The organism is Clostridium beijerinckii (assembly GCA_003129525.1).
Classification (GTDB): domain Bacteria; phylum Bacillota; class Clostridia; order Clostridiales; family Clostridiaceae; genus Clostridium; species Clostridium beijerinckii_D.
In genome coordinates, this window is the sequence record CP029329.1 from 390,343 (window position 1) to 448,013 (window position 57,671).

48 protein-coding genes (2 of these 48 only partly in view) are annotated in these 57,671 nt (G+C 30.3%); 7 read left to right on the forward strand and 41 right to left on the reverse strand.

Features of this window, described 5'->3' with window-relative positions:
* The 5 genes from DIC82_01615 to DIC82_01635 form a co-directional block, all read right to left on the reverse strand.
* Window positions 1-203: the 5' portion of a rubrerythrin family protein gene (locus DIC82_01615; GenBank protein AWK49866.1), read on the reverse strand. Its footprint begins 340 nt before the window's first position; 203 of the gene's 543 nt are visible here — the first part of the coding sequence; it begins with the start codon at window positions 201-203; the stop codon falls past the left edge of the window.
* Between the two features lie 73 nt (window positions 204-276).
* Window positions 277-1,647 carry a stage V sporulation protein R gene (locus tag DIC82_01620; GenBank protein ID AWK49867.1) on the reverse strand — a complete coding sequence of 457 codons (1,371 nt, stop codon included), beginning with the start codon at window positions 1,645-1,647 and terminating at the stop codon, window positions 277-279.
* A gap of 75 nt (window positions 1,648-1,722) precedes the next feature.
* The gene (locus DIC82_01625) at window positions 1,723-2,892 is read right to left on the reverse strand and encodes a sporulation protein YhbH (protein AWK49868.1); all 1,170 of its coding nucleotides are present in this window, start codon (window positions 2,890-2,892) and stop codon (window positions 1,723-1,725) included.
* 8 nt (window positions 2,893-2,900) lie between these two features.
* Window positions 2,901-4,823: a serine protein kinase gene (locus tag DIC82_01630; protein ID AWK53011.1), complete on the reverse strand. Its 1,923-nt coding sequence runs from the start codon at window positions 4,821-4,823 to the stop codon at window positions 2,901-2,903.
* Window positions 4,824-5,406: 583 nt separating this feature from the next.
* Window positions 5,407-5,835: a UDP-N-acetylglucosamine pyrophosphorylase gene (locus DIC82_01635; protein ID AWK49869.1), complete on the reverse strand. Its 429-nt coding sequence runs from the start codon at window positions 5,833-5,835 to the stop codon at window positions 5,407-5,409.
* 513 nt (window positions 5,836-6,348) lie between these two features.
* Between DIC82_01635 and DIC82_01640 the strand changes: the two genes are divergently transcribed.
* Genes DIC82_01640 through DIC82_01655 form a run of 4 tightly spaced genes read left to right on the forward strand, consistent with a single transcriptional unit; the run spans window position 6,349 to window position 12,000 of the window.
* Window positions 6,349-8,079: a multidrug ABC transporter ATP-binding protein gene (locus DIC82_01640; GenBank protein AWK49870.1), complete on the forward strand. Its 1,731-nt coding sequence runs from the start codon at window positions 6,349-6,351 to the stop codon at window positions 8,077-8,079.
* Window positions 8,076-9,932 (forward strand): multidrug ABC transporter ATP-binding protein, encoded by a 1,857-nt coding sequence (locus DIC82_01645; protein ID AWK49871.1) that lies wholly within the window; start codon window positions 8,076-8,078, stop codon window positions 9,930-9,932. The genes DIC82_01640 and DIC82_01645 overlap by 4 nt, the downstream gene beginning before the upstream one ends.
* Before the next feature lie 22 nt (window positions 9,933-9,954).
* Window positions 9,955-10,647, forward strand: a complete 693-nt coding sequence (locus DIC82_01650; protein ID AWK49872.1) for a secretion protein HlyD — start codon at window positions 9,955-9,957, stop codon at window positions 10,645-10,647.
* Window positions 10,648-10,671: 24 nt separating this feature from the next.
* Complete coding sequence (locus DIC82_01655) at window positions 10,672-12,000, forward strand: efflux RND transporter periplasmic adaptor subunit (GenBank protein ID AWK49873.1); 1,329 nt, start codon at window positions 10,672-10,674, stop codon at window positions 11,998-12,000.
* Window positions 12,001-12,247: 247 nt separating this feature from the next.
* On the opposite strand, the gene larB is transcribed toward DIC82_01655, so the two are convergent.
* From larB to DIC82_01690, 7 genes are all read right to left on the reverse strand, one after another.
* Complete coding sequence (gene larB / locus DIC82_01660) at window positions 12,248-12,994, reverse strand: nickel pincer cofactor biosynthesis protein LarB (GenBank protein ID AWK49874.1); 747 nt, start codon at window positions 12,992-12,994, stop codon at window positions 12,248-12,250.
* Window positions 12,995-13,071: 77 nt separating this feature from the next.
* Window positions 13,072-13,893: an ATP-dependent sacrificial sulfur transferase LarE gene (larE, locus tag DIC82_01665; protein ID AWK49875.1), complete on the reverse strand. Its 822-nt coding sequence runs from the start codon at window positions 13,891-13,893 to the stop codon at window positions 13,072-13,074.
* On the reverse strand, window positions 13,880-15,289 hold the full coding sequence (locus tag DIC82_01670) for a nickel pincer cofactor biosynthesis protein LarC (GenBank protein ID AWK49876.1): 1,410 nt from the start codon (window positions 15,287-15,289) through the stop codon (window positions 13,880-13,882). The genes larE and DIC82_01670 overlap by 14 nt, the downstream gene beginning before the upstream one ends.
* Before the next feature lie 461 nt (window positions 15,290-15,750).
* Complete coding sequence (locus tag DIC82_01675) at window positions 15,751-16,476, reverse strand: cobalt ABC transporter (protein AWK49877.1); 726 nt, start codon at window positions 16,474-16,476, stop codon at window positions 15,751-15,753.
* A gap of 60 nt (window positions 16,477-16,536) precedes the next feature.
* Window positions 16,537-17,328: a cobalt permease gene (locus DIC82_01680; protein ID AWK49878.1), complete on the reverse strand. Its 792-nt coding sequence runs from the start codon at window positions 17,326-17,328 to the stop codon at window positions 16,537-16,539.
* Window positions 17,329-18,309: a cobalamin biosynthesis protein CbiM gene (locus DIC82_01685; protein AWK49879.1), complete on the reverse strand. Its 981-nt coding sequence runs from the start codon at window positions 18,307-18,309 to the stop codon at window positions 17,329-17,331.
* An 87-nt stretch (window positions 18,310-18,396) separates the two neighbouring features.
* Window positions 18,397-19,554 (reverse strand): aldo/keto reductase, encoded by a 1,158-nt coding sequence (locus DIC82_01690; protein ID AWK49880.1) that lies wholly within the window; start codon window positions 19,552-19,554, stop codon window positions 18,397-18,399.
* 196 nt (window positions 19,555-19,750) lie between these two features.
* Between DIC82_01690 and DIC82_01695 the strand changes: the two genes are divergently transcribed.
* A complete protein-coding gene (locus tag DIC82_01695) occupies window positions 19,751-20,119 on the forward strand; it encodes a MerR family transcriptional regulator (protein AWK49881.1) in 369 nt (122 codons plus the stop codon).
* 72 nt (window positions 20,120-20,191) lie between these two features.
* Here the strand turns inward: DIC82_01695 and DIC82_01700 are convergent, their stop codons facing one another.
* Together DIC82_01700 and DIC82_01705 are read right to left on the reverse strand one after the other, a co-directional pair.
* Complete coding sequence (locus tag DIC82_01700; GenBank protein AWK49882.1) at window positions 20,192-20,941, reverse strand: DNA-binding response regulator; 750 nt, start codon at window positions 20,939-20,941, stop codon at window positions 20,192-20,194.
* A 24-nt stretch (window positions 20,942-20,965) separates the two neighbouring features.
* Window positions 20,966-22,159: a sensor histidine kinase gene (locus tag DIC82_01705; GenBank protein AWK49883.1), complete on the reverse strand. Its 1,194-nt coding sequence runs from the start codon at window positions 22,157-22,159 to the stop codon at window positions 20,966-20,968.
* 227 nt (window positions 22,160-22,386) lie between these two features.
* On the opposite strand from DIC82_01705, the gene DIC82_01710 reads away from it, so the two are divergent.
* Window positions 22,387-24,183 carry a carbon starvation protein A gene (locus DIC82_01710; protein ID AWK49884.1) on the forward strand — a complete coding sequence of 599 codons (1,797 nt, stop codon included), beginning with the start codon at window positions 22,387-22,389 and terminating at the stop codon, window positions 24,181-24,183.
* A gap of 119 nt (window positions 24,184-24,302) precedes the next feature.
* Here the strand turns inward: DIC82_01710 and DIC82_01715 are convergent, their stop codons facing one another.
* The 4 genes from DIC82_01715 to DIC82_01730 form a co-directional block, all read right to left on the reverse strand.
* Window positions 24,303-24,986, reverse strand: coding sequence for a peptidylprolyl isomerase (locus DIC82_01715; GenBank protein ID AWK53012.1), 684 nt, complete (start codon window positions 24,984-24,986; stop codon window positions 24,303-24,305).
* A gap of 229 nt (window positions 24,987-25,215) precedes the next feature.
* Window positions 25,216-27,684: a sensor domain-containing phosphodiesterase gene (locus DIC82_01720; GenBank protein ID AWK49885.1), complete on the reverse strand. Its 2,469-nt coding sequence runs from the start codon at window positions 27,682-27,684 to the stop codon at window positions 25,216-25,218.
* A 264-nt stretch (window positions 27,685-27,948) separates the two neighbouring features.
* Window positions 27,949-28,428: a cyclic pyranopterin monophosphate synthase MoaC gene (gene moaC / locus DIC82_01725; GenBank protein ID AWK49886.1), complete on the reverse strand. Its 480-nt coding sequence runs from the start codon at window positions 28,426-28,428 to the stop codon at window positions 27,949-27,951.
* A 20-nt stretch (window positions 28,429-28,448) separates the two neighbouring features.
* Window positions 28,449-29,471, reverse strand: coding sequence for a molybdopterin-binding protein (locus DIC82_01730; GenBank protein AWK49887.1), 1,023 nt, complete (start codon window positions 29,469-29,471; stop codon window positions 28,449-28,451).
* A 698-nt stretch (window positions 29,472-30,169) separates the two neighbouring features.
* Between DIC82_01730 and DIC82_01735 the strand changes: the two genes are divergently transcribed.
* Window positions 30,170-30,844: a hypothetical protein gene (locus DIC82_01735; GenBank protein AWK49888.1), complete on the forward strand. Its 675-nt coding sequence runs from the start codon at window positions 30,170-30,172 to the stop codon at window positions 30,842-30,844.
* Window positions 30,845-31,179: 335 nt separating this feature from the next.
* Here the strand turns inward: DIC82_01735 and DIC82_01740 are convergent, their stop codons facing one another.
* From DIC82_01740 to xdh, 23 genes are all read right to left on the reverse strand, one after another.
* Window positions 31,180-32,247, reverse strand: a complete 1,068-nt coding sequence (locus DIC82_01740) for a xanthine dehydrogenase (protein ID AWK53013.1) — start codon at window positions 32,245-32,247, stop codon at window positions 31,180-31,182.
* 74 nt (window positions 32,248-32,321) lie between these two features.
* Complete coding sequence (locus DIC82_01745) at window positions 32,322-32,915, reverse strand: nucleotidyltransferase family protein (GenBank protein ID AWK53014.1); 594 nt, start codon at window positions 32,913-32,915, stop codon at window positions 32,322-32,324.
* A 257-nt stretch (window positions 32,916-33,172) separates the two neighbouring features.
* A complete protein-coding gene (locus DIC82_01750) occupies window positions 33,173-33,931 on the reverse strand; it encodes a hypothetical protein (GenBank protein AWK49889.1) in 759 nt (252 codons plus the stop codon).
* Window positions 33,932-34,012: 81 nt separating this feature from the next.
* On the reverse strand, window positions 34,013-35,164 hold the full coding sequence (locus tag DIC82_01755; protein ID AWK49890.1) for a hypothetical protein: 1,152 nt from the start codon (window positions 35,162-35,164) through the stop codon (window positions 34,013-34,015).
* Window positions 35,165-35,321: 157 nt separating this feature from the next.
* On the reverse strand, window positions 35,322-36,359 hold the full coding sequence (gene selD / locus DIC82_01760) for a selenide, water dikinase SelD (GenBank protein AWK49891.1): 1,038 nt from the start codon (window positions 36,357-36,359) through the stop codon (window positions 35,322-35,324).
* 143 nt (window positions 36,360-36,502) lie between these two features.
* Window positions 36,503-37,129, reverse strand: coding sequence for a sulfurtransferase-like selenium metabolism protein YedF (yedF, locus tag DIC82_01765; protein ID AWK49892.1), 627 nt, complete (start codon window positions 37,127-37,129; stop codon window positions 36,503-36,505).
* A gap of 14 nt (window positions 37,130-37,143) precedes the next feature.
* Window positions 37,144-37,632 (reverse strand): molybdenum cofactor biosynthesis protein, encoded by a 489-nt coding sequence (locus tag DIC82_01770; protein AWK49893.1) that lies wholly within the window; start codon window positions 37,630-37,632, stop codon window positions 37,144-37,146.
* 3 nt (window positions 37,633-37,635) lie between these two features.
* Window positions 37,636-38,082 carry an MOSC domain-containing protein gene (locus DIC82_01775; GenBank protein ID AWK49894.1) on the reverse strand — a complete coding sequence of 149 codons (447 nt, stop codon included), beginning with the start codon at window positions 38,080-38,082 and terminating at the stop codon, window positions 37,636-37,638.
* Window positions 38,083-38,105: 23 nt separating this feature from the next.
* On the reverse strand, window positions 38,106-39,122 hold the full coding sequence (gene moaA / locus DIC82_01780; protein AWK49895.1) for a GTP 3',8-cyclase MoaA: 1,017 nt from the start codon (window positions 39,120-39,122) through the stop codon (window positions 38,106-38,108).
* Complete coding sequence (locus tag DIC82_01785) at window positions 39,119-39,952, reverse strand: EF2563 family selenium-dependent molybdenum hydroxylase system protein (protein AWK49896.1); 834 nt, start codon at window positions 39,950-39,952, stop codon at window positions 39,119-39,121. Before DIC82_01785 ends, moaA begins: the two co-directional genes overlap by 4 nt.
* A 41-nt stretch (window positions 39,953-39,993) precedes the next feature.
* Window positions 39,994-40,809 carry a putative selenium-dependent hydroxylase accessory protein YqeC gene (yqeC, locus tag DIC82_01790; protein AWK49897.1) on the reverse strand — a complete coding sequence of 272 codons (816 nt, stop codon included), beginning with the start codon at window positions 40,807-40,809 and terminating at the stop codon, window positions 39,994-39,996.
* A 414-nt stretch (window positions 40,810-41,223) separates the two neighbouring features.
* A complete protein-coding gene (locus tag DIC82_01795) occupies window positions 41,224-41,601 on the reverse strand; it encodes a reactive intermediate/imine deaminase (protein ID AWK49898.1) in 378 nt (125 codons plus the stop codon).
* Between the two features lie 201 nt (window positions 41,602-41,802).
* Entirely contained in the window at window positions 41,803-42,891 is a 1,089-nt protein-coding gene (locus DIC82_01800) for a diguanylate cyclase (GenBank protein AWK49899.1), read from the reverse strand.
* 57 nt (window positions 42,892-42,948) lie between these two features.
* Window positions 42,949-44,277 carry a putative aminohydrolase SsnA gene (locus DIC82_01805; protein AWK49900.1) on the reverse strand — a complete coding sequence of 443 codons (1,329 nt, stop codon included), beginning with the start codon at window positions 44,275-44,277 and terminating at the stop codon, window positions 42,949-42,951.
* Between the two features lie 10 nt (window positions 44,278-44,287).
* Window positions 44,288-45,889 (reverse strand): D-aminoacylase, encoded by a 1,602-nt coding sequence (locus DIC82_01810; GenBank protein AWK49901.1) that lies wholly within the window; start codon window positions 45,887-45,889, stop codon window positions 44,288-44,290.
* Between the two features lie 36 nt (window positions 45,890-45,925).
* The gene (locus DIC82_01815) at window positions 45,926-47,113 is read right to left on the reverse strand and encodes a YgeY family selenium metabolism-linked hydrolase (GenBank protein ID AWK49902.1); all 1,188 of its coding nucleotides are present in this window, start codon (window positions 47,111-47,113) and stop codon (window positions 45,926-45,928) included.
* Between the two features lie 73 nt (window positions 47,114-47,186).
* Entirely contained in the window at window positions 47,187-48,389 is a 1,203-nt protein-coding gene (gene dpaL / locus DIC82_01820; GenBank protein AWK49903.1) for a diaminopropionate ammonia-lyase, read from the reverse strand.
* A gap of 471 nt (window positions 48,390-48,860) precedes the next feature.
* Window positions 48,861-49,508, reverse strand: a complete 648-nt coding sequence (locus DIC82_01825) for a hypothetical protein (GenBank protein ID AWK49904.1) — start codon at window positions 49,506-49,508, stop codon at window positions 48,861-48,863.
* Window positions 49,509-49,633: 125 nt separating this feature from the next.
* Window positions 49,634-51,010, reverse strand: a complete 1,377-nt coding sequence (gene hydA / locus DIC82_01830; GenBank protein ID AWK49905.1) for a dihydropyrimidinase — start codon at window positions 51,008-51,010, stop codon at window positions 49,634-49,636.
* Between the two features lie 316 nt (window positions 51,011-51,326).
* Window positions 51,327-52,232, reverse strand: coding sequence for a carbamate kinase (arcC, locus tag DIC82_01835; protein ID AWK49906.1), 906 nt, complete (start codon window positions 52,230-52,232; stop codon window positions 51,327-51,329).
* Between the two features lie 152 nt (window positions 52,233-52,384).
* Entirely contained in the window at window positions 52,385-53,578 is a 1,194-nt protein-coding gene (ygeW, locus tag DIC82_01840; protein AWK49907.1) for a knotted carbamoyltransferase YgeW, read from the reverse strand.
* A gap of 49 nt (window positions 53,579-53,627) precedes the next feature.
* Window positions 53,628-54,938, reverse strand: coding sequence for a YgeY family selenium metabolism-linked hydrolase (locus DIC82_01845; protein AWK49908.1), 1,311 nt, complete (start codon window positions 54,936-54,938; stop codon window positions 53,628-53,630).
* A gap of 369 nt (window positions 54,939-55,307) precedes the next feature.
* Window positions 55,308-57,671 carry the 3' portion of a selenium-dependent xanthine dehydrogenase gene (xdh, locus tag DIC82_01850; GenBank protein ID AWK49909.1) on the reverse strand. The gene runs 270 nt beyond the window's last position, so the window shows 2,364 of its 2,634 coding nt (coding positions 271-2,634); its start codon lies beyond the right edge, outside the window — the gene reads right to left on this strand; it ends in the stop codon at window positions 55,308-55,310.

A 57,671-nucleotide genomic window follows, 5' to 3' on the forward strand; every position in this document is an offset into this window, starting at 1 on the left:
CTAATCCTATCTAAAAATCTTATATACGCCTCTCTGGCATGAGCTTTTTCATTTCCTGCAGTTTCATCAAATATTTCTCCAACATACATAAATCCATCTGCTCTAGCTTTATCTCCATAAAAAGTATATTTATTTCTTGCTCTAGATTCTCCAGCAAATGTTTTAAATAAATTCCTTTCAGTTTTACTACCCTTTAAGTTCATCATAATCTCCTAAAAATATTACTCTCTTACATAAATACAATATTCATTTTTATTTTTTTTGTTACTTCAGCATTTATGATACAGTTATTTTCTTTTCTTGGTTGCAAGTTAAAATCACTTCTTGTTTATCGCTTGATTTAGTAATTAATTTAACATCATGACCCCAAAGCTCTTGAACATACTTTAAGGTTTCTTTAGCATAAGAAAGCTCTAAGACTCTCCCATCAAATACATTTTCTAGAGTTAATGTATAATTCTTTTTGTTATAATCTATAACTCTAATGTATGGTATATTCCCTATTCCTGAGGTATACGAAAGCGTATCTCTTATAGTTTTCCAGCCAGTTTCATCTGATATTTCTTCAATAAGAGTATCAAATGTCCTCATATTATATTGAAATAAATTTAATTCTTCACATAATTCTCTAGTCAAGTAACGTCTTAAGAAAGAAGAATCACGCTCAATTTCCCTAACTTCAAATATTTTTTCCTTTCCATATCGCTTTTCAATATCTTCAAATATTTTGAAGCCAATATAATATGGATTTAATCCTCCTATAGCAGGTGCTATTACATCATTATGCCTTTTTAAAAACTCAAGATGTAGCTCTTGTGGTAATTCTAATTGCTTTAAAATATTATAATGAGTATAACTTGCCCAACCTTCATTCATTATTTTAGTTTCAATTTGAGGAATAAAATACTCTGTTTCTCTTTTAACTATTCTTAAAATAGTTTTTTCCCATTCTTCTAGATGTCCATAATCTATTATAAATCCAATAAGATCATCTACAGGTTCTAATGGAATTTTCTCCAAATCTGGTAACTTTATTTCTTCATAAGAATCTACTATACCTCTATTTTCTTTTTTATTCTCATACTCTTTTAATATATTTTCTTTAATCTCATCATTTGATAATTCTTTTATCCCAATATTCCGTTTAGATTGAAATCTTATGGCATGGGCAGCATCCAATATTCTCTCAACCTCAGCATATCCTATACTTGGATCATCAATATATTCTCTTATTATTTTTGCATCTAAATTAAACATTTCCAAAGTATATTTTGCATTAGTTCCCTGTTTAAACAATCTATTATTTTTGAAAAAGTCATTATGTCCGTATACATGTGCCATTGTTAATATTTGCAGTAATAATGTATTATCTTTCATTAAATATGCTAAACAAGGATCTGAATTAATTACCATTTCATAAGGAAGCCCTGTGAGGTTTAAAGAATATAGTGTTTTATTTTTCTCATAAGATTTACCAAAACTCCAATGTGGATATCTTGATGGCATTCCAACATAAGCTTCATACCCTATCATCTCATTAAAACCTATCATTTCGAATTCTTGAGGATAAAAATCTAATCCATATTCCTTAACCTTTTTCTCTATTTTTTCATTCCACTTCTCGATATCACTAAAACTATATCCCAATTTTTTATTCCTCCTTCACAGCACCTTTAAAAAATAACAGACCAATATATTTGTCTATTTTGGTCTGTTATTTTTTCATGTGCCTAACTCCTTCCTAAGCATAATCTTAAGTGCTTCCCATAAATCCTTTTTTTCTTTTATAATTACAGGAACAAATTTTTCATCTACTATTTCTTTTTTAAACTTATGATACATTGTTGTTGTATATGTTGATGGCAAAAGTTCTGCATAACCAAACATATTACTAACTTTACATATACTTTTAACTGCCATAACTGCTCTTTCATTATCTTCTGACCAATTATCTCCATCACTTGCATATATGCTATATATATTCCATGCTGCTGGTGGATATTTTTCTTCAATTAATTTTAATGCTTCATTAATACCACTTGATATATACGTGCCTCCAGATTCAGATTTATGAAAAAACTCATATTCATCTACTCTTTTTGCAACCGTTGTATGGTATATAAACTCAAAGGCTATATTGTTATACTTTCTTTTTAAAAAAGTAGCTAATACAAAAAAATATGATCTTGCTAAATATTTCTTTGTTATGTCCATTGAACCAGAAGCATCCATAATAAATAACATAACTGCATTGCTATCTTTTTTTGGTTTCATCTTGACCCTATAGTATCTTAAATCTTCTTCTCTAAATGGAAATCTATCTAGTTCTTGATCACTTTCTAATTCTTTCAATGCTCTTTTTTTACCTTGCTTCCTTGCAATCTTGGACATAACTGTTTTCTTCTTTGCAAGTCTAGGTCTTATTCCATGAGTTTTATATCCTCTTTTTTTACTACTGGCTTCAGTAATTATTTCAGAATACTTCTTTTCATCTAAGTTAGGCAAGTTTAAGTCTTCAGATATATAATCCATTAATTCCTCAAGAGTGATTTCTGTTTCATAGACATCATCTCCCTCTTCATTTCCCGCCCCTTGATTTCCTTTAGCTAATTTTTTATTTCCTTTTCCGAGCTTTTCTCCTCTTTTTTCATCTCCAATGCCACTAGCTACACCTTTAGAATTTTTTCCATAAACAAATTGATATTCTTTGATTCCCTTAATTGGTATTTTAAATTTTTTATTTTTACTTTCCCCAACAATACTCTCTTCTGATAATATATCTCCCAAATTCTCTTTTATTGATTTTTCTACAAGTTGTCTATGTCTTCTTCTATCTTCTATGGATCTGTCGTGATCAATTGGATTATTAGTATAATCTCTAAATATTGCCATAATCTACTTTAATCTCTCCATAAATTATTAGCTGCATATTTTAAAATCACATCACAACAATGAAGACAATATCCATTCTTTTTCATTTCTTCCACCATAGAATCATATTTTTCAGCTTGTTCTTTGTCTCTAACCTTTGACCTAGTTATAATTCTAGATAAATCTTTAACTGAAGCTGTTAGTTTCTTTTCTATAGCTTCTTTTAAAGGTTCATACGATGTATAATCCAAGCCTCCACCTTTTCTAACTATATAAAACATATATGAAGTAACATCTGATCTAAAACCTTTAGCTGATGCTGCATATACCCCTATTTGTTCTTCTATGCTTCTCATAAATTCTTCATCCGGGTTAAGCTCTTCTCCAGTTGAAATATCTTTTATTTTACTCTTATTTACGTAAGCTTCTGCATTATCTATATAATTATTAAATAGACTCTCTGCTTGTTCTCTAAATGAATGTATAAATGCCTTAGTAATTTCTCTCTCAATAATTTTATTATATTCTTTTCTAATATTATCTTGAATAAATCCTAAATACCTTTTCTTGTCATCAGATGCAATATCAAGTTCCTTAACTGATCTTATTATACTTTCCATTATGCTAAGTGGATTTATACAATCATATCCTGATTCTGAAAGCGCATTATCTATAGTTTTTATAATAAATCTTGTACTTATACCCTTCATTCCTTCATATTGTCCCGCTTCTTCTCTAAGTTCTCCAATGTCAATCTTCTTAGTTGTCCCCTTTTCAACAATTTCTTCCCCATTGTAAATTTTAAGTTTAGTCATAGCATCTGCTTTAGCTGAAGGTGTAAGTCTTGAAAGTATTGCAAACATCGCTGCAATTTCAATAGTATGTGGTGCTATATGAGCCTTGAAATTGCTTCTTTTTAATATTTTTTCATATATTTTAACTTCCTCATCAAGTTCTAAACAATATGGAACTTCAACTTTTACTATTCTATCTAGTATAGCTTCATTTGTATGGTCTGACTTAAACCTATTCCATTCAGCCTCATTTGAATGAGCAACTATAACTCCATCAAAATAAAGCATAGAACCTTTACCAGGCGATGGTATAGATTTTTCTTGAGTTGCAGTAATTATTGTATGAAGATATTCAACATCATTTTTAAATACCTCAATAAATTCTACAAGTCCTCTATTTCCAACATTAAAAGCACCATTTAAAGAAAATATTCTCGGGTCATCTTCTGAATATAAATCCATTTTAGATATGTCAACAGAACCTGTTAAAATTGAAGTGTCTTGATTATTAGGATCAACTGGTGGTACTACCCCTATTCCCTTTCTTGATCTAATAGAAAATTCTGTTCTTTCAACTGGAAAATCTTCATATATTCCATTATAGTAATGAGTAAGCCTATATTTACATATAGGACATAAATCTCCTTCAATTTGTACTCCAAGCATTTCCTCAAACCTAGGTCTTAAATGTTTTGGAATAAGATGAAGCGGTTCCTCATGCATTGGACATCCCTTTAAAGCATAAACAGGCTCACAATCCTCTAATGCAGATTTTAAGCTCTCAACTATAGATGATTTACCAGCACCAACTGGGCCAACAAGATATAAAACTTGTCTTGCTTCTTCACCCTTCATAGCTGCTGATTTAAAATAACTAGCAAGCTTCATGATAACTTTATCAATTCCATAAAAATCTTCTTTGAAAAAACCATATCTTCTTATTAAATCATTCCCATAGACTTTTCGTATTCTAGGATTTTCCTCAGCTTTTAATTCTTCTACTCCCTTATTAATAATCATGTCATAAATTCTTTTATGTGCAAGAATTACTACTTCTGGATTTTCCTTGACAAGCTCTAGATAATCTAAAAAACTGCCTTCAAATCTTAGGGTGTTGCCTTTTTCTCTATCTATTTCTATAAATTCTTTAAAGTTCATACTCATCATAAACACTCCTTCCCCTTATAACTAAAATATATTCATTTAAGCAAAGACATTATGACTACTTTTTTTAAATAGTTCCTCTTTATTGTATTAATCATCTAAAGAAATAAGAAATAAAGACTATAAGATGTTTATTCATCCTATAATCTTTATTACTTGTATTTATTAAAATTATATTGTTTCACTCATAACCTTTAGTAATTTTTCTGTAAAATTTATAAATGCTTTTTTATTCAATATTACATTTTTATAATATCCCATTCGCGTATTATTTCATTTTCATTTATAATTTCCCATTTTCATATTAAATCTTTTACCTAAAAAGATATCCATAAACAACTATATGAATATCTTTTAATATTACTTTTAATCAAAGGTTTTGGGAATAAATTCAGAATCTTTAGCTTTTGGTTCACCAAAAACTGCTTTTGAACTTTCTGCTTGCGGATTATGATTTATACTTTTATGTTTATTGGTATGTTTTCTTTTCATACTATTATCCATTTACATCACCTACCTACTCCTATAACTCTTATAATAGTTTGTTCATTCATCATTATTTTATACATGTCACTATTTAGTTTTCTATAATCTTTGCTATTTCATTAACTGATGCTTTTATTGTAAATATAATATCCTCATCAATCCTTAATTTGCTTTCATTCTCATTTACTTTTATTTGATTTATAGTTAAGTTATTTGAAGATATTTCTCTATATCTGGTACTTGCTATATCTATAATAAATTTTTTATTTTTAGCACCTGTAAGTTTTACAATAATTCCATATGGCTGGTTTTCTGTTTTAATCATTATATCTATAATGTTATCACCTTTCCCACAGCAACCCACTTTTACATCACCTGGAACTTTTAATATAGTGGCTTCACCTGTAATGGTCATCCAACCGCCACTCAATGTTGATTTAACTAATATGTCTAATTTATATTTTTCTTCTATTTTCTTTAAAACTTCGCCCAATTCACACACCGTTAATTCTAATTTCATCTGCACTTCTCCTTTTACATATTTTTGATATAATATTTTATCATGATGATTTATATTTATGCTTAGATTAATAATAATCAACAAAGAATAAAAGAGGATATGTCAAATTGATTCAAGAATCATTTTGATATATCCTCTTTATTCTTACAGATGATCCTTTTCCTTATGTGGAGGTGCACCTATTTTCTTGCCTTCAATAATTCCCAAGTCTGCATTACCTTTAGGATCTATTTTTCTGCGTTCTGCATTAGATTTAGGTCTATCTTTAACTCTATTTTTATTATTATCCATTTGTATCACCTCATTATTAGGGTGTGCATTTAATATTATTTTATACTGTTTAATATTGTATATAATATGGATATCAAATTCATCTACGAAAACAGATAATTCTTCGCTAATCCACAACTTTATCAAATGTAAATTTTTATTATAATAGCATGATATTTACAATTTTATGATACAGTAGTATCATAAAATCTATATATTAGTTGAGCGAGGTGAATTTATTATATGGCAAGATTAATGAAGTATGTTGAACCCTATATTGGCATTGTTATTGTCTCAATTATACTATTGTTTGGACAAGCAATTTGTGACCTCGCATTACCAGACTATATGTCTGATATTGTAAATAAAGGAATAAGTAATGGTGATGCAATGTACATAATAAAATTAGGTTTTCAAATGCTTGGAATTTCTCTTATTAGTGCCATTTTCAGTATCGCAGTAGGATTCATTGCATCTAAAGTTGCTGCTGGAATAAGCCAGTCTCTAAGAATTGATTTATTTGAAAAAGTTGAAGCTTTTTCAAATGCTGAGTTTGATAAGTTTGCTACATCTTCTCTTATTACAAGAACAACAAATGATGTTACGCAAATTCAAACTCTTATTGTTATGCTCATACGAATAATTTTTTATGCACCTATTCTTGGTATTGGTGGTTTTATACATGCACTAGCCAATAGTAAATCAATGTCTTGGATTATAGTTCTTTCTATAATAAGTCTTTTAGGACTTATTGGAACTATATTTTCTTTAGTAATGCCTAAATTTAAGATTGTTCAAAGTTTAATTGATAAGCTTAACCTTGTAGTTCGTGAAAATCTTGATGGTATGCTTGTTATTAGAGCTTTTAATACCCAAAAATTTGAGGAAGATAGATTTGACAAGGCCAATAAAAATCTTACAGATACTAATCTTTTTATAAATAGGATTACATCTGGAATGATGCCTGCCATGATGCTTCTAATGAACTTAGTTACGGTTTTAATTGTATGGGTTGGTGCAAATCAAGTTTCTGCTTTTAAGATGGATGTTGGAGAAATGATGGCATATATGCAATATGTAATGCAAATAATAATGGCATTTCTAATGATGGCAATGATGTTTATTATGATTCCAAGAGCTTCTGTTTCCGCTAATCGTATTGCAGATGTTCTTGAGACAGAGCCTTCGATTAAAGATTCTTCTCCTCCAAGTAATAATTTGAAAACTTCTACTGGGCTTATAGAATTTAAAAATGTTTGTTTTAGTTATCCTGGAGCAGAAGAAGATGTTCTGCATAATATAAGTTTTACTGCTAAACCTTCACAGACAACAGCATTTATTGGATCAACTGGTAGTGGAAAATCATCATTGATCAATTTAATCCCAAGATTTTATGATGCTACAAGTGGTGAAGTTTTAATAGATGGCATAAATGTAAGCACCTTAAGTCTACATGAATTAAGGGATAACCTTGGATATGTTCCACAAAAGGGAATTTTATTTTCAGGAACAATTAAAAGTAATGTAGCTTATGGTGGTAAAAATCCAAGTGAAGATGATATTCTAAGAGCCTCAAAAATTGCACAAGCAATGGAGTTTATAGACTCTAAGCCAGAAAAATTTGAAACTTCAATAGCCCAAGGTGGTAATAATGTGTCTGGTGGACAAAAGCAACGTTTATCAATTGCACGCGCACTAGTAAAAAAACCTCAAATATGCATTTTTGATGATAGTTTTTCAGCATTAGATTTTAAAACTGATGCAGCACTTAGAAAATCATTAAAAGAAGAAACAGGTTCTAGCACAGTTTTGCTAGTAGCACAAAGAATAAGTACGATTATGACGGCTGATCAAATTATCGTTTTAGATAAAGGACATATTGTTGGATGCGGTACTCACGAAGAACTTATGAAAACCTGCGAAGTTTATCAAGAAATTGCTTTATCTCAGCTTAGTAAGGAGGAGTTAGAATGAGTGAAAAAAAAACAAATTCTAGCAGGCCTATGGGCATGGGGCCAAGAATGGGTCGTGGTATGGCTGGAGGAGAAAAAGCTAAGAATTTCAAAGAAACAATGCTAACTTTATTTAAATATATGTATGAGTTTAAATTACAAATTGTAATAGTTATAATTTTTGCTATATTTTCAGCTATCTTCTCTATTGTAGGACCAAAAATTCTTGGTAAGGCAACTACTAAGCTTTTTGAAGGACTAATAGCATATTATTCTGGAACTAATCTTTTAACAGACTTTAAATATATAAGAAATTGCATTTTAGTTTTAGTAGTTTTATATATTATTTCAGCAATTTTTTCATATGCACAAGCATATATAATGTCTGGTGTATCTATGAAAATCACTTATAGATTTAGAAAAGATATTTCTGAAAAGATAAATAGAATGCCTTTAAAATATTTTGATTCACGAACTCATGGAGAAGTATTATCTCGGATAACTAATGATGTTGATACTTTGAGTCAAACTTTAAATCAAAGTCTTACTCAATTAATAACTTCTGCTGTAACTGTTGTTGGTATACTTATTATGATGCTTAGCATAAGTCCTACATTAACATTGGTAGCGGTCTTAACCCTCCCACTGTCTATGGGGCTCATAATGTTCGTTGTAAAGAAATCACAAAAATACTTCAAAACTCAACAAGAGTATATTGGACATATGAATGGACATATTGAAGAAATATATTCCGGCCATAATGTTGTGCAAGTATTTAATGGTGAAAAAGAGGCTATATTTAAATTCAAAGAATTAAATGACGAATTATATGATTCAGCATGGAAGTCCCAATTTCTTTCAGGAATGATGATGCCTATTATGACCTTTGTAGGTAATATTGGTTATGTTTTAGTCTGTATTCTTGGCGGATATTTAGCAGTAAAAAAATCAATTGAAGTCGGAGATGTACAAGCATTCATTCAATATATGCGTTCCTTCAATCAGCCAATTGCACAATTAGCCAATATTTCAAATACCCTTCAATCTACAGCAGCAGCTGCAGAACGTGTATTTGAGTTTTTAGATCAGGAAGAAGAAATACTTGAAACTGAAAATCCAATAATATTAGATAAGGTAATTGGTAATGTAGAATTTAAAAATGTACATTTCGGCTATAACGAAGATAAAATAATTATTAATGATTTTTCATGTAAAATTAAGTTTGGTCAAAAAGTTGCAATTGTTGGGCCTACTGGTGGCGGAAAATCAACAATTATCAAACTCTTAATGAGATTTTATGATATTAATTCTGGAAGAATTTTGATTGATGGCTATGACATTAATGCTTTTACTAGAAATGATTTAAGAAGCATGTTTGGAATGGTTCTTCAAGATACGTGGCTTTATAATGCTAGTATTTTAGATAACATTAAATATGGAAATTTTGATGCTACTCATGAACAAGTATTGGAAGCTTCAAAAGCTGCTCATTGTGATGAATTTATACGAGCACTACCTGCTGGATATGACTTGATCTTAAATGAAGAAGCAAGCAATATCTCTCAAGGTCAAAAGCAACTTTTAACTATTGCACGTACAATTTTATCTAATCCTAAAATACTTATTCTTGATGAAGCTACAAGTTCTGTTGATACAAGAACAGAAGTGCTTATACAAAAAGCAATGTATAACCTTATGTCTAATAGAACTAGCTTTGTAATTGCACATAGATTATCTACTATAAGAGATGCTGACGTAATTTTAGTATTGAAAGATGGAGATATAATAGAGCAAGGTAATCATGAAACTTTACTTAAAGCTAATGGTTTCTATTCTAGTCTTTATAAAAGTCAATTCGAAAATAGTGAAGATTAATAAATGTTAGGAGAAGTGCGTTATGGAAAAGTCAAAAGAGATAGTCTCAAAAGATATAACTTCAACAGAGAAAATTTCAAAAAAAATATTCTCAAAAAAAATACTTTATATTGTACTTATTATAGTTGTAATCTTAGCTTGTAGTATAGGATATTATTTTTATATTAGCAGTGTCAATTATTTTACTACTGACAATGCAAAAGTTACAGCTAAAATGTATTCAATTACTCCAGTAACATCCGGAAAAATTTTAGAATGGAATGTAAGTGCTGGGGATTTAGTAAAAAAAGACGAAGTTCTTGGAAGACAAGAAATCTTGCCTTATATTACTTCACCTATAGATGGAACTGTTGTTAAAAGTGATATTATAAAAAATCAAGCTGTTGGAGCTACAAGTCAGCTTGCTGTTGTTGCTGATACTTCTAACATGTATATAGGCGTTAATGTTGAAGAAACTGACATTATGAAAATTAAAGTTGGACAAGAAGTTAAAGTTGACATAGATGCCTATCCAAGTAAAATTTTCAAAGGTACAGTAACTGAAATAGATAATACTACTCAAACTTATTTTTCAACTTCAGCTAGTAGTTTTACAACAAGTGGTACCTATACAAAAGTTACACAACTTATACCAGTTAAAGTAAGTATAGAAAATAATGAAAATCTACCAATGACACTAGGAATGAATGCAATTGTTAAAATAAAAGTAAAATAATTTTATTGAAAGGATTGAAATGTTATGAAGAGGATAATTTCGAGTACTTTATTTATGATTTGTATAAGTACTTTATTAATAGGTTGTAGTAGAAATTCAGATATAGCAAATGTCACAGTTACAAAAGTAAAAACATCTAATTCAATAAGTGATACTACTTATACTGGAAATGTTACATCAGCAGAAAAAGTATCTATAATTCCAAGTGTTTCTGGAAAAGTCCAAACTGTAGATGTTGAAGTTGGACAAACTGTAGAAAAAGATGCCCAATTGTTTACAATTGATAATACGGAATTAACATATAAGTTAAATCAAGCACAAGCAAATTATGATGCTGCCGCTGCAGCTTATGATAAAACAGCTGGTGGCTCAGCTAAGCAAACTCAAAATGATGCTGCTACAGCTTTAGAAAAAGCACAAAACGAACTAAAGGATGCTCAAAGTCAATATGAAAATAATACAGCTGTAACTGCTGCACAAACAGCTTATAATGATGCAAAAGCAAATTATGAGCGTACAAGTTCTTTGTATGAAGCTGATGCAGCTACAAAAGTAACATTAGATGATGCAAAAAGTAAATTAGATACAGCTTCAGCAGCTTTGGAAATTGCAAAGTCAAATGCTGAAACTAGATATAATAATGCAAAAGCAAGCTTTGCTGCCGCTAGTGAAAATGCTTCAATTACTAATGCAATTATAAATCCGGATAATATTGCTTCTGCAAAGGCACAAATGGATAGTGCTCAAGCTGCATTAGATATTGCTAAACACCAGCTTGATAATGCAACTATAACTGCACCCATTGCCGGAAAAATAAGTGCTAAAAATATATCAGTTGGTGAATTAACTCCTACTCAAACCCCATCGCTTATTTTAGAAAATGCAAACTCTGTAAATGTAATAATTAAAGTTACAGAAACAAATATAAATGATATATATATTGGGATGGCTGCTAAGATATCTGTACCATCAACAGGATTATCTTATGATGGTACAATATCTACAATCTCACCTTCCGCTGATCAAAAGACAGGAATGTTTGACGTTCAAGTAGATATTAATGGTTCTGATGATAATTTAAAACTAGGAATGGTTACAAATGTTACACTAGTTAATTCAAATGAAGATGACACGCTATTAGTTCCAAAAGAATCCGTATTTGAAGAAGATGGTACTTCATATGTATATGTTCTTAATAGCAATATACTAGCAAAACATACAGTAACAGTTGGAGCTTCTAAAAATCAATATGTAGAAATTAAATATGGGATATCTGCGAATGATCAAATCGTTGTTGAAGGTAGTTCTAATATTAAAGATAATGGGAAATTTAATATTGTAAAGAGTAACTAAAATATGTAACTACTTACTTTGTTTTATCCTCACATAATAAGGTGAATGTTTTTGTGAAATATTTCATAAATCAGCAGGCGCAAATCTATTCCCCTTATTTCTAATTTTAGTACTCTAATTTTTAAACAAAATTAATGCTAGAAAGTATTTAAAACTTTCTAGCATTAATTATAATCTAGCCCTCAATTTTATATTGAATCACTCTAACTTACTTGAATTTTATAATAATTTTTTAGTGAACATGTGATTATAACTTATTAATAATACTAGCATTATATGCTGCCCCAAATCCATTATCTATATTTACTACACTAACACCACTAGCACAACTATTTAACATTGATAACAAAGCTGAAATCCCACCAAAGTTTGCCCCATAACCAACACTAGTTGGAACTGCAATAACTGGCTTGTCCACTAGTCCTCCTATTACGCTAGCTAAGGCTCCTTCCATTCCTGCAATCACTATAACTACTTTAGCTCCCCGAATAAGATCTAGTCTCGAAAAGAGCCTATGTATGCCTGCAACACCAACGTCAGTTATTTTCTCAACTCTATTTCCCAATATTTTTGCAGTTTCAACAGCTTCTTCTACCACTGGTAAATCCGATGTTCCAGCTGAAACAATTGCAATATAACTATCTGTAAGAGTTTGTTCTTTTTTCTTAATGGTTATTGTTCTTCCAAGTTTATTGTATTCTGCTTCTTCACATATTTCCTTTACTGCATTGTACATTTCTTCAGTAGCCCTAGTTCCCAATATATTATTATCTTTTGTCATCATAAATTTAACAATATCCCTAACTTGTTCTACTGTTTTTCCTGCACAATATATTACTTCAGGATATCCTACTCTTAATTCTCTATGGTTATCTATCATTGCAAATCCTAAATCCTTAAAAGGCAGATCTTCTAATTTTTCAAGAGCTTCTTCTATGTTTATTTTATTATCTTTTACTGATTCTAGTAAAATTTTAATTTCTTCTTTATTCATTAGTTTTCATTATCCTCCTAAGATTATTATTGCTAATTTTTCTATACTTATTTAAGTCTATATTTATCATATTCATATTAGTTTTCTTCAGTTACATTTTTTGTTATAGTTTCATTAAAGCTTCCTACTCTATATCCCTGTAAATCCAACGTTACATATTTAAAACCACATTCCTTTATCTTACTCGAAATAGTGTCTAAAAGCTCTTCATCAAATAATTTACTTCTATCATTTCTATCTATTTCAACTCTAGCTAAATCTCCATGGCATCTTACTCTAACAGCTCTAAATCCTATACTCATCATAAATTTTTCAGCATTTTCAATCTTCTCAAAATCTTCAACTTTTAATTCATTTCCATAAGGTATTCTAGTTAATAAGCAAGCATATGAAGGCTTATTCCAAGTATTAAGATTTAATTCCTTAGAGAATGCTCTTATTTCTGCTTTAGTTAATTTACATTCTAACAGTGGACTTTTTACTTCTAATTCTTTAAGTGCTCTTAGGCCTGGTCTATAATCACTTATATCATCGAAGTTTGTCCCATCAATTACATAGTTATAACCTTGTTCTTTAGCTACAGATAATATCATATTAAATACTGCAGTTTTGCAAAGATAACATCTATCTTCTGGATTATATTTAATAGACTCAATAATTGGTGCCTCTATAATCTCATGTTTAACACCTAATTTTTCAGTTAACTCCTTAGCTTCCGCTATTTCCCACTTAGGAATATATGGAGACATGATTGTCACTGCTTTTACGTTATCTCCAAGGGCTTCTTTAGCAACTCTAAGTAAAAAGGTACTATCCACGCCTCCTGAAAATGCCAAAACTACTTTTCCTAAACTTTTAAGATAATTTATTAATTCATTGTATTTATCATTGTTTATCATATATATCTCCCACTTCCTTGTAGACTTCTTTATATATCTTTTCCATAGTTATATTATTTTCTTTTGCTATAACTTTACAATCTTCATATTCTGGTTTATATTTGATTAACTTCCCATTATAATAAGATTTTTTAATAGTAACCTCTCCATATTGAGTTTCTATTTTTGAGAAATCCCTATTTAACATTATTTTCTCTACTTTGTATTTTCTTACACCTATTGAAGTAGTTTCTTCGAAAATCACATCTAAAACATCTTTCTCAATCTGTTCATTAATTAATACACTTAATTTTACTCCTGGTCTTCCTTTTTTCATAAATATAGCTGTCTTAAAGACATCTAAAGCACCCATTTCAAAAAGCTTTTCTTCAACATATCCATAAAACTCTGGATTCATATCATCTATATTAGTTTCTAAAATATATTGTTCTTCTATTTCCTCCAGTTTCTTTCCTTCACCTAAATAAACTCTTAAAACATTAGGTATTTCTAAATCCCTATGTCCTATTCCATAAGCTATTTTCTTTATAGAAAAATCTATTTTTTGAGTAAATTCTTGAACATTAGCTGCGAGTATTGCTGCTCCTGTAGGTGTAGTTGTTTCAAAAGGTACTATTCCAGTGTTAATTGGTATATTTTTCAATATCTCTACAGTTGCTGGTGCTGGAACTGGCATAAGTCCGTGTGCACACTTAACAAATCCACCACCCACTTGAACAGGTGATGCAATGATCTTATCAACTTCTAAATAATCTATGCAAATAGCTGCTCCTACCATATCTATAATAGAATCAATAGCACCTACCTCGTGAAAATGTACTTCATATAAAGTCTTCCCATGAACTTTTGCTTCAGCTTCTGCTACTCTCATAAACATATTCATACTTAACTCTTTAACTTTATTATTTAAAACACTTGAATTTATTATGTTCTCAATATCTTTTAAATTTCTATGATGATGCTCAATATCATTTGTATGAGTATGTGCATGGTTTTCATCACAGGAATGATTATGTTTGTGATCATGAGCATGACTATGTTCTTCATGTGTATGATGATTTTCATGAAAAAAATCATGAGACTCGTAATCCTCATGAGTATGAGTATCACTATTTTCATGGCTGTTCTCTTCTTTATAATCATGATGGTGATTATTTAAAGGTTCTTCAGCAATATGATCATGATTATGAACTTGATTTTTTAAGATAACATCTACTCTTGTTCCTGTTATTCCATGCTTAACAGCCTTTTCTATTTTTATTTCATATTCAGAATTCAAATTAAGCTTTGAAATTTCTTCTATTAAATATTCCTTAGGCACTCCTAAATCTAATAATGCTGCTAAATTCATATCGCCACTTATTCCACAAAAACAATCATAATATAATACTTTCATATCCTAGTCACTCCTAAATTCATTTTTATAACCTCAAGGGTCACAATGTAACCTCAAGGGTCACAATGTAACCTCAAGGGTCACAATGTAACCTCAAGGGTCACAATGCAACCTCAAGAGCACCTTCTCTGATGCCTAACGGTTCTAATACTCCTATCTATTTAAAAGGTAATAACTTATATAGATACCCACCCCTTAAGTTACTTATACTATGAATATATTTTCAACTAGAAATAAAGGGGGCTGCTTTTGCGTAATGTTACATTGAAAATTTTGATGGCTGCGCTTCTTGATTACAAGTTGTTCCAAATATGCTTGTTCAAAGCGTGTCTTTGAAGCAAGCATTTTGGGTACAACTTGTAATCTTAGAAGCACCCATCAAAATCTTCCGTAACTGGAGCAAATGCATGCCCCTTTATTTCGGCGGATATACACATAAGTATGATTTTCACTGTGGGTATCTATATAATGTTATATTCTCTTAAAAAATCTTCATCTTTTATAACATTCTCATATCTATCATCTCTAATAATTTTATGTTCCTCTGAAAAAACAATGACTCTATTAAAAATTCCTTCAATATATTCAAAATCATGAGTAGCACAAATTATAGTTTTACCACTTTTATTTAAAGCAATTAATAAATCTCTTAGAAATCTTTTTCCTTTAGGATCTATTCCGTTCATAGGCTCATCCAAAGTTATAACATCAGGATTCATAGCTAAAACACTAGCAATTGCAACTCTTTTTTTCTCGCCTCCGCTTAAATTATAGGGATGCTCTTCCTTTAATTTATCTATATTAAGAAGATTAAGACAATCCTGTACTCTTTCATTAACTTCATCTCCTGGCAGCTCCATTTGCATAAGGCCAAAGGCCACTTCCTCAAAAACTGTAGAACAAAAAAGCTGTGCATCAGAATTTTGAAATACAAAACCTAGCCTTTTATGAAATAACTTTAAATATTTATTATCCTTTAATCTATTTTCATTGATTTCAGTTTCATTAAATATATATTTGCCTTGATTTGGGAAAATAATAGTGTTTAATAGTTTTAAAAAAGTAGATTTTCCACTCCCATTTGGTCCTATTATAGCTACAGATTCTCCCTCTCTTATATGAACATTTACATTATCAAGGGCTAATTTATTCTTATAAGTAAATGAAATATTCTCTAATTTTATCATAAATATTTCTCCTTAATTTGTTTTGGCATAAGACACAATATATGCGAGCATGCTGACTTTCTAATTTGAATATATAAACAAACTAATTAATAGTATATTTATTATTATATATATATAATCATATTTTTTTAAAGTGAAATCTACTTTTTTAGTATATTCTCCTACAAAACATCTACACTCCATAGCATGATACATTTCTTCGCTCATTTTATAAGATTTTATGAACAAATTACCCATAATTCCTGTAAGCGAATTGTACTTATTTGAAGTTATACCAATTGATCTAAGTTTTAATGCATATAATAAGTTAATAGAATGTTCTCCAAGTAAAACAATATATTTTATGGTTATATCCATAATCCATATAAATATATCTGGTATAAATATTAACTTTAAGGATTTACTAATCTCACTCCATTTAGTATTATGAGATAACAAATTCATCAACAATATAGTTGTCATTATCTTTTGAAAAAGCATTAAACTGTTATAAATATTCCCATAAAACATTGACGGTATTAACGCAATTAAAGTTATAAACGGAAATACTAAACTCTTTATCAATATTCTTTCCCTTGATTTTTTCTCCATAAGGAGAAGATTACCTAAAGCATATACATCTAATATTGATAAGTAAATAAAACTTCTTGAAATTGATATAAATACTATATTTAATATTGTCGTTATTACTTTTAAGGTTGGATTTATTGAATATACCAATTTGTCTTTACTTTTATCTTGCCTAATAATTGAAACTATCTTAATTAAAGAGAAAATACTTTTCTCTATATATACATTTTTTTCTTCCTTGGGTACGTAATTATCTTTTTCAATAAGCCATACTGGAATCATTTATTCTCCTTTTGTATTTTTCTTTAAATTTATTTTTGCAAAAACTTTAAAAATAATTAATATTATTGTTACACCCGCTACTGCAGAAATAATATATCCAATATATTCTTTTAAGTTTCCGAAACTATAGTCTGGAATTGGTGCGGTATAATTAACTCCATTCTCCATACCTTTAGGTACAAATCCTATAAAGTTCTTAATTTCTTCCATTCCCCATTCTCCCCATGCCGTTCCACTTGCTAAGAGTCCTAGAGGAGTAGCTAAAATTAGAATGCCTAATATAATGTAAAATGGGTTCATTTTATTCACGGTTTCTTTGTAGATTATATCTGGTGATGCTTTTTTTACATAATTATATGCCCCTAAAGTTATTATTCCTTCTAAGATACCAACTACTAATAAATGTGGTATAGTCATGGCAGGAATAGATACTGATAGTCCATATGGACTATATAATGGAAATCCAAGTGTATCCTTAAAAAGTAATGGTTGAACACCAAACTCAATGGCTGCAAATAAAGCTGCAATATTAACAGAAATATATCCACCTAATAAAGTTCCTAGATATTCTCCTTTTTTGTTCGGAAAAATCTTTTTCATAAACTTAAATATATAATATGCTGAAAATGGCATTATAAAAGCCATATTGAAACAATTTACCCCGAAAGCTAAAATTCCTCCGTCTCCAAAAAATAAGGCTTGAATAGCTAGGGCTATAGTAACTGCAAAAACTGCTGAGTAAGGTCCAAGTAGAATAGCTACAAGAGCACCTCCAATAGCATGTCCTGATGTTCCTCCTGGAAGTGGTATATTAAACATCATAATTAAAAATGAAAATGCTGCGGCCACTCCAAGAAGGGGCATTTTTTGCCTTGTTATTTCAGTTCTTACCTTTATGCTTGCTCTTCTCCATATAGGTAGCATAATAGCTCCAAAAGTCGCACAAGTTGAAGGACTTAAATAATTATCAGGTATATGCATTTGATAAATTCCCCCTTTATAAATATATAACCTATTAATAAATAGTTTTTCAATACAGTAATGTCGGTAACATGTATTTTTTAATATCTATGCAAATAATGCTGTAACATTCTTTAATTCTTGACGGATCTTAATAGCTTGTGGACAATGTCCTTCGCATTTACCACATTCTACACATTTATCAGCTCTTTCTTCAGAACTTAATCCACTATATCTATTTTTAAGTTCTTTGTCTGTTTCTGGAGTAACAAACAAACTATATTCATTATAATAGGTAAAATTCTTAGGAATGTTTACGCCTGATGGACAAGGCATACAATATTCACAAGCTGTACAATTAACTTTTATTCTTTCTTTAAATACCTTCTTAACATCATCCATTATTTCTAATTCTTTTTCTGTTAAAGAATTAGGTGCTGCAACACTTGCAGTCTTTATATTTTCTGTAACATTGTCCATTATGTTCATACCACTTAATACTACAGACACTTCTGGATGATTCCATACCCATCTTAATGCCCATTCAGCTGGAGACTTTTTAATCTCTGCTTTATCAAAAGTATTCATAACTGCTTCTGGAAGGTTTTTAACTATTTTACCACCTCTAAGTGGCTCCATAATAACAACACCCAGACCTTTATTGGCTGCATATTGTAATCCTTCTGTTCCCGCTTGGAATTCTTCATCTAAATAATTATATTGAATTTGGCAGAAAGACCAATCATAATAGTCTACTATCTCCTTAAATACTTCTAACTTGTCATGAAAAGAAAATCCTGCATATTTTATTCTTCCATCTTTTATGGCAGAATCTAAAAATTCATCTATTCCTAATTTCTTTAGATTTGCCCAAGTATCTGCACCTAAAGCGTGGACTAAATAAAAATCTATATGATCTGTTTGAAGACGTTTCAATTGTTCATTTAAATATTTATCCATATCTTCTCTAGTTTTAATTAACCAACTAGGAAGCTTTGTAGCCAACTTAACCTTTTCTCTATATCCATCTTTTAAAGCTCTACCCACAAAAGGTTCACTTTCTCCTCCGTTCCCCATTCCAGTTCCATGATAAGGATATGCAGTATCTACATAATTAACTCCTTCATCAATAGCATGACGAATCATATTAATAGCTTTTTCGTTATCAATTTTAGTAGTGTCCCCATCAATAATAGGTAATCTCATACATCCAAAACCTAAAGCTGAAACCTTTTCATTTGTCTTTCCAAATGTTCTGTATAACAAAATAACTCCCCCTTAAATAATCATATCATTTAATAAATTAATATATGTTTATTTTACATCTTAAAGTATACTCTAAGTCAACACTTTTTTTAAAATACAAAAATTAGATTTTTTAAATTAAATTTTACAAATTTGTGTCCTTAAAGTATACTCTAATATAGAAAATATATTAAAGACTTGACGGAGGAAATATATAATGGGATACAGTATTGCTCAAGTAGCTGAAAAAACTCATTTAACTGCACATACTCTTAGATACTATGAGAAAGAAGGTTTATTACCTTTTATAGATCGTAGTGATTCTGGAAACAGAGATTTCAAAGATAAAGATTTAGAATGGCTTGAACTAATTTGTTGTTTGAAAAATACAGGTATGCCTATAAAGCAAATCAAAGAATTCATTCGATTATGCCTTAAAGGTGATGATACTCTTGATGTCCGTAGAGAAATATTTATAACCCATCGTGAAGAAGTTATAAATCAAATGGCTGAATTACAAAAGAATCTTGATAAGATCAATTGTAAGATTAATTATTATGATTGTGCTTGTAAAAAAAGTGTATAATTAATATTCAAAAATAACAGACAAAAAATTCTTGTCTGTTATTTTTGAATACACCTTAAGAATGTCCTTTTATTATAATCCTAAAACACCCTTAACATCCTTAACGTGTGATCTACTTACAGGTATTTCATTATCATCAATAATCAGTTTATAGGTTCCATTAAACCATGAATAAACTTCTTTAACTTTTTCAAGATTAACTATATAACTTCTATGGCATCTAAAAAAATTTGTTTTTTCTGCTAGCTCTTGCAATGTTTTTGTTGTACAATAAATATCTTTATTAGTCTTAACATAATTTTTTTCGCCTTCAGAATAACAGTAAGAAATTTTATTAACATCAATAAGAATTATTCTCCCATTATTTTCACAAGGAATCTTTTTTACAGTATGTTTATTGTCTAATTCATCTAATATATGAATAATTTGATTTTCATTTTTGATATGGATAGTACTCACTACACAATTTAGTGACTTTGTTATTCGTTTCTCATCATATGGCTTTAATATATAGTCATAAATTTTAAGTTCAAAAGCTTTTATTGCATAACTATCATATGCTGTTATAAAAATTAAAATTATATCTGGCAATATATTTTTTATTTCTTCTGCTAATTCTATACCATTTTTCCCTGGAATATTAATATCAATTAAAACAACATCTGGCTCTTCATTTTCTATTAACGTAACTGCACTTATACCATCATATGCTTGTCCTACAACTTTAAATCTATTATCCTTTGATATTATGTATTTTAATTCATCGCTAGAGATTTTTTCATCCTCAACTATTACTATTTTAATTTCATCTAGTGATTTCAAATTAATTCCCCCTTGCATAATTAATTATTTCTTTACATAAAAGCTAACACTACTTCCACTATTTGAACTCACTATATTTAAAGCATACTTTTCCCCATATAGTAATTTAAGTCTATTGTTAACATTTTTAAGCCCAATTCCAGTCGATAATGATTCATCTGCATTTTCAAATCCTACTCCATTATCACTAATTTCAATATGAACTTCATCTTCATTGTCCCTAACTGAAATTGTGACTATTCCACCATCAATTTTTTTTAATATACCATGTTTAATTGAATTTTCAACTATTGGTTGAAGTATAAGTATTGGAAATTTTACGCCTAGTAAATTATCATCTATTAAAAATTTAACTTCTAATCTATCTGAAAATCTAGCTTGTTCAATTGTCACATATGCTTTTATAAGATTCAATTCTTTTTCTAATGTAGAAAAATCTCCTTCTATTTCTAAAGTTGCTCTAAAATAATTAGAAAGATTTAATATAAGACTTTTTGCCTTTTCCCCATCACTTCTGCAGTATGCACCTATAACATTAAGCGAATTAAATAAGAAATGTGGTTCTATTTGTGCTTTTAAAGCTTTTAACTCTGCTATTTTATTTTCTTCCTTTAATTTAATCAAATTGACTTGTCCATCAACTAACCTCTTTGAACTTTCAATTACCATAACTATTAAAAATACCCCTATGGAATTTATAATTATCATAGATAATGCTATTGTTTTTTCAAGGTCTATTGCAGCATTTATATCTTTTGTGAATATTAAAATAATAATCATTTGAGTTATTTCTGCTACTACTGCTGCGAGTCCCGCAATTATTGGGTTTAAACCTCTTTTCTTAAATAATACTCTAAAATACCCTCCAATTAATCCTTCTACAACTGTTGATATTGCACAAGCTAATGCTGTAAATCCCCCTAATGAATATCTATGTACTCCACTTATGACTCCAACTATTAATCCAATAACAGGTCCACCTAAGTATCCTGCTACGATTGCTCCAATCGGTCTACTATTAGCTATTGATTGGTCTGTTATGTATATTCCAAAATAAGTTCCCAAAATAGAAAGCATTGAAAATAACACAATCATTATTATTTTGTCTTTCTTGTTATATTCATCCTTTACTAAATATTTCATAATATTAGTTTGTAATATTATATATGTAAATAGTATTATAAGTGACATTCTTTCTAGCATATTTATAGTTAACATATTATCACCAACCTTAATACCATTATAATATAAATTATACTAATATTTAATAAAATCTCAAATTCTACTTGATTTATATAAACTAAAATGTAAATTACCCTAATATTTTGTTAATTAAACCTTAAAATATGTTATTTAGCCTGCGAATTGTAGTTATTATAGTCTTCTCTGTGATAAATTATATACAAACAAGTAAACATTTACAACAATAAAAGGGGATGAAAATTATGAATTCTATTGTTTTAGTAATCGCTGGTATATTAGTTCTATCAATTGGCTACAGATTGTATGGTGCTTTTATTGCTGCTAAGGTTCTAGTTTTAGATGAGACTAGAAAAGTTCCTTCTGAAATATACAATGATGGAAAGGATTTTGTACCAACTAACAAATTAGTGTTACTCGGTCACCATTTTGCAGCTATTGCAGGTGCTGGTCCTCTTATCGGTCCAGTTTTAGCTGCTCAATTTGGTTACCTTCCTGGGGCACTTTGGATATTAATAGGTTCTGTATTAGCTGGTGCTGTACATGACATGGTAATGTTATTTGCATCAGTACGATTCAAAGGTGAATCTATAGCTGAAATTGCAGGTCATTGTTTAGGCAAGAAGGTTGGTTTAATAACTTCAATTTCTGTTACTTTTATACTTATAATTACAATGGCAGGTCTTGGCTTACCTATTGTTAATTCACTTTATAATAGTCCTTGGGGAACTTTCACAGTAGGTTCCACTATTCCAATAGCATTTTTAATAGGTATTTATTTGAAATTTATTAGACCTGGTAAAATTGGTGAAGGAACTGTACTAGGAATGGGGTTAATATTACTTGCAGTTGTCTTCGGTCCTAAAATTCAAGGCACAGCACTTGGAAATTTCTTAACTCTTGATATAAAGCAATTATCTGTAATATTAGTTGTATACGGGTTCTGTGCTGCTGCATTGCCTGTTTGGTTATTATTGTTACCTCGTGATTACTTAAGTACTTATATGAAACTTGGTGTAATTGGTGCTTTATGTGTTGGTATCATAATACTTCAACCAAAATTACAAATGCCAGCAATAACACAATTTGTTCATGGTGGTGGGCCAATTGTTAATGGTAAAGTATTCCCATTCTTATTTATAACAATAGCTTGTGGTGCATTATCTGGCTTCCATTCATTAATAAGTACTGGTACTACACCAAAGCTTATAGCAAATGAAAAAGATATTTTCCCAATCGGTTATGGTTCTATGTTAATTGAAGCATTTATATCTTTAATGGCATTAATCGCAGCTTGTTCATTACCTACAGCAGATTATTTTGCAATTAACTCTGCACCAGAAGTTTTTGCTAAAATGGGCTTAAACCCAGTAGATTTACCATGGCTTGAATCACTTGTTGGTGAAACATTATCTGGTAGAACTGGTGGTTCAGTTTCATTAGCTGTTGGTATGACATATGTATTCCATAGCATTCCTGGTATAGATAAAATAATGTCTTACTGGTATCACTTCTGTATAATGTTTGAAGCTCTATTCATATTAACAACTATAGATTCTGGTACAAGAATTGGAAGATATTTAATGCAAGATCTTTTTGGAGCAATATACAAACCTTTTAAAGAAAAAAACAGATTTAATCTTGTGTTCTTTAGTGCTTTAATGTCAGTTACTTGGGGAGCATTACTTTATAGTGGTAATATTTCAACAATTTGGCCACTATTCGGTGTAGCTAATCAATCTCTAGCAGCTATAGCATTTGCAATTGGTACATCAGTTCTTCTAGAATTGAATAAAAAGAAATATGTTTCTATAACAATAATACCTATGGCATTCATTGCAATAACTACAACTGTTGCTTCATTTGAAAATATATTTAGCAATTACATCCCAAATGGAAAAACTGCTTTAACTGTATTATCATTTGTTATAATGGCTATGTTAGCTGTACTATTATATGAATGTATTAAATCTTGGAAGAAAAATTGGAATAAAACTTTTAGTGGTGAACTAGAAGATTCCATTGAAGAAGCTATCTCATAAAATATAATAACTAAAAAGCTCCTTTAAAATGTAAAAATTTTAAAGGAGCTTTTAGTTTATTGTATTTTATGTTAAATCATATATGTGGAAAACATAATATAGATTTATCTTCAATTTTGTTATTTTTTATTTGGCTCTTTATAAGTTATCCCTTTTGTATCAACAGTAATTGATTTTATAACTACATCTTCCTTTGGTTTATCATTTGAAGCTGTTTTTACATTTTCAATCTTTTCTAATACATCTAATCCCGATATTACTTTACCAAATGCCGCATATTCTCCATCAAGATGTGATGCTTCCTTGGTCATTATAAAAAATTGGCTTCCAGCACTATTAGGATCTTGTGATCTTGCCATGGAAAGTACTCCTTTTATGTGCTTTAAGCTATTGGCAAATCCATTTGAAGTAAATTCACCTTCAATTGAATAACCTGGCCCACCAGTCCCATCGCCCTTTGGATCTCCACCTTGAATCATAAAGTCTTTAATTATTCTATGAAATTTTAGGTTATTATAAAAACCTTTATTAGATAAATCTATAAAATTATTAACAGTATTCGGAGCAATTTCTGGATATAGTTCAGCTTCTATAACTCCATATCCTTCCACGCTTATAGTCGCTAATGGTAATGATTTATTTGCTTCCGATGACTTTGTTTCACTACTTTCACTTGATGATTTATCATCATTTTCTACTGTTTTAGTTGTACTACTCTTTGAGGTTCCACACCCAACTAATACAAGCGAAGTCATTATTAACGTTACTAAAATTAGCTTTAAATATTTGTTTATGTTTTTCATTCTCATTCTTTTTCCACCTTATTGTAAATTTTATAGTTTAAGTATACCATAATTTTTTTATATTATTCATAGCTATTAATTTTAGACCTATCTACGCTATTTTTTGTAACTGAACAATAAATACAAAAAAAATCAGTAATCATTATGTTTATAGATAATGGTTTACTGGTCTTTTTTGAAGATTGTATTGTATGAAAACAAATATAACATATTTTGTTCTTCAGACAAATCATTCTATAATTTCTTTAGGCTCTGAAAAATAATATCCTTGTGAATAATCTATATTCAAATCTCTTATTTTATTATATATTTCTTCTTCTGATACAAATTCTGCAATAGTTTCTATTCCAAATTCTTTTGCAAATGCTACTATGGTTTTGGTAACTAACTCTGCTGATTTATCTTTATGTATATTTTTGATTATTGATCCATCTATCTTTATATAATCTACATTTAACTTCATTAGATAACTAAAATTTGAATACCCCGTTCCAAAATCATCAATAGCAATTTTAGAACCATATTTTTTTATATCTTTTATAAAGTCTGTAACTTCCTTGAAGTTTTCGATCCCTTCTGATTCTACTATTTCAAACACAACTTTTTTAGGGTTTTTAGCTTTTTTTAGTTTTTCTATAATTAATGTTCTAATTTCACTGCTTACTATATCTTGAAGAAGAAGATTTATAGATATTTCATAATCTGTGTTATATAAAACTTTAAAAGTTTTCTCTAACATTATTATTGTTAATTCTTTATATAATCCAGCCTTTTTAGCAATATCTAAGAAAAAATAAGGTTCTATAATTTTCCCATTTTCATCTATCATTCTTATTAACGCTTCAAATTTTTCAATCGTCCCCAAACTGTTATTAACTATAGGCTGAAAAAATGGTACAATCCTATTATCTGCTATAGCATCTCTAATTTTTTTAGTCCATATTATATTTTCTTTAATTCCTTCATATATATTTAAATCTTCTTTATATATTTGAAATAATCTTTTATTTTTTTTAGTATAATGTAATGCCATTTCAGCTTTTTCAAATAATAATTCTTCCGCTAATGCAAGTCCCATTGTTACTGTTATATAAATCTTAACATCTTCGTAAAAGAAACATTGATTGTTTATTACATTTTGTAAAAGTCTTATTTTTTCTATAAATTCTTCTTTTAATCCCATATTATCTGCTACAGCAAATATATCTGAACTTACCCTATAAGAATTCAAATTATTTTGGCGACAATACAAGCTAATTAATCTAGAAAGAGCTCTTAATACTGCATCTCCTACTGTATTTCCATAAAAATCATTTATATCATTAAATGACTTTATATCAATAATTGCAATTTTACAGTACTTTCCTTGTGATAAATCTAAAATTAATTTATTTCTATTCTCTAAGCCTGTTAGCTCATCTGTATAATATTGTTTTTCTAATGATTCTGTTTTTTCTTTAATCTTTTCTTCAAGCTTCAAATTTAAATCATTTAATTCTTCACCTGTAATTTTTATAAGATTAAATAATGCTAAATCTTCAGGACTGTAATATTCAAGTTCATCAGTTTTTTCTGTATCAATTTTTATTCTTGAACTTGCATCCTCTGAAAGTACTAATATTGTCATTGTTTCTGTGTAAAAAATGTTTTCATTATTAATATGATTAAATTCACCATATGTATAAAATCCACTTGTTGAAAAATCACCATTAATTGGTGCTATTTCTTCAGCTGCAATTTCATTAATGAATTTCTTTCTTGAATCACAAGAATATATGAATAAACTTTCTCCTGGATATTTTTTTATTTTGTCATATACACTTTTAGACCCCATTAAAATTTCTCTAAAATCACCATAGCCTATCCTTATTTTTTCCCCTACATCTATTTTTGATGTAACAATTATTTCGTTATTATTTACAGATTCTTTAACAGATATACCAATATATCTATTGTTGCGTTTTACCATTAAAGGAAACTTAGAGCCTATACGTTTAATTTGTTCACAATTATTTATGCCTAAATATTTACTGTAAAATTCTTGTGCTGGTATATTATCTATGGTTTTTATTACATTTCCTTCTGCCTCTGTTATTTTGTATTCCTTACCTATAGGCACCCTATTAAAGTTACTTTCATTATTTACGTACAAATCCTTACTTTTTAAAGCAGCAGCAACTACTGCATCTTTTTCCACACCATTTTCTGTAAAAACATATGTTTCATCTGTAGAATTGCTATTACCTGCAATTCCTCCCGATACCACAACTTTATTATCTATAGAATTTATTCCATCTAAAAAGTCTTGTCCATCAATGCTTGTGTCTGCAAAAGATATTATAGCTTTAGTATCTTGAGAAATTAATTTATGACCTATTTCTAAACCTTTATTAAAATCTGATATTTTTTCTTTAATTATGATAGTTTCAATTATTGTTTTTTCAAATACACTTATAGAAACTATGCATTCATTCTCAAGAATTTTACCATCAAGTAGTTCTCCTGCAGATGTAGCACCTAATATTTTGCATTGTGGGATTAATAATATCAAATTTTTTATTACTTCTTCTATAAACTCTTTTTTTCCTATTCCTGAAAATACTTGTACTAATATATTTCTATATTTTATTATATTATTATTACTTATATATTTCTTTAAAGTATCGTAATCCTTATATTTAATATTATAAGTTTTCATATTTCACCTCAATTATTAGTATATTTAATAATTTCTGTTATATATTTCATATATATATTTAATTGTATCATTTTTCAGTTCCCTAATCATTATATTTCTACATCATTTATCAAAATTTTCACTTTTATTTTAATGATTAATTTGTTTCATAAAAATCAATTATCGAATATATTTCTTTGTTAAATATTGATTATTTTTCCAATAAAAAAGATACAGTAAGTTTACTGCACCTTTACATCAAAAGTCATATAAGAGTCTTTGTTTTTATAACCCTTGCCTTTCAAATATACCTGATTTTCCTCCACTTTTTTTTACAAGCATAATATTATTTATAACCATTTCTCTATCAATAGACTTACACATATCATAAATAGTTAATGCTGCAGTAGATACTGCTGTAAGTGCTTCCATCTCAATACCAGTCTTTCCTACAGTATTAGTAATTGCTTTTATTTCAATTCTACTATTTTCAATGTCAATTCGAAAACTAATATCACAGCCAGATATCATTATAGGATGACACATTGGTATTATTTGAGGAGTATTTTTAGCACCCATTATCCCGGCTACCTGAGCCACAGCTAATACATCTCCTTTTGAAATAGTACCTTCTTTTACTCTTTCAATGGTTTCTCTTTTCATAGAAACATATCCAATTGCTATTGCTTCACGAGCAGTATCACTTTTTTCAGATACATCAACCATTTTAGCTCTTCCTTCTTCATTTATGTGGGTTAGTTCCATTACTTTAACCTCCTCTTTAATTACCATTTACCAAAACTGCAAGCTGGGAAAGTACACACTTCGCAATTAAGACACATGCCTCCATGTCCTAACTTTGTAATATCTTCTTTTTTTATTCTTTCTCCTGCTACGATTCTTGGAAGTATAAGATCAAATATTGTTCTCTTGCTATACATAACACATCCAGGAAGGCCAAGGACAGGTATGTCATTCTTGTATGCAATTAAAAACATTGCCCCCGGAAGTACAGGTGCTCCATAAGATATAATGTTTGCTCCAGCTTTCCTTATTCCTGCTGGGGTAACGTCATCGGGATCTACTGACATACCACCTGTAACAATAATCATTTCAACTCCAAGTACCAATAACTCCTCCACTGCATCCTTAATCATATCTACACTATCAGAAACGAAGATTTGCTTTATAACTTCACTTCCTATTTCAGTAATTTTATTTCTAACTACTGGCCCAAATTTATCTGTTATTCTACCTGTATAAACTTCACTGCCAGTTGTAATTATTCCAACTTTCATAATTTTTAATGGTTCTACCCAAATGATAGGTCCTTCTTCTTTACAAACCTTTTCAATTTGCTCAATTTTAACTTTGTCAATAACAAGAGGTATTACTCTCGTTCCAGCAACAACACAATCTTTTTTCACCAAAATATCTGTATGTAATGTAGCAATCATTGCTTCCTCTACTGTATTAATCTTTTCTAATGCAGTATAATTTACCTTTAATAATCCATTACATTTAGCTAATAAACTTACCTTTCCTTCCGAGGGATCAGTAAAAAGAATTTCTTTACCTGCTGCTGCCCGTGCCATCCTTTCTCCAGCTTCATTTTCATGAAGTATTCCTTCTTGAATTTCCCAAACATAAATGTTTCTTTTTCCCATATCTAACAACCGTGGTACATCTTCCTCAGTTATTATGTGACCTTTTTTAAATGCAACTCCTTTAAACTCCCCTGGAACTATTTGAGTTAAATCATGACATAATATCATGCCTACTGCATCTTCAACTAAAACAGACCTCATTTTGATTCCTCCCACTACTAGCAAATTCATTAATCTTAATTATATGCTATTTTTTTTATTAATTTTAAACTAGTATTCTCATTAAAATAAATTGTTTTTTACTTTAACTACTTTATTGTTAAAGTTAATTTAGAATTTTTATTAGTTCGATTTTATTTTATAATTTTTATATTTATTAACCTATAGTAATCTATAAGATAATTTACATGTTTCACAGAAATATAAATTAATTCTTTAATAAAAATGTAACAATCTCTTATTTAAAGGGTTTCATTACATTTTAATTATAACACCACCATTATTTTTTTACTAGTAATCATTACCACTTTATATATATTATGTGCAAACTCAATTTTAAAGAAAGATATTAAAAAAAGGGATTATACGTTTCAATTATAATCTCCTTGAGATTCATTTATTTGAACTGATAAATATACTAATGAGGGTTACAAAAAGCTTGGCCTTAAGGATGCTATTATAATAAAAACTTGTTTTTTACTAAAGATGTAATTTAACTTTCCCACAAGATAATTTATTCCATTTTAAATTTATAGCTCTGTTTTTAAACAAGCTTATTTTTTATATGATATAAATTGATATTAATAGACAAAAAATAAGTAAAGTACTTACAATTTTATAAATTCAATACTATAATATATATAATATATATTATATATTAATTAGGAAGGGTGATAAAAATGGAAGAAACATATAATTCATTTAACTATTGGCAAAACATTGTTACTGAACATAAAACACTTAAAAGTCATATGTTTATGCAAGAAGCACCAACCGAAAAGAGTATTTATTTTCATACACTTATTTTAGGAAAGAAAAATGGAATAGATAATTCATGGTCATACTTTCCAGACGTCAGAAGTTTAATTGGCTATATTCAGTATTCATTTTTACAAGAAGCCTTTTATAAATTGATATACGGACAAGAAAAAGTGATTACTAAAATTCCTGATTTGACAATTTATGAAATTGCTAATGAAGGTGCAAATTTTAAAAAAATAAGTACAAAAGCTTCGAATAATATGATAAATAATTATGAGTTTATAAAGGAACTAAAGGATGTGTCACACTATAAAGTTGAAGATAAATTAAAAGAATTTATTTACGAATTCAACAAAATGTGGTTAGGAAGCGATAAAGGATTTATATATATGAAAATTTTTGATACGCCAGAAGAATTAGGTGAGTTTGTAATTTCATCTGCATTAACAACCAATACAAAAGAGGAACTAGAAAATATATTGGGCATGACAATAAGTGAATGGAGAGATGTTTGCAAATTTTCAACTGAAGATTTAGTTAAAGGTGAAATATTAAAAACAGTTTTGCTAAAAAAATTAGAAAATATATATTAATATGCAAAAAAGAAAACGTTTTTATAAGCACATAACTATCTATTATACTAATCTTTTTTAATTCAGCATGTGTATTTTCATATCATTAAAAAACTAATATCAATTTCACTTATAGAAAAGTGTAAAGCACAGCCAAGATCTTTTCACCAACAAAAACAGCGTGAAACGCAATCAAGAACTTTCAATAAATAAGGATGCCTCAAAATGATTTTTTAATCATCTGAGACATCCTATTAATTTAAGCTTTTACTTATTATTTTTCTCATTTTTAAGCATTCCTATAACTATTTTTTCAGCTGTTATAGGCAATCTCCTAAATTGAATTTTCAACTCCCCTAAATTACTTCAATTAGTACTTCCATAGTTCCACCACATGCCATACCTTCAGATTCAGCCACATCACCAGTCATGTCAACTTGCTGTATATAAAAGCCTTTTTCTCTCATAATTTCTCTTGCCTTTTGCAATACACCGGATTCACTGCATCCCCCGCCTATAGTTCCGATAGTTCTGCCGTCAGGATAAGTCAACATTTTAGCTCCTGCTTTTCTAGGAACTGATCCCTTAGAGGACAATATAGTTATAAGCGCTTTAGAACCCGATGATTTTTTAGATATATTTTCTAATATTTCTGTATCAAACTCCGCAATAGGGTCGCTTTTACCAAACTTACTCATAGAACCCTTATTTTTAAAGCTTATAAGCTGTGCTACTATAGAAATAGCTATTTCATCTGGAGTGATAGCGTATATATCTATACCTATTGGAGCATTAACTAATTCCAGCTTTTCTTTAGAAAATCCCTCCTCTAATAACTCACTTCTCATAGCATTTACTCTGCGCCTAGAACCTATCATTCCAACATAGCTAAGGTCATGATTTAAGACTTGACGTAAAACAATTCCATCATATCTATGGCCTCTTGTTATGATAACTACATAATCAGACCTTTCTAAGTTAATTAAATCAAATGATTTTTCAAAGCTTTCACAAATAACTTTTTCTGCTTCAGGGAATCGCACTGTATTAGCAAAGGAAGGTCTATCATCCGTAACTATAACAGAAAAACCTACTCTTGATGCAAATTCTGATAGAGGTTTCGCTATGTGACCACCACCAAAAACAATTAAACGTGGTTTAGGGATGAACGGTTCAATTACAATAGTCTTATTTTCTTCTATATCAACTGATTCAAGTTTCCCATTGCCTAGGCAACTACATATTTTTTCGTAAATATAATCATTAAGTGAAAGAGACCTTTTTTCTATATCTTCCTTTGTTAAAATAACTTTTCTGACAATAGAACCTTGTCTCGCACTATGCAAATCAAGATAAGTTAACATTACGCATTGATTACATTTGTTAACTTCAATTAATATTTGTTTATATATGTCTTCAAACATTTTTTCACCTTCCACTATAAATATTCTCTTAATAAATTAACGCATTGTACTAAAGAATAATTAACTATCAATGCTTAATTTCCTGTTAGTAATCTATCATTGATAATTGACAATTCATCTCTAGTATCAATATCCATCAGTTCTACTTCATGCATAATAGTAACTCTTTCTAAATCATCAAGGTGTCTTTTTATAATGGATTTTCCACCAACATCACCTTCTAAATTCAATAATTCATTTTTATACTTTTTAGAAAATATAGTTGGATTACCAAAATTGCCTTCATGCTCAACACAAGCCATTCCCTTATTACTTTCTATAAATCTATAAGTTAATGTTTCTATACTCACTAATGATATAAAGGGTTGGTCACATACCATAAACATATATGCATCTGCTTCCATATCACTTTTTATTCCAAGTTTAATGGAATGAGATATTCCTAATTCGCTATTTTGGTTCATAACAACTTGAATAGGTCCTTCTATTAAAGCCGTTTTAATTTCTTCATATTGAGTAACTAAAATTATTTTATTAAAGTTTAGTTTCAAACTTTTTTCTACCACATTCATATACATTTGTTTGCCATTAACCGTAGTTAATAATTTATTACCTTGAAATCTATTACTATTTCCTGCTGCTAGTAAAATTAAATTTATCTTCATTATATTAGTTTTCAATTATACATCCTAATTTATCACCTAGCTAACTACTACTAATACACCATTGATACGTTCAGCTAAGATTCACCTGATTCTTGTATAATTCCTTTCATCTTTTTTTATCTGATGGCTAGCATCCGTAACACTTCCATTTCTTCAAGTGGTAGATTACGGATGCACGTGCCTAAATAAGTTTTTCTAAGCTTCCTATACAGAAAATTATACCCATATTAAGAAAATTTCACCCGAAGCTAAGAATCACTTTATTTAACTTTTCTATATCCAATAGTAGCTGCGCCAATTGCACCTGCATATTGACTTAAAGCATTAGTAAATACTTTTTTATTAAGATAACTTTCAAGGGTTATTCTAAAAGCTTCAGAAGACGCAAGTCCGCCACTAAAGAATATATCCCCTTGTAAATTTAACTTTTGAGCAAAATTAGCTGTTCTCCTGCAAATTGAATGTATTATTCCAAGAGCAATGTCGCCTCTGTCAACATCTTTTGCAAGTAGACTAATAATTTCACTTTCTGCAAAAACAGTACACATACTAGATATGTTTACTGGGGTTCTATCTTTCACAAATTCATCAATGTTAGTAATATCTTCATCTAAAATCCTCATCATAACTTCAACAAATCTACCAGTTCCAGCAGCACATTTATCATTCATAAGAAAATCTACCACATTTAATGAGTTATCTAATAAAATAGCTTTAGAATCCTGTCCACCTATATCTATAACTCCTCTGGTGCTACGGTTTAGGAAAACTGCTCCTTGAGCATGACAAGTTATTTCAGTAACAATTTTATCAGCTTCTTCTAATAAATTTCTACCATATCCTGTAGCTATAGTATATTTTACATCCTCAGAATAAAGTTCATTATAGATTTTATAAATGCTTTCCTTAGGTTTTGCTGCTGTTTTTATAATCATAGTTTTAACAATTGTTTTACCATCAAATAGTACACCCTTTGTAGTTGTTGAACCAGAATCAATTCCCAAAGTATATTTACTCATAATTTACCACCTTATATTCTTTTTCAAATCCATTGTGGATTGCTCACAGGGTACTCTAAAGGGCATAAATTCTGCATTAGCTTAAAGCATCTCTATAAATGCTGCCATCCTAGTATTTAATTGACCAATATCATTTGTAGAAAAGTCAGTTTCAACACTCATATAAGGTTTATTTTTTTCATTATTTACAAATCTTTTAATTGATAAAGTTTCCACGCTATATGTATGGCAAGCTGTTAATATTACATCAACTACAGCATCTACCTTGTATTCATCAATCATTTTATTAAGGAGTTTAATTCTATTAGTATTAGGACTCATGCAAGAACATCCAATAGCTAAATATTTACGAGAAAGAGCATCATAAACATCAGGATTTTCTTCATCTACTAATTCATCAACAGCTTTTGCAACACTACAATTTTCAAAAGCAACTACATATGCACCATTATCTTCGATTGCCTTAATAACTTTTTCAGTAGCACCTCCAATAGGGCAACCAGTAATTAATATACGAGGTTTAGATTCATATTTCTTTTCAGCTTCATATTCAGAATTAATCTTTTCAATTAATTCATCCATTTGCTGTGGAATTTGTTCTTTATCAAAACTAAATGTTGTTCCATTTATAACCTTAAACAAATCCTGCCCTAATATTGCAACTGGCTCTAATTTACCTAATTCATAAAATTTCTTTAGTGCTTTACGTTCATTATTTTTTATTTTAATTGCTTTTCTTATATCATCTTCTGTTATTTTTACATTAAACATATCTTCCAAAGTTGATTTTAATTTAATAATTTCATTTTTCCATAATTCAAGTCCTGCTTCACTTTGAGAATTTGGAAGTTCCATAACATGTACTGGTTTAAACTCCGAAAGATATTCATACATTTTCTTTTTGCCATCACAAGTTGTTTCTCCAACAATTAAATCTGAAAAGAAAAAGAAAGGACATTTATCAGTTTTAGCAAAACCATAACTAGATTTAATTAAAGGGCATAAGTTACGTGGAAGATCTTGCTCAGCATCAGCAATAGTTTCATCTGATGTTGAACACAATGAAACAGTAGCAGCCCCCATAGCTAATGCTATTTCTTGTGGAAAGTAAGTGCAAAATACACCGATTAGAGGTATATTCTTATCTTTAAGTTCTTTAGCTTTAATAAAGGCATTTCTTCTGCCTTCAGCGAATTCTTCAAATATTTCCGGTAATTTTTTTTGTAATTTCATGATAACCTCCACTATTTATCTTATTTATATTTATTAAATCACTAAGGGAAAATGAGTATTAGAATTTTATATTTCGCGCTTCGGTCTTATTTCCTCATTGAAAATTAATCATTGAATTTCTAAGTATAAATAGAATTTAAATTTAGAATATATCTAATTATTTAATTATTATAGGTTTATCACCATTATCAACAACCTGTCCAATAACTCTTGCATATGGTGTGAACATTTCAATTCTTGATAGAAACTCTTTAACATTTCTTTCAGGAATTGAAAGTAGCAATCCACCTGATGTTTGAGGATCTATTAGCACATCTTGTAGCTCCTGTTTAATATTTGAAACTAAAGTGAATTTATCTTTTAAATAATCAAGATTATTGTACATTCCTTCAGGTATAATTCCCATTTTAGCATAGTCTAGTGCTCCATCTATAATAGCTACAGAATCACTAAAAATCTCTATTGTTTTATTACTACCACTTGCCATTTCATAGCTATGACCAATTAAACTAAAACCAGTTATATCAGTGCACGAATTCACATGCAGTCCAGAAGTGCATTCTTTAGCATACTTATTTAATGTAGTCATTATAGATGCAACTTCTTTAATTTTACTTTCAGTTAATAATTCTGCTTTTGCCGCAGTATTCATTATTCCAATGCCTAATGGTTTTGTAAGTATAAGTATATCTCCAGTTTTTGCATTACTATTTGAAAGAATTTCATTTGGATGTGCAAATCCACTTACACAAAGACCATATTTCGGAGTTGGATCTGCGATAGTATGTCCACCAGCAATTACTGCTCCAGCTTCTCTAACTTTATCGTATCCACCAGCAAGTATGTCACGCATAATTGATATATCTAAGCAAGAAGGAAAGCAAAGCAAATTCATAGCTGTTGCAGGATTTCCACCCATTGCATAAATATCACTAAGAGCATTAGCCGCTGCAATTTGACCAAATGTATATGGATCATCTACCATTGGTGGAAAGAAATCTACTGTTTGAATTGCTACTGTATTATCATTAATTTTATATACACAAGCATCATCATTAGTATCAAATCCCACAAGTAAATTTGAATCTTCAAACTTAGGCAAACTACTTAAAACATTATGAAGTACTCCAGGTCCTATTTTGGCAGCACATCCTGAAGTTTTAGTTAAACTAGTAAGTTTTATATTGCTTGACATATAATGCCCCTCCTTGAAATTAATTAACTGTTTAATATATGTTATTACAACATCTTTTCATCAAAATCTTCAGTAACCGAATAAATGCATTCGTCTTTATTTCAGTAGGATATACACATAAGTACAGTTTTCACCTTAGGTATCTATAAAGTGATAACTTTTGATGCTTCTTTCATAGAATTTGTTATATCATACATATTGCTTATTTTACCTACCTTAAGCTTTTCTTCAAGTTCATAAAAATTAAGGCATGCGCCACAGACTAATATTTCAACACCTTTACTTTCTAAATCTTTTAAATGCTCTATTGCCTGCTCATTTAATGTAGGAACTTTTACTCCATCATTCATAAACAAAATTGATTTTGGTAAATCATCGCCTTCTAAAATTGTATAAAAGTACATTTTCATTAGTGACTTTCCAAGTTCTTCATTACCTGCTCCAATAATATCTTTTCCAATAAATACTGACCAGGTACCTAAAACATTTTTCTTTCCTTCTAATTTAGCCATTATTTCATCACATTCTTCGCATTTTTCAGCTTCATTCGCCTTATCTGAATCCTTTGAGAAATAAACTTTAAATACTCCGTTACCTTCTTCTAGAGATGTTATAAACTCTTGGCTATTAGCTAACTTCTGAAGATTTTGTACAGCAATGTTATTATCAACTTCAACTATAAAACTATTATTTCCACCGTCTATTTCTTTCTTTGCCATTATTACAGGCATTGGACAATTCTTACCTTTTGCATCAATTATCTTATTCATTTATTATCCCTCCCTTATCTTCCGCATTCCCCGGTATGGCCTTTTAGAATTTTAACTCCATGTTCCAATTCAGATATAATATAATTTAAACTCTCTCTTACAGCCTTTTCACTTCCTGGCAAATTTATTATTAGTGTATTTTTTCTAATAACAGAAACACCTCGACTAAGCATTGCTCTTTTAGTTATTGCCATTGAATATGCTCTCATTGCCTCTGATATTCCTGGTACTAATCTTTCTCCTATTTCTAGGGTAGCTTCAGGCGTATTATCTCTCTTTGAAAGTCCAGTTCCACCAGTTGTAATTATCAAGTCAACAATATTTTCATCACATAGCCTTTTCATTTCATTACTTAACATTTCTTTTTCATCTGGAAGTATCTTATAAAATTCAACTCTATAATTATTAGATTCCATAATTTCTTTAATTGCAGCTCCGCTTTTATCTTCTCGCATTCCTGCATAACCATTATCACTGGATGTGATTATTCCTATCCTATACATTTCTCATATCCTTTCTACATCAGATAAAATTTCCATATTATCTCCACAAGTTATTTTTCCTCCATTAATTACCCTTGCAAAAACTCCATTTTTAGGCATTATACATTCACCCATTTTTTTATAAATTTCACAATGACTATGACACTCTTTTCCTATTTGAGTCATTTCTAAAATAACCTCATTACACTTTAATTTTGTTCCAATAGGTAAAGTTGTAAATTCAATTCCTTCTACTACAAGATTTTCTCCAAATGCGCCATCTATAACATTCGCACCTTTTTTATTAAATTCATCTATTTTGGCATAAGACAAAAGACTTACTTGCCTATGCCAATTTCCAGCATGTGCATCATTTTCTATCCCAAAATTCTCTATAAAGTTTCCTTCTTGAATATTTGTCTTTTGTGTACCTCGCTTTTCACTTATGCATATTGCAATTACATTTCCCATAATTTTTTCTTCCCTCTTTCTTATTAGCCACCAATCTGTGACATACTTTTTACTTCCAAATTATCACTTTTAGATAACTTGTTAAAACCATGTTTTTCTGGTTTATTTAAAATTCCATTTTTAATTGAAAGAGTTAATTCCTCTTCACTAGTTCCGTTTCTAATTAAAGCTTTTAAATCAATTCCATCACTATAACATAAACATGGTTTCAGAAACCCATCCGAAGTAATTCTAATCCTATTGCAATTTGGGCAAAATTCATTACTCACAGCACTAATCAATCCTATACGCCCTTTAAAATTATCATTTTGGTAATATGTAGCTGGACCATTGTCACTGAAATTCTTTAAATCCTTTTTTTTATTTTCAGCTTGTAAACCTCTACTCCAAATTTTAAATTCTCCAAAATTCTTTTCGATAATTTCTAATATTTCTTTATTTGAAATACTATTAAATAAATTTCCGATTCCGATCGGCATCATTTCGATAAAGCGAACATCTATGTTATTATCTTTAGCTATTGCTGCAATATCATTTATTTCATCATAATTAAAATTTCTTATAGGTACACAATTTATCTTGATTTTTATTCCTAGCTTAATGGACCTTTTTATTCCATCTATAACTTTATCAAATCCATCTCTCCTAGTAATATCTTTGAATTTATTTTTATTTAATGTATCCAAGCTAACATTTATACTATCAATTCCAGATTCTTTTAAATCGCGAACTTTATCAGAAAGAAATATTCCATTTGTAGTTAACGTAACATTCTCAATTAAAGGTATACTCTTAATTGATTTTATCAAATCAGTTACATCTGCTCTAAGAAGTGGTTCTCCACCTGTTATTTTAACTTTTTTTATTCCTAATTTAGAAGCACTAATACAGATTTTAATTATCTCATCAAATGTTAATATTTCATTATTTAATGTACTTGTTATATCTTCTTCTGGAATACAATATTTACATCTTAAGTTGCATTTATCTGTTATAGATATCCTAATATAATCAATATTACGTTCATATAAATCTATCAAATGTATCCCCCCTTTTTACTTTTTCTTAAGTTATTATTCACGTCTATGTTTTGATTTAAATATAAAATTGCTTCTAGAACCCCTCCACCAATAGATCTAGCTTTATCTGAAATTGTAAAGCAATGATTTCTCTCACATCTTGGATCGATATCTCCACTTTTCATTCCTTTAAATACGTTAACATCTTTTTGAAGCATTCCACGTACTATGCCATTTATTTGTGCAAAAATTGGAGTTTCATTAACATAAGCTACAATATCACTTTTTTCTACATAGTCTCCTATTTTAGATTTAGGTAATATTTTCCCATCACTCGTAGCTCTAATTATTCTTTCATTGGTGTATCCTCCAATATCTCCAGGTACTCCAGTATTAGGTATAGCACTTCCATCATATATTGCTTTCCCTAAATAATGTCCTCTTTTTGTTTCAATAACACAATGACAATCAACACCAGCTGTAAATCCTGGTCCAAGAGCAATAACAATTGGCCCATCATTAATGTTTGTTCCTGTATTTTTCTTTGCAATTATCGCATCAACTACTACATCTGGCTTAAGTTCTTTTAAAATTTCTGCTTTTTCATCTACTATTACTGCAATGTGTCCTTGTTTGATAACCTCTATACCTTCTTCTATCCCTGAAACAAGAGTTGCCTTTATCCCTTCTACTTCTACATTATTATCATATACAGCTTGTGAAAATGCTACTGTTCTTCTAACTGTAGTGGGTTCAGAAATATCTGTCATAATTACATCAAATCCACATTTTTTTAATCTATAAGCCACTCCTGTTGCTAAATCTCCAGCACCTTTTATTAATACAATCATTGCTGTTAGCCCCCTTATCCAAAGTTATTATTAGCTTTCTATTATAACTGATCTTTAAATGTTGTTATTATTGTTTCACTTATTCCAAAATTAACTAATTCCTTTGATATATCTTTAGCTCTTTCTACCTCTCTTATATTATCTGCTTTATTTATAATAACTTTATAATGGCATTTTACGTTTTTTCTCTGACCATGAACACTTGATAATATTTTTGCAATATCATGTGGATTAATAATATGTTGTTCATCTGTATCCAAAAACTTTGAAACTAAATTTGATCTATGGCATTTTTCCTTGATGCTTTTTCCTATTGCGTCAATACCACATACACCTACAACTAAATTACTTCCTTCTAATATTACTGGCTCATGCTCAGCCGGTATTTTTAATGGCAATCTTTTTGATCCATCAGCTTCAACCAACAAAAAATCCGCTAATTCTATAAGACGTATAGCCATTTCTTTTGGTAACCCACTTATTTTCTTTAGTCTTCCTTCTTCAATCTCATCAATTATTTTTTTATCTTTCAATTGATTATATTTAAATTCTATATATTTCTCATCACATAACATTCCAACTGTAATCATATTTTCACTATATAATAATTTAATAATATCATCTTCTTTTCCTGTAACCACTACATTATCTTTAGGCATAAACATATGAGTAGTAGTAGTTATAATAACTTTTTTACCTAATCTACTCAATTCACATCCTAATTCATATATTAAACTTGTTTTACCCCCGCCTCCAACAAATGAAATTATCCTTTTTTTATTAGTATCTATTTTTAGTGCTTCTATTAATGATTTTTGTTCCTTTATTTCTGCATTAATACATTCAAAAATCTTCATATTTTCACCTTCATATATTTTATATTTGTATTAAGAACATTTTACTTGAAGCTAAGAATATTTTATATACTTTTTCTCAAGTGCTATAATACAAATAAAAAGATTAAAATTTTACCTTTTAATCCTTTTATTTATATTATATAAAATTTAACAATTATAAACAAATTAAATTCTAATTTAATTTTTCATTATAAAGCCCCATTCAGATGCACCCTTCTAATCTATACTTTATACTGTGAATATATTGCCAACTAAAAATAAAAGGGTATGCTTTTGTGGAATATTACTTTGAAGGTTTTGATGGCTGTGCTTCTAGATTAGAAGCACCCATCAAAATTCCCTTGAAACCAAAACAAAAGCATGCTCCTTATTTCAGTAGATTATCCTCATAAGTACAATTTTCACTTTGGGTATTTATTCTACTGTTGCAATAACTTCTATTTCAATAACTGCATCCATTGGTAATTTAGCTATTTGAACACAACTTCTTGCTGGTGGATTTTCTTTAAAGTATGTTCCATAAACCTCATTTACTGCTGCAAAATCATTTAAGTCCTTTACAAATACAGTTGTTTTAAATACTTTATCCATACTTGTTCCTGCTTCTTCTAATATAGCCTTACAATTTTCTAAGCTTTGTTTAGTTGCTGTCTTTATTTCAGTTTCTAAAACTTTTGTTTCAGGATTTAATGGTAGTTGTCCTGAAGTATATACTAATCCTCCAACTACTAAGCCCTGTGAGTATGGTCCTATTGCTGCAGGTGCATTTGTTGTATTTATTATTTTGTTCATTTAATTTCCTCTTTTCATATTTTATTTTTTATCAAGTTTCACTTATCCAGGAGCGTGCAGCCGTTATCTCCCACTAAAAAAAGTGGGAGTGTTACGGATGCTAGCTATCGGATAAAATTTATTTTTAATGGAGTTCAGTTCTAAACTCCCCATTAAGCTTAAAATAGGTACTTTTACTATTTCTATTTACCTTCTAAATTATTATTTATATTGAATTGTTAACGCATTCTTTGGACATTTAGTCACACATAATCCACAACCAAAACATTTATCAATATCAATTACAAGTTCATCTCCAATTGTAATTGCCTCATATACACAACTTACTTTACATTGTCCACATTTAACACATAAAGCTTGGTCTACTACTGGAGGAATTGCTTCTGTTCTAAATGTTCTATCTGCTGCTTTTTTGTGAGCTAATCCGATTATTTCATTAACATCTTTGTATCCATGGATCTCTAAGAATTCATTTAATTCCTTAGCAATCTTTCCATATACTCCAGGTCCTTTTAATATAGCTTCTGTACAAACTTCTACTGCAGTTGCTCCTGCCATTAACATTTCTGCTGCATCTTTTCCGCAAGTTACTCCACCAACACCGATTATTGGAATATTTACAACTTGTGATGCATCATATATGTTTCTTATTGCAAGTGGTCTTATTGGTGCTCCTGATAGCCATCCATATCCATTCTTACTTCCCATTATTGGATATCCAGTTTCAGTATCAATTGCCATACATGGTCCAAATGAGTTAATCATAACTAATCCATCTGCTCCTGCATCTTCTAAAGCTTTTGCAATTACTTGAATATCAGTATGTGGACTCATTTTCATAAATACTGGACAATCTAAAGCACTTTTAGCTGCTTTCATTGCTTCAACTATTGGTCCAACATCTGTACCAACATAATGAGTTGATAGTTCAACCGCATCTGCATAAGGTTTTATAAGTGGTGCAACTTGTTTAATTTGTTCTGCTGTATATCCCATACTTATAATCATTGGGACTCCAGCTTCCTTAGCTCTCTTATATTCTTTTTCTATCCATTGTTCTTTTGGCAATTCTGACCATAGTTCTGTATTTAAAAATCCTGAATTTGTTCTTGCCATACATGGTCTTGGTACATCTGCTGGATTCACTGAGATTGTCTTAGTAACTAATCCACCCGCTCCAAGCTTCACTGCTTCAAAACAAAGTTCTCCATCTTTTGCTCCAGGACCTGCTGCTGTAAATATAGGGTTTTCAAATTTCATTCCTAAAATATTAACGTTTAAATTTGACATAATAAACACGCTCCCCTTAATTTATTAATTTAATAATTATTCTTACTAAATTACATTTTAAATTCTATCCCATAGTTTTTGACTTACTTTTCTAGCTTCAGCTAATATCTCCTCTTCATTAACACTTATAAGCTTACCGTTTCTAACTAAAACCTTTCCATTTACTATAGTTGTATCTACAGATCTTCCCATCATTCCAAATAAAACATGTGAATTATAGTTACTTTCATTCATTGGAGTCAATGGATTATAATCTACTATTATTACATCTGCGTTGGCTCCCTCTTCGATAATTCCAAATTTCCCTTCGAAATGTCTTTCTGCAATTTTTCTATTGTTTTCAAATAGCATTAAAGGCACTTCTCCCCAAGCTACTGATGGATCTTTTAAATTATGCTTATGAATTATATTGGCAACCTTCATAGACTCAAACATATCTTGAGTATATCCATCTGTTCCAAGTCCAACAGTTACACCTTTATTTATAAGGTCAAGCGCTGGTGATACACCTACTGCATTTCCCATATTTGATTCTGGATTATGTACTACAGATGTGTTTGTCTTTACAATTAATTCTTGCTCATTTTCATCTGCATGCACACAATGAACTGCAATTGTTTTTTTTCCTAATATATTGAAATCATTTAGTCTTTCCACTACTCTTTTACCATGTTTTTTCATACACTCTTCTTCATCAGCCAATCCTTCAGCTACATGTATATGATATCCACAATCTAACTTCTCAGCTTCTTTTACACATTTTCTTAAAGATTCATCAGAAAGTGTAAAGCTTGCATGCATTCCAAACATTCCAGATTTCATGTTGTCTTTCTTTTCTATACAATGCTTTATATAGTCTACATTTTCTTTTATTCCCTCTTCTAAAATTTCTTCTCCATCTCTATCCGAAACTTCATAGCAAAGGGAAGTTCTTATTCCAAGTTCTTCTGCTACTTTTCCAATTGTAAAAAGGCTATTTTTAGCAGCATTGGGACTTGCATGGTGATCAAAAAATGTCGTTACTCCAAACTTTAAGCTATCCATTAGTGTTGTGTAAGCACTATATTTTACATCTTCTAATGTTAATTTTCTATCTAATCTCCACCATAAGTTATTTAGTATATCTAAGAAATCCTTAGACGTAGGTCCATCTAAATTCATTCCTCTTGCAAAAGCGCTATATATATGTCCATGTGTATTTATAAGACCTGGCATTATAACTTTTCCCTTTGCATCTATATATTCTACATCCCCGTATTTATCTAAGATATCACTAGTATTTCCATAATCAATTATCTTACCGTCACTTACAATTAATGCACCATTTTCTATAAAGGGCTTTTCTTTATTTTGAGTTATTAGTCTTCCATTGCCTACAATTTTCATAAAAATCCTCTTACCCCTTTCTAAGTACTATACCTGCTTTCACCTTTTTATATTCTCCATTTTCAACTGCTACTTGACCGTTTATAATCACATATTCAATGCCTTCTGGATATTGAGTTGAATCTTCAAATGTTCCTTTATCTATAACCGTATCCGCGTTAAAAATAACTATATCTGCAAAATATCCTTCTTTAATCAATCCTCTGTCTTTTATATTAATTGCATTTGCTGCTTTACTAGTCATTTTCATAACTGCTTCTTCAAGAGTTAACACATTAAGCTTTCTAACAAATCTTCCAAGTATCCTTGGGAATGAACCATAAGCTCTAGGATGAGGTTTTCCTGAAAGTAATCCGTCAGTACAAACATTTTGTTCTGTTAATTTCATAAACTTTATTATGTGTTTTTCAATTCCATAATAATTAAACATTCCAACTGCATTTTCTTCTTCTAACAAAAGATCAAAAGTTGCATTATATGGATCTTTACCTTTAAGTTCTCCAATTTCAACTAAATTTTTTCCTATAAACTGTTCATTTCTCTTATGTTTTACTGAAGTTACATATATTCCATCTAATCCTGCAAAGTCAATAAAATTATCCCATGCTTCCATATCATTTTGTTCATTATTTTCCATATCAAGAATCATCTTTTTTCTCATTTCAGGAGAAGCTAGTCTTTCCAAAAGTTTATCTGTACCTCCATCATGAGCCCAAGGTGGCAATATTACTCCAAGCATTGTGCTTCCTGTTGCATATGGATATTGGTCAAGTGTAACTTTTATCCCTTTCTTTTTAGCTTCATTAAGCAATACAATTACTTCATCAACGTGCTTCCAATTCTTTTTTCCACATACTTTAAAATGTGAGAAATGAACTCTTACTCCTGATTTTTCACCAATTTCAATTACTTCTTTCATTGAACTTATTATTGAATCTGCTTCACTTCTTTGGTGAATTACAAATACTCCATTAAATTCTGCTACTACCTTACAAAGTTCAACAAGTTCTCTTGTTCCTGAATAAGCACATGGCATGTATATCAATCCAGTAGATAATCCATAAGCTCCTGCTTCCATTTCTCTTCTTGTAACTTCACACATTTTCTTTAATTGTTCTTCATCAGGTTGTACATTATCAAGACCAAGTACTTCCATTCTTACATTTCCATGGGGTACCAAATAAGCTTCATTTAAGCCTACTCCGTTATTTTCCATCATTTTTAAATAATTATCAGTAGTTTCATAATTCCAATTTATTTCGTCTGATTCCCCATCTAATCCAGCCAAGTTTTTCCTCCAGGATGCTACATATTCTTTTGGTAGCGGCGCCATTGATATTCCATCCTGACCTAATACTTCTGTTGTTATACCTTGTCTTATTTTTATTTCATTATATGGATTTTCTAAGATTTTAAGATCACTATGTGAATGAGTATCAATAAAGCCTGGAGCTATTACTAACCCCTCAGCATTTATTATTTTATCTACATTTTCATTATTAATCTCATATGATATTTTATCTATTCTTTCATTGCAGACCAAAACATCTCCTTTGTAACCTTCATTTCCACTACCATCTACTATGAAACCTTTTTTTATTAATATCTTCATCTTTAATCATCCTCTATATATCTATTAAGCCATTTGTTATTTATTATAAACAGACTTTAATATTCCATAATATCCTTCTGCACCAATAAATAATTGTTCTTGTTCTATATATTCATCAATTGTATGAGCTAAATTTTCTTTTGATGGTCCAAAACCAATTGTTCTGATTCCTGCTTCCCCAGCATAATGAGAACCATTTGTACAGAATGAATATTGAGTTATTTCTGGATTAATTCCTGCACTTCTTAATCCTTTAAGAGCTGCCTTAACAAATTCATCGTCTTCTTTATATAACCAAGCTGGAAAGAATCTTTCACCTTCAATTGTTTCACCTGTATAACAAGTTTCTTTTCCTACTGCATATGAAACTTTAGCATTCATTTCTTTATCCACTGCTATTAATTCATCAATAATTTTTTGTATTGGTGCTAAAACTTCTTCTTTAGTTTCTCCAACTAAAAGTCTTCTATCAAATGTAGCTCTACAATAATCTGGAACTACTGATGCTCCTGGATATGGTGAAGATTTAATATCAGTTAAAACTAATATTCCTTTTCCTAGTACTTCATGAACTGGAGTTTCTATATCTTGAATTCGTTCAATTATCTTTGACATTTTATAAACTGCATTTATTCCTTGTTCTGGATTAGCTGAGTGAGCTGGTCTTCCAAAAGTTTCAATAACAATTTCTGCTCTTCCTCTTTGACCAATCTTTAAATTTAATTCAGAAGATTCACCAATAACAACATAATCAGGCTTTATAGCTTCACTTATTTTTCTTGCTGATACGCCTTCAAAAATTTCTTCATGAACTACACCTACAACAAAAATATCGCCTTCAAAATCTCTCTTAGTATCTTCTGCAAAATAAGCTGCGGCTAATATCATAGCTGAAGTTTGACCCTTCATATCGGAAGTTCCTCTTCCATAGATTTTTCCATCAACTATTTCGCCTCCAAAAGGTGCATGCGTCCATTTTGAATCATCTGGTACTGGTACTGTATCTATATGTCCATCGAAAAGTATTCTCTTTCCAGGTTTGTTTCCTTTAATATGACCAATTATATTACCATAAGCGTCTATGGAGCATTCGTCATATCCTAATTCTTTAAATTTTCCTTTTATTACGTCTACAACTTTAGATTCATCACCTGAAACTGATTGATTTCTTACTAATTCTTGGCATAACTCAGTTAAACTTTCTTTTCTTTTATTAGTTAGCATATAGATCTCCTTTCATTCTAAATACTTATTTTTTATCCAACATCAGCAAAACTTTTATTTATTAAAATGTAATTTAATATTCACCATTCCAAACTATTTGTCTGTACTTTTCTGGATCTGTATCACCTTCTGTACTAAATAAAAGTACTCTTGAATTTTCATCTAATCCTAAAGCTTGTTTTAAATCCTTATAATCATCATTAGTCATAATTTCATATAATAAACCAGTTGTTACTGCTCCTGACTCGCCTGAAATTATACCTTTATCTCCCTTTAATGGATTTCCAAGAACTCTCATTCCTTTAGCAGCTACCCAGTCTGGAGCTGAAACAAATGCTTTTGCATAATTCTTTAATACTTCAAAACCAATTGTATTAACTTCTCCACATGCAAGTCCAGCCATTATTGTTTGCATCTCTCCACCAACAACTCTCGCTTTACCATCATCTGCTATTGCTGATTTATAGTAACAATCTGCAAGATTTGATTCTACTACTACAGTAGTTGGACAATTTTCTGGATACATTGAAGCAAAGAAACCTTGAATAGCACCTGCTAAAGAACCAACACCTGCTTGTACAAATATATGAGTAGGTCTTTCAACATCAAATTCTTTTAATTGTTCACTTGCTTCTAATGCCATCGTTCCATAGCCTTGCATTATCCATGCTGGTATTTTTTCATAGCCTTCCCATGCAGTATCTTGAACCATTAACCCATTATGTTCTTCTGCATATTTATTTGCAAGTCTTACTGCATCATCATAATTTAACTCTGTAATGCTAGCTTCTGCACCTTCAGCCTTTATGTTGTTTAATCTCATAAGTGAAGAGCCCTTTGGCATGTAAACTACCGATTTTTGTTTTAATCTATTAGCTGTCCATGCAACTCCTCTTCCATGATTACCATCTGTTGCTGTTACAAAAGTTATATCTCCTAGTCTTTCTTTAACTTCCTTTGAAGTTAATTTTTCATATGGTAAATCTTTTATATCTTCACCTAATTTATCTGCTAAGTATCTTCCCATTGCAAATGAGCCACCTAATACTTTAAATGCATTTAATCCAAATCTATAAGATTCATCCTTTACGTATATTCCACCTAATCCAATCTTTTTAGATAACTCTTTTAAATCTACTAATGGTGTTTTATCATATTCTAAAAAACTTTCATGAAAATTCTTTGCTTTTGAAACTTCTTCTTTATTAAGAAATTTTATACTTCCTTCTTTATCATTTTTAGGTAATGTATTTTCTTTCCATAATATTTTTTCCATTATATTTTCTCCTTTTTATTTAATTCTTATTTAATTTTTATCTTACTTATAATTTGTTTTGTCTTACTGATATTTATAGCAATTCCAATGCCAACTCTTTCTAATTTTCCTATGTCATATGAACAAGTTTTCTTGGTTTCCTTAGTTTTTATATAGGTTTATCCTCGTTTTATACCTATATATGTAAATTGCTCTTATTTTCTTACATTTAATTTATCAAAGTGATAATTAATTATCATTTTGATAAATTAAGTATGCATCTTGTTAAACGATAATATTTTATATAGAAAAGAGTATTAATTATCATTTTGATAATTAATACTCTTTCCTTTTTGATTTATTTTCTTATATTAATGTAGCAATTACATATTAAATAATCTCATTTAATTATAGCTATAATAACATATTTCACTATTAAATTTATAATACTTCCATCAATATTTAGGTATACTACTTTTTAAAGTAATACTCTTAATCCTCACTACTATTTAAATAGCTGTAAAGTGAATATTTTGAAATATCATAAAACTTTGAAATTTTATCTCCCGATCTTTTAATTAAAAGTGCACCTTTGCTCTCTAAATATTTAATTGCTTTCATTTTATCTTCTTTAGTCATAACTGCAACAGGTTTTCCAATTAATTGATATGATTCCTCAATTAAATCTTTGAGAAGTTGATTAACATCAGTTGGAATTGCAATATCATCATCACCATAATCATTGTTTTTTGTTTCCTTTATGGAAACAAAGTCTTTCATAATCTTATTAGATACAATTAGCTGTGTAATATCATAATTAATACAAAGAAGTGCTTTAGCTTCACCGTTTTCATCTGGTATGCATATAGTCGTAGATTTTAAAATACGTCCATCATTTGTACGAGTACTATAACTATAGTGGTCTTTATGCTGAAGATTGGAATGAATTGTTTCCATTGCAATTCGCGATGCAACATCCCCAACCTTACGTCCTGTAACATGACCATTTTCAATTGCTATAATGCTGTGTTCATATCCTGCTTTTAAATCATGAATTGCGACTTCACAATTTGGTCCAAACTCTTCCGCAATTCCTTTAATAAGCCTTTTAAAAAAATCCAAATCATCATATACACTCATGCTCAAATCTCCTTTATCATCCTATATTTACATTATCATATAAATAAGTCTCTGTAAATAATTCAAAGCATAGCAACCAAGCCTTATTGGTCGCTATGCTTAGTATATTTAATAACAATTAACTATTATTCTATTACTTTTCTTCTAATAAATTTTCCATCACCTTTTTTTCCAAAAAACTCATTGTTTTTATAAGCTACTTTACCATTCTGTATTACAGTATTAATATCGCCCTTTAACTTCATGCCTTCAAAACATGTGTAATCTACTGCTCCATGAAGCATACTTCTTGTAAGAGTATATTCAGAATTTGGATTAATAATAGTAATATCAGCATCGGCTCCAGGAATTAAAGATCCTTTTTGAGGATAAAGCCCATAAATTCTAGCAGGTTTTGTACATAAAAGTTCTACAAAACGATTAATTGAAATTTTCTTTTTCATAACACCTTCAGAGAAAATCACCATTACTCGTTCAGCAACTCCAGGAGCCCCATTAGGGCATTTTGTAAAATCATTAATTCCTTTTTCCTTATCTCCTTTTAGTTTGAACGAACAGTGATCAGTAGCAATTACATCAATTGCACCATCTTGTACTCCTTTCCAAAGAGCATCAACATCATTCTTGTGGCGTAAAGGCGGAGACATTACATATTTTAATCCATTATTATCTGGCTCAAGGTATTTTTCTGCTGTCATCGTTAGGTACTGAGTGCAAGTTTCAGAAAAAATATTCTTTTGACCCTGTGCTCTTGCTTTTCTTATCTCATCCAATCCTTTTTCAGTAGAAGTATGGACAATATAAATTGGAGCATCTCCTGCCAATGCTGCAATATGTAGCACTCTGCTAATTGCCTCTGCTTCACAGTGGTCTGGTCGTGATTTTGCATGGTATATTGCCTCTAAGCAACCATTTGAAACATAATTTTCTCTAAGATCATTTATAACATCATTATTTTCAGCATGTACAGCAATAATTACTCCCAATTCTTTAGCCTTTTTTAATACTTTTAAAATTGAAGCATCATCCAGTTTAAAATCATATGTCATATAAATCTTAAAACTAGAAATTCCTTCTTTAACCAGAGACTCCATCTCAGATAAGACCTCATCATTTACATGCTGTATTACTCCATGAAAACCATAATCAATTACTGCTTTTCCATTAGCCAATTCATGATATTCATCAATTTGGTGACGAAGTGCACAATTTTTAGGTCCAAAGGCTACATGGTCAATAATACTTGTAGTTCCACCACAAACCGCTGCAACAGTTCCAGTATAAAAATCATCTATTGAACGATTGCTTCCAGATTGTAAATCCATATGAGTATGCACATCCACAGCTCCAGGAATTACATACATTCCAGAAGCATCAATAATTTCTGCATTGTCATTAAACAAATTTGTTCCAATACAAGATATTTTATTATTTTCTATCATAATATCTGAAAAATAGCTTTCTGATTCAGTTACAATCGTTCCATTTTTTATAATAATCATCACAATCACCTCTTTAACTTTATTATGACTTATTTCTGATTGTATTGATATAACTAAAATAATTGAAAACTAAGCCTGTAGACGTTTTACATGACGATCTACAGGCTTGTTAAATATATCAAGTGAAACTTGATTCAGGTGGGGTTCGATCCCCATCTGAATCTTAGTTGAACTTATCCAGGAGCGTGCAGCCGTTATCTCCCACTTAAAGAAGTGGGAGTGTTACGGATGCTAGCTATCGGATAAAACTTTTAACTTAATAGTACTTCACTATAATTATTTAAATTATTTCTTATTGCGTAGCTCAATATATAATTTACATTTTAAAGTGTGTACCTGTTTTACCTAGAATTCCATCATTTACTTTTCCCAAAAGCGTAATAAGTGCAGTCTTTCCTTCTCCTGAAGAGACAAATTGTAAAGCTGCTTGTACTTTTGGTAACATAGATCCTGGTGCAAATTGGCCTTCTTCAATATACTTATTAGCTTCTTCCATTGTAAGTGAATCCAACCATTTAACATCTGGTTTTCCAAAGTTAACAGCAACTTTTTCCACTGCTGTTAAAATAATTAAATAATCTGCACCGATTTCTTCAGCTAACAACGCTGCTTCAAAGTCCTTATCAATTACTGCCGGTACACCTTTTAAATGATTATGCTCTACTTCTATAACAGGAATTCCGCCACCGCCACCTGCGATAACTATTTCTCCAGCTGACATTAATTCTAAAATAGTTTCTTTTTCAATTATGTCAATTGGCTTTGGAGACGATACTACTTGTCTATATCCTCTACCAGAGTCTTCTATCATTACTAATCCAGTCTTTTCTAATTTTTCAGCTTCCTCTTTGCTATAAAAACGTCCAATTGGCTTTGTAGGATTTAAAAATGCGCTGTCATTAGGATCAACAAGAGTTTGAGTAATAAGAGTTACTACAGGAATCTTTAAATTACGTGATAAAACTTCTTCTCTAATCGCATTTTGTAAATCATATCCAATGTATGCTTGACTCATCGCAACACACATTGTTAATGGCATTTCATTCATTTCTGAATTTATCATTCCTACTTGTGGTCCATTACCATGAGTTACAACCACTTGATTTCCACTTTCAATTAAATCTACAATGCTTTTAGCAGTAAATTTTACAGATTCCATCTGTTCGTCTAATGTTTTTCCTAGTGCATTTCCACCTAGTGCTATTACAATCTTGCTCATCACACATGCCTCCAATTCTCTTTAGTCATATTCAAAAAAATAGCAAGTAATTATGTTAACATAGTCTACTATGAGGCAAACATACTTCCTTGTCTCATTGGAAATATACATCACATAATAAACTTGCTATTTTCTTTATATGCCTTATCTAAATATTAACCGTTAAATCTTGTATCATCACTTTGAGCCATTTTTTCTAAGACTTCTGCTGGATTCTTTACTTTTGCAAGAAGAATCATTGCTGCTATAACATATGGCTTGTAGCTTGCTTCTTTATAAAGAGGAACTCTGTAACGATCAAATACAGAAGCTTCAACTTCACCCTTTTCACAAGATAAACCACTAATATCAGCTGGTAAGCAATGTAAGTAAAGTGCCTTTCCATCTTTAGTTGTTTTCATTAATTCTTCTGTACATTCCCAATCTGTATGTTCTGCATTTTGAGCAAGAAGCTTTTTCTCTAATTCTTTAATTCCTTCAGAATCGCCTTCTGCATAAAGATCAGTACGTTCCTTCATTGCTGCAAAAGGAGCCCAACTCTTTGGATATACTATATCTGCATCTTTAAATGCTTCTGCCATATTATTAGTTTTAGTGAATGTTCCACCAGATTCCTTAGCATTATCACGAGCTACATTTTCAACTTCTTCCATTACTTCATAGCCTTCTGGGTGTGCTAAGCAAACATCCATACCAAAACGTGTCATTAATCCTATAATACCTTGTGGTACAGATAATGGTTTACCGTAAGATGGTGAATAAGCCCAAGACATAGCTATTTTTTTACCCTTTAAATTTTCAACACCACCAAACTCGTGGATGATATGTAGCATGTCTGCCATAGCTTGAGTTGGATGATCAATATCACATTGTAAATTTACTAATGTTGGTTTTTGTTCAAGAACTCCATCTTCATATCCTTCCTTTACTGAATTAGCAACTGTATGCATATATTGGTTTCCCTTTCCAATATACATATCATCACGAATTCCGATAACATCAGCCATAAATGAAATCATGTTAGCTGTTTCTCTTACAGTTTCACCATGAGCAACTTGGCTTTTACCTTCATCTAAATCTTGTACTTCAAGACCTAAAAGATTACATGCACTAGCATAAGAAAAACGAGTACGTGTTGAATTATCACGGAATAATGAAATTCCAAGTCCACTATCAAACAATCTTGTTGACTTATTGTTTTTACGTAATTCTCTTAAAGCATCTGCTACTGCATAAACTGCTTTTAATTCATCTGTAGTCTTTTCCCAAGTAAGGAAAAAGTCATTTTCATACATTTCATCAATCTTTAAGTTCTTTAATTCATTTACATATTTATTAACAATATTCATAATTTTAATATCTCCTTTAATTTTAATTTATTTATTTATTTATTTATTATTATTTATTTTCAGTATATAAAGTTGGAACAGCCGCATAAACTGCTGCACATGTTACTAAATCCTCTTTCCATGTCTTTTCATTTGGAGCATGTGCTTGAGCTTCTGCGCCAGGTCCAAATCCTATTACAGGAATTCCGTTACGTCCCATTATTGAAACACCATTTGTTGAGAATGTCCATTTGTCAGTAAGCGGACGAGCTTTTCTCATTGCTTCATTTTCAGCAACACCGATTCTTGTTGTGCCATAAAGACCTTTGTATGCTTCTTCCAATGCTTTTGTTACAGTATGATCTTCTGGAATTACCCAAGTTGGGAAGTAGCATTCAATTGGATATACTAAACCAGTGTAGCTTGGTCTATCATAGTTGTACATACTTACTGTTGCATTGTATTTTTTAACAGCTGGAAGTTGACGAATTTCTTCTAAACAGCTTTCCCAAGTTTCACCTGATGTCATACGACGGTCTAATGAAATTGAGCATGAGTCAGCAACTGCACAACGACTTGGTGAAGTATAGAATACTTGTGAAGTTGTAACAGTACCTCTTCCTAAGAAGTTAGCCTCTTTAAATTCTGGGTTGTGTTTTTCATCTAACATTTTTACTAAGCCTTTGATTTCTTTATTTTCATCTGCGTCATTTTCATTAAGGTCACGAATATTCATTAATATTTCAGCCATTTTGTAAATTGCGTTGTCTCCTCTTTCTGGAGCTGAACCGTGACATGAAACTCCTTGAACATCAACACGGATTTCCATACGACCTCTTTGTCCTCTGTAGATACCGCCATCTGTTGGCTCTGTAGAAACTACAAATTCAGGTCTGATTTTACCTTCTTTAATTATATATTCCCAACAAAGTCCATCACAATCTTCTTCTTGAACTGAACCAACAACTAATGCTGTGTATTTTTCATTTAAAAGACCTAAATCTTTCATTATTTTTGCACCATAAACAGATGAAACAATTCCGCCTAATTGATCAGAAGTACCACGTCCACCTATTTCAGTTTCTGTCTCATATCCTTCATATGGATCAAAGTTCCAGTTATCTCTGTTTCCTATACCAACTGTGTCAATATGAGCATCGAAACCTATTAAAGTTTCTCCTGTACCCATGTATCCTAGAATATTACCCATTGGATCTATTTCTACTTTATCGAATCCAACTTTTTTCATTTCTTCTTCTATTCTTTTTACAACGCCTTCTTCTTCTGCACTTTCGCCAGGTATTGCAACTAAATCACGAAGAAATTTTGTCATATCCTCTTTATAGTTTTCAGATTTTGATTTGATTTGTTCAAAATTCATATTCTCTTCCCCCATCTTAATTAATATTTTATTTAATATCTTATTGATAATTAAAATAAATGTTTGTCCATTTTTATAATAATAATTTAGTCGCTTATACAATCCATTTCTCAAATAATATTACTTAATTAATATATTGTATATTTTTCAACTACCTTTTTACCTAAAAAAAATTTTTTATACCTAATTTATTTTTATGTTATTATAATACACCTTTTAATTCAATTTGTAAACATATTCAGATTAATTTTTCATAATATTTTTTTAAATTAATAAGATTATAAAAGATACATTTTCTGTTGCTCCGTGATAATTTTTTACTTTAACTTTCCCAATCACTCTTTGTATTTTCTATTCCAAAGTCAATTCTTATTCCACTTTCTTAGGAGCAGGTTTTTGCTTACGGTAATAAGTATTATCTAAAGGATACTTATATCTAAATATACCATCCTTCTTATAATATGCATTTTGACATGCTGGAGCACCCATAACACATACAATTTCACCAATGCCCTTAGCACCAAATGCAATACTATCAATATCATTTTTTTCAATTAAATGTACTTCAACAGGTGGCATTTGAGATGCTTTGAAAACACCTAATGTACCTAGTTTTGCTTGAGGAATTCCATCTTTTAGTGGAAAATCTTCAGTTAGACCATATCCAAGGCCCATAGCTACTCCACCTTCAACTTGACCCGTAGCCGAAAGAGGATTTATTATTCTACCAATATCATGAGCTGCAACGACCTTTTCTAGTTTTCCTTCATTATCAATAATAACAAGTTGTGTTGCATATCCATAAGCAATATGGCTAACTGGATTCTTTTTAGGAGACCCAATTGGATCCGTTTTGAAATCAAATTCCCCAATATATTCCTTATCTTCTAACTCTTCCAATGTATATCCACAGTCCAAATCAGATTTTAATTTTAATGATGCTTGATGTGCTGCTTCTCCGGCAAATACAGTTTGACGAGATGCTGTTGTAGTACCTGAGTCAGGCGTATATTTAGTATCAGGATGTTCTACCACAATTTGATTTGGCGTTAATTCTGTAGTTTCACATACCATTTGCAATAGTACTGTTTGCACTCCTTGTCCTATTGCACCCGCAGAAGATCTGGCATGAACTTTACCATCGATTATTTTTAAATTGCAACGTCCTGTATCCGGAACAGCTACTCCGACACCTGCATTCTTCATTGCAGAAGCAATTCCCACATGATAATTTGGATCTGCCTCATATTTTTCAAAATCTTCTTTTACAGCTTCGAGAGTTTCTACCATAGCAGTTCCTTCGTCTGCTAACTGTCCATTTGGTAGTGATTGTCCTGGTCTAATAGCATTACGATAACGAAATTCCCATCCAGAAAGTCCGGCTTTTTCTGCTAACTGATTGATAAGACATTCTACAACTGCACAAGATTGTGTTACTCCGAAACCACGGAATGCACCAGCAGGTGGATTGTTTGTATAATAAGCATTTCCTTCAATATCCACATTTTGATAATTATAAGGACCACCAGCATGAGTACATGCTCTTTGAAGTACAGGACCACCAAGTGATGCATAAGCACCTGTATCAGAAGTAAGTCTTGCTTTCATTCCTTGCAAAATACCATTTTCATCACAACCGATTTTACAATAAATATCCATTGCATGACGTTTTGGATGGTAGTTTATACTTTCTTGGCGACTAAAAGATACTTTTACAGGTCTTTTTGTAAGATATGCGCAAAGTGCCGCTTGATGCTGAACACTCATATCTTCTTTACCACCGAATCCTCCGCCAACAGAGGCGCTTTGTATTCTTACTTTTTCTAATGGAAGTCCTAAATAATTACTAAGTTCATGGCGTTCATCATAAATACCTTGTGATCCCGTAATAACCTTTACACCATCTCCATCAGGCAAGCCAACTGCAGTTTCAGGTTCCATAAATGCATGCTCGGTTGGTGGAACATGAAAAGTACCTTCCACTACAAATTTAGAATTTGCAATTGCCGTTTCCGCATCTCCTCGTTTCACTTCTTCATGATCAAATACATTATTTTCTGGAACTCTGAATTTTCCAAATTGCATGAAACCTTCACCATGCACTTGATGTGCACCTGGTGCAGCTGCATCCTCTGCAGTACGAAGTGGTTCCAATTCTTCATATACTACTTCAACAGCCTTTACAGCTGCTACTGCTTGTTCTCTTGTTTCAGCAACAACCATTGCAATAGTATCTCCACAACATTTTGTTTGTTCTCCTACATCAATCATTCCTGGCCAATCTTGAGCTAAATGACCAATATATCTTTTCCCTGGAATGTCCTTTGCAGTATATATAGCAATAACACCTGGAATTTTAAGAGCCTCGCTTATATCAATAGATAATATTTTTGCACGAGCATACTTACTAAATACATTCTTTCCATAAAGCATGCCATCAAAACTATAATCATCTGCATACTTTGCTATTCCTAGGGTTTTTTCACGGGCATCAACACGGCAAGTTTGTTCCCCAACCTTTCCTGTTTGTTTTAATTCAGGTATTTCTAAGTTTTCTCTTAACATCTTTGCTGCCAAAAGAATTCCCTCTTCAATCTTGGCATATCCAGTACAACGACAAATGTTAGTACGAATTGCTTGCTTTACGTCTTCCCTAGTAGGATTTGGATTTTGATCAATTAAGCATTTACCAGATATAACCATGCCTGGAATACAAAATCCGCATTGTACAGC

What these genes read in the sequence shown, in the direction of transcription:
- DIC82_01710 (AWK49884.1), top strand. Translation starts at nt 22,387, where the DNA reads ATGAATTCTATTGTTTTAGTAATCGCTGGTATATTAGTTCTATCAATT.
- DIC82_01685 (AWK49879.1), bottom strand. Translation starts at nt 18,309, where the DNA reads ATGCATATACCTGATAATTATTTAAGTCCTTCAACTTGTGCGACTTTT.
- dpaL (AWK49903.1), bottom strand. Translation starts at nt 48,389, where the DNA reads ATGGAAAAAATATTATGGAAAGAAAATACATTACCTAAAAATGATAAA.
- DIC82_01695 (AWK49881.1), top strand. Translation starts at nt 19,751, where the DNA reads ATGGGATACAGTATTGCTCAAGTAGCTGAAAAAACTCATTTAACTGCA.
- DIC82_01720 (AWK49885.1), bottom strand. Translation starts at nt 27,684, where the DNA reads ATGAAAACTTATAATATTAAATATAAGGATTACGATACTTTAAAGAAA.
- hydA (AWK49905.1), bottom strand. Translation starts at nt 51,010, where the DNA reads ATGATTATTATAAAAAATGGAACGATTGTAACTGAATCAGAAAGCTAT.
- moaC (AWK49886.1), bottom strand. Translation starts at nt 28,428, where the DNA reads ATGGAACTAACCCACATAAATGAAGAAGGAAGAGCTAAAATGGTTGAT.
- DIC82_01785 (AWK49896.1), bottom strand. Translation starts at nt 39,952, where the DNA reads ATGATTGTATTAATAAAAGGTGCTGGAGATTTAGCAACAGGAGTGGCT.
- DIC82_01740 (AWK53013.1), bottom strand. Translation starts at nt 32,247, where the DNA reads ATGTTTGAAGACATATATAAACAAATATTAATTGAAGTTAACAAATGT.
- DIC82_01715 (AWK53012.1), bottom strand. Translation starts at nt 24,986, where the DNA reads ATGAAAAACATAAACAAATATTTAAAGCTAATTTTAGTAACGTTAATA.
- DIC82_01810 (AWK49901.1), bottom strand. Translation starts at nt 45,889, where the DNA reads ATGAAGATATTAATAAAAAAAGGTTTCATAGTAGATGGTAGTGGAAAT.
- DIC82_01650 (AWK49872.1), top strand. Translation starts at nt 9,955, where the DNA reads ATGGAAAAGTCAAAAGAGATAGTCTCAAAAGATATAACTTCAACAGAG.
- DIC82_01795 (AWK49898.1), bottom strand. Translation starts at nt 41,601, where the DNA reads ATGAACAAAATAATAAATACAACAAATGCACCTGCAGCAATAGGACCA.
- DIC82_01705 (AWK49883.1), bottom strand. Translation starts at nt 22,159, where the DNA reads ATGTTAACTATAAATATGCTAGAAAGAATGTCACTTATAATACTATTT.
- DIC82_01825 (AWK49904.1), bottom strand. Translation starts at nt 49,508, where the DNA reads ATGAGTGTATATGATGATTTGGATTTTTTTAAAAGGCTTATTAAAGGA.
- DIC82_01750 (AWK49889.1), bottom strand. Translation starts at nt 33,931, where the DNA reads ATGAGTAAATATACTTTGGGAATTGATTCTGGTTCAACAACTACAAAG.
- DIC82_01800 (AWK49899.1), bottom strand. Translation starts at nt 42,891, where the DNA reads ATGTCAAATTTAAACGTTAATATTTTAGGAATGAAATTTGAAAACCCT.
- ygeW (AWK49907.1), bottom strand. Translation starts at nt 53,578, where the DNA reads ATGAATATTGTTAATAAATATGTAAATGAATTAAAGAACTTAAAGATT.
- larB (AWK49874.1), bottom strand. Translation starts at nt 12,994, where the DNA reads ATGAATAAAGAAGAAATTAAAATTTTACTAGAATCAGTAAAAGATAAT.
- selD (AWK49891.1), bottom strand. Translation starts at nt 36,359, where the DNA reads ATGTCAAGCAATATAAAACTTACTAGTTTAACTAAAACTTCAGGATGT.
- DIC82_01630 (AWK53011.1), bottom strand. Translation starts at nt 4,823, where the DNA reads ATGAACTTTAAAGAATTTATAGAAATAGATAGAGAAAAAGGCAACACC.
- yqeC (AWK49897.1), bottom strand. Translation starts at nt 40,809, where the DNA reads ATGAAGATTTTTGAATGTATTAATGCAGAAATAAAGGAACAAAAATCA.
- DIC82_01845 (AWK49908.1), bottom strand. Translation starts at nt 54,938, where the DNA reads ATGAATTTTGAACAAATCAAATCAAAATCTGAAAACTATAAAGAGGAT.
- yedF (AWK49892.1), bottom strand. Translation starts at nt 37,129, where the DNA reads ATGAATAAGATAATTGATGCAAAAGGTAAGAATTGTCCAATGCCTGTA.
- DIC82_01805 (AWK49900.1), bottom strand. Translation starts at nt 44,277, where the DNA reads ATGAAAATTGTAGGCAATGGAAGACTAATAACTCAAAATAAAGAAAAG.
- DIC82_01670 (AWK49876.1), bottom strand. Translation starts at nt 15,289, where the DNA reads ATGAAAGTATTATATTATGATTGTTTTTGTGGAATAAGTGGCGATATG.
- DIC82_01640 (AWK49870.1), top strand. Translation starts at nt 6,349, where the DNA reads ATGGCAAGATTAATGAAGTATGTTGAACCCTATATTGGCATTGTTATT.
- DIC82_01625 (AWK49868.1), bottom strand. Translation starts at nt 2,892, where the DNA reads ATGGCAATATTTAGAGATTATACTAATAATCCAATTGATCACGACAGA.
- DIC82_01655 (AWK49873.1), top strand. Translation starts at nt 10,672, where the DNA reads ATGAAGAGGATAATTTCGAGTACTTTATTTATGATTTGTATAAGTACT.
- DIC82_01755 (AWK49890.1), bottom strand. Translation starts at nt 35,164, where the DNA reads ATGAAATTACAAAAAAAATTACCGGAAATATTTGAAGAATTCGCTGAA.
- larE (AWK49875.1), bottom strand. Translation starts at nt 13,893, where the DNA reads ATGATAAACAATGATAAATACAATGAATTAATAAATTATCTTAAAAGT.
- DIC82_01730 (AWK49887.1), bottom strand. Translation starts at nt 29,471, where the DNA reads ATGAGGTCTGTTTTAGTTGAAGATGCAGTAGGCATGATATTATGTCAT.
- DIC82_01735 (AWK49888.1), top strand. Translation starts at nt 30,170, where the DNA reads ATGGAAGAAACATATAATTCATTTAACTATTGGCAAAACATTGTTACT.
- DIC82_01675 (AWK49877.1), bottom strand. Translation starts at nt 16,476, where the DNA reads ATGATAAAATTAGAGAATATTTCATTTACTTATAAGAATAAATTAGCC.
- DIC82_01775 (AWK49894.1), bottom strand. Translation starts at nt 38,082, where the DNA reads ATGGGAAATGTAATTGCAATATGCATAAGTGAAAAGCGAGGTACACAA.
- DIC82_01680 (AWK49878.1), bottom strand. Translation starts at nt 17,328, where the DNA reads ATGATTCCAGTATGGCTTATTGAAAAAGATAATTACGTACCCAAGGAA.
- DIC82_01815 (AWK49902.1), bottom strand. Translation starts at nt 47,113, where the DNA reads ATGCTAACTAATAAAAGAAAAGAAAGTTTAACTGAGTTATGCCAAGAA.
- DIC82_01635 (AWK49869.1), bottom strand. Translation starts at nt 5,835, where the DNA reads ATGAAATTAGAATTAACGGTGTGTGAATTGGGCGAAGTTTTAAAGAAA.
- DIC82_01645 (AWK49871.1), top strand. Translation starts at nt 8,076, where the DNA reads ATGAGTGAAAAAAAAACAAATTCTAGCAGGCCTATGGGCATGGGGCCA.
- DIC82_01770 (AWK49893.1), bottom strand. Translation starts at nt 37,632, where the DNA reads ATGTATAGGATAGGAATAATCACATCCAGTGATAATGGTTATGCAGGA.